At 69.4% G+C, this 56,367-nt stretch carries 57 protein-coding genes (2 of these 57 running past the window's edge); 24 read left to right on the top strand and 33 right to left on the bottom strand.

Going from position 1 to position 56,367, the window contains the following annotated elements; genetic code table 11:
• The 7 genes from DL990_RS07630 to DL990_RS07600 form a co-directional block, all read left to right on the top strand.
• A protein-coding gene (locus DL990_RS07630) for a DUF1707 domain-containing protein (protein WP_125798243.1) crosses the window boundary here: on the top strand, positions 1-408 show its 3' portion. Its footprint begins 12 nt before the window's first position; the window shows 408 of its 420 coding nt (coding positions 13-420); its start codon lies off the left edge, out of view; its stop codon occupies positions 406-408.
• A 167-nt stretch (positions 409-575) separates the two neighbouring features.
• A complete protein-coding gene (locus tag DL990_RS07625; RefSeq protein WP_125788896.1) occupies positions 576-863 on the top strand; it encodes a chorismate mutase in 288 nt (95 codons plus the stop codon).
• 307 nt (positions 864-1,170) lie between these two features.
• Positions 1,171-1,476, top strand: coding sequence for a hypothetical protein (locus DL990_RS07620; RefSeq protein WP_125788895.1), 306 nt, complete (start codon positions 1,171-1,173; stop codon positions 1,474-1,476).
• 338 nt (positions 1,477-1,814) lie between these two features.
• Positions 1,815-3,071 (top strand): hypothetical protein, encoded by a 1,257-nt coding sequence (locus tag DL990_RS07615; protein WP_233620416.1) that lies wholly within the window; start codon positions 1,815-1,817, stop codon positions 3,069-3,071.
• A 254-nt stretch (positions 3,072-3,325) separates the two neighbouring features.
• Positions 3,326-4,171 carry a hypothetical protein gene (locus DL990_RS07610; RefSeq protein ID WP_125798242.1) on the top strand — a complete coding sequence of 282 codons (846 nt, stop codon included), beginning with the start codon at positions 3,326-3,328 and terminating at the stop codon, positions 4,169-4,171.
• A gap of 219 nt (positions 4,172-4,390) precedes the next feature.
• Complete coding sequence (locus DL990_RS07605; protein ID WP_125798241.1) at positions 4,391-6,001, top strand: serine/threonine-protein kinase; 1,611 nt, start codon at positions 4,391-4,393, stop codon at positions 5,999-6,001.
• A gap of 13 nt (positions 6,002-6,014) precedes the next feature.
• On the top strand, positions 6,015-7,061 hold the full coding sequence (locus DL990_RS07600) for a serine/threonine-protein kinase (RefSeq protein WP_125798240.1): 1,047 nt from the start codon (positions 6,015-6,017) through the stop codon (positions 7,059-7,061).
• On the opposite strand, the gene DL990_RS07595 is transcribed toward DL990_RS07600, so the two are convergent.
• Together DL990_RS07595 and DL990_RS07590 are read right to left on the bottom strand one after the other, a co-directional pair.
• Positions 7,058-7,726, bottom strand: a complete 669-nt coding sequence (locus tag DL990_RS07595; protein ID WP_125798239.1) for an alpha/beta fold hydrolase — start codon at positions 7,724-7,726, stop codon at positions 7,058-7,060. The genes DL990_RS07600 and DL990_RS07595 overlap by 4 nt on opposite strands.
• A 62-nt stretch (positions 7,727-7,788) precedes the next feature.
• The gene (locus DL990_RS07590; RefSeq protein ID WP_125788890.1) at positions 7,789-8,721 is read right to left on the bottom strand and encodes a LysR family transcriptional regulator; all 933 of its coding nucleotides are present in this window, start codon (positions 8,719-8,721) and stop codon (positions 7,789-7,791) included.
• Positions 8,722-8,822: 101 nt separating this feature from the next.
• Here DL990_RS07590 and DL990_RS07585 point away from each other — a divergent pair, with 101 nt between their 5' ends.
• Together DL990_RS07585 and DL990_RS07580 are read left to right on the top strand one after the other, a co-directional pair.
• A complete protein-coding gene (locus tag DL990_RS07585; RefSeq protein WP_125798238.1) occupies positions 8,823-9,761 on the top strand; it encodes a DMT family transporter in 939 nt (312 codons plus the stop codon).
• Complete coding sequence (locus tag DL990_RS07580) at positions 9,758-10,102, top strand: hypothetical protein (RefSeq protein WP_125788888.1); 345 nt, start codon at positions 9,758-9,760, stop codon at positions 10,100-10,102. Before DL990_RS07585 ends, DL990_RS07580 begins: the two co-directional genes overlap by 4 nt.
• Positions 10,103-10,108: 6 nt before the next feature.
• On the opposite strand, the gene DL990_RS07575 is transcribed toward DL990_RS07580, so the two are convergent.
• From DL990_RS07575 to DL990_RS07565, 3 genes are read right to left on the bottom strand one after another with little or no spacing between them, the layout of a single operon-like run.
• A complete protein-coding gene (locus DL990_RS07575) occupies positions 10,109-10,492 on the bottom strand; it encodes a DUF4345 domain-containing protein (RefSeq protein WP_125788887.1) in 384 nt (127 codons plus the stop codon).
• The gene (locus DL990_RS07570; protein ID WP_125680018.1) at positions 10,493-11,200 is read right to left on the bottom strand and encodes a response regulator transcription factor; all 708 of its coding nucleotides are present in this window, start codon (positions 11,198-11,200) and stop codon (positions 10,493-10,495) included.
• A 7-nt stretch (positions 11,201-11,207) separates the two neighbouring features.
• A complete protein-coding gene (locus DL990_RS07565) occupies positions 11,208-12,563 on the bottom strand; it encodes an ATP-binding protein (RefSeq protein WP_125788886.1) in 1,356 nt (451 codons plus the stop codon).
• Between the two features lie 110 nt (positions 12,564-12,673).
• Between DL990_RS07565 and DL990_RS07560 the strand changes: the two genes are divergently transcribed.
• Both DL990_RS07560 and DL990_RS07555 read left to right on the top strand, forming a co-directional pair.
• Entirely contained in the window at positions 12,674-13,945 is a 1,272-nt protein-coding gene (locus DL990_RS07560) for a PspC domain-containing protein (protein WP_125788885.1), read from the top strand.
• Positions 13,938-14,180 (top strand): hypothetical protein, encoded by a 243-nt coding sequence (locus DL990_RS07555; protein ID WP_125798237.1) that lies wholly within the window; start codon positions 13,938-13,940, stop codon positions 14,178-14,180. Before DL990_RS07560 ends, DL990_RS07555 begins: the two co-directional genes overlap by 8 nt.
• Before the next feature lie 289 nt (positions 14,181-14,469).
• Here DL990_RS07555 and guaA read toward each other — a convergent pair whose 3' ends face one another.
• Complete coding sequence (gene guaA, locus DL990_RS07550) at positions 14,470-16,026, bottom strand: glutamine-hydrolyzing GMP synthase (protein ID WP_125788883.1); 1,557 nt, start codon at positions 16,024-16,026, stop codon at positions 14,470-14,472.
• A 126-nt stretch (positions 16,027-16,152) separates the two neighbouring features.
• Between guaA and DL990_RS07545 the strand changes: the two genes are divergently transcribed.
• The 3 genes from DL990_RS07545 to DL990_RS07535 are packed head-to-tail and all read left to right on the top strand — an operon-like array spanning position 16,153 to position 19,250.
• Complete coding sequence (locus DL990_RS07545) at positions 16,153-16,698, top strand: DinB family protein (RefSeq protein ID WP_125798236.1); 546 nt, start codon at positions 16,153-16,155, stop codon at positions 16,696-16,698.
• A 53-nt stretch (positions 16,699-16,751) separates the two neighbouring features.
• Positions 16,752-17,786 carry a zinc-dependent alcohol dehydrogenase family protein gene (locus DL990_RS07540; RefSeq protein ID WP_125798235.1) on the top strand — a complete coding sequence of 345 codons (1,035 nt, stop codon included), beginning with the start codon at positions 16,752-16,754 and terminating at the stop codon, positions 17,784-17,786.
• An 18-nt stretch (positions 17,787-17,804) separates the two neighbouring features.
• Positions 17,805-19,250, top strand: coding sequence for an aldehyde dehydrogenase family protein (locus tag DL990_RS07535; RefSeq protein WP_125798234.1), 1,446 nt, complete (start codon positions 17,805-17,807; stop codon positions 19,248-19,250).
• On the opposite strand, the gene DL990_RS07530 is transcribed toward DL990_RS07535, so the two are convergent.
• The 4 genes from DL990_RS07530 to DL990_RS07515 are packed head-to-tail and all read right to left on the bottom strand — an operon-like array spanning position 19,247 to position 23,577.
• Positions 19,247-20,686: an FAD-binding oxidoreductase gene (locus DL990_RS07530; protein ID WP_233620415.1), complete on the bottom strand. Its 1,440-nt coding sequence runs from the start codon at positions 20,684-20,686 to the stop codon at positions 19,247-19,249. The genes DL990_RS07535 and DL990_RS07530 overlap by 4 nt on opposite strands.
• Before the next feature lie 37 nt (positions 20,687-20,723).
• A complete protein-coding gene (locus DL990_RS07525) occupies positions 20,724-21,518 on the bottom strand; it encodes an ABC transporter ATP-binding protein (protein WP_125788879.1) in 795 nt (264 codons plus the stop codon).
• Positions 21,515-22,573, bottom strand: coding sequence for an iron chelate uptake ABC transporter family permease subunit (locus DL990_RS07520; protein WP_125798233.1), 1,059 nt, complete (start codon positions 22,571-22,573; stop codon positions 21,515-21,517). The genes DL990_RS07525 and DL990_RS07520 overlap by 4 nt, the downstream gene beginning before the upstream one ends.
• Entirely contained in the window at positions 22,570-23,577 is a 1,008-nt protein-coding gene (locus DL990_RS07515; protein ID WP_233620414.1) for an iron ABC transporter permease, read from the bottom strand. Before DL990_RS07515 ends, DL990_RS07520 begins: the two co-directional genes overlap by 4 nt.
• A gap of 53 nt (positions 23,578-23,630) precedes the next feature.
• On the opposite strand from DL990_RS07515, the gene DL990_RS07510 reads away from it, so the two are divergent.
• Entirely contained in the window at positions 23,631-24,614 is a 984-nt protein-coding gene (locus DL990_RS07510) for an ABC transporter substrate-binding protein (RefSeq protein ID WP_199746248.1), read from the top strand.
• A 24-nt stretch (positions 24,615-24,638) separates the two neighbouring features.
• On the opposite strand, the gene DL990_RS07505 is transcribed toward DL990_RS07510, so the two are convergent.
• Positions 24,639-25,361 carry a maleylpyruvate isomerase N-terminal domain-containing protein gene (locus DL990_RS07505; protein ID WP_125798232.1) on the bottom strand — a complete coding sequence of 241 codons (723 nt, stop codon included), beginning with the start codon at positions 25,359-25,361 and terminating at the stop codon, positions 24,639-24,641.
• 63 nt (positions 25,362-25,424) lie between these two features.
• Positions 25,425-27,131, bottom strand: a complete 1,707-nt coding sequence (locus tag DL990_RS07500) for a GMC oxidoreductase (RefSeq protein WP_125798231.1) — start codon at positions 27,129-27,131, stop codon at positions 25,425-25,427.
• A 102-nt stretch (positions 27,132-27,233) separates the two neighbouring features.
• Between DL990_RS07500 and DL990_RS07495 the strand changes: the two genes are divergently transcribed.
• Complete coding sequence (locus tag DL990_RS07495) at positions 27,234-27,629, top strand: hypothetical protein (RefSeq protein WP_233620413.1); 396 nt, start codon at positions 27,234-27,236, stop codon at positions 27,627-27,629.
• 120 nt (positions 27,630-27,749) lie between these two features.
• Here DL990_RS07495 and DL990_RS07490 read toward each other — a convergent pair whose 3' ends face one another.
• From DL990_RS07490 to guaB, 3 genes are all read right to left on the bottom strand, one after another.
• Entirely contained in the window at positions 27,750-28,883 is a 1,134-nt protein-coding gene (locus DL990_RS07490; RefSeq protein ID WP_125788875.1) for a GuaB3 family IMP dehydrogenase-related protein, read from the bottom strand.
• 172 nt (positions 28,884-29,055) lie between these two features.
• On the bottom strand, positions 29,056-29,526 hold the full coding sequence (locus DL990_RS07485; RefSeq protein WP_125798230.1) for a DUF3574 domain-containing protein: 471 nt from the start codon (positions 29,524-29,526) through the stop codon (positions 29,056-29,058).
• Positions 29,527-29,607: 81 nt separating this feature from the next.
• A complete protein-coding gene (gene guaB, locus DL990_RS07480; RefSeq protein ID WP_125788873.1) occupies positions 29,608-31,119 on the bottom strand; it encodes an IMP dehydrogenase in 1,512 nt (503 codons plus the stop codon).
• A 135-nt stretch (positions 31,120-31,254) separates the two neighbouring features.
• On the opposite strand from guaB, the gene DL990_RS07475 reads away from it, so the two are divergent.
• Positions 31,255-31,641 carry a DUF5319 domain-containing protein gene (locus DL990_RS07475; RefSeq protein WP_125788872.1) on the top strand — a complete coding sequence of 129 codons (387 nt, stop codon included), beginning with the start codon at positions 31,255-31,257 and terminating at the stop codon, positions 31,639-31,641.
• Positions 31,642-31,756: 115 nt separating this feature from the next.
• Here the strand turns inward: DL990_RS07475 and DL990_RS07470 are convergent, their stop codons facing one another.
• The 5 genes from DL990_RS07470 to DL990_RS07450 all read right to left on the bottom strand — a co-directional run bounded on the left by DL990_RS07470 (position 31,757) and on the right by DL990_RS07450 (position 36,153).
• Positions 31,757-32,701, bottom strand: coding sequence for an anti-sigma-D factor RsdA (locus DL990_RS07470; protein ID WP_199746247.1), 945 nt, complete (start codon positions 32,699-32,701; stop codon positions 31,757-31,759).
• Positions 32,702-33,274 carry a sigma-70 family RNA polymerase sigma factor gene (locus tag DL990_RS07465; protein WP_125789073.1) on the bottom strand — a complete coding sequence of 191 codons (573 nt, stop codon included), beginning with the start codon at positions 33,272-33,274 and terminating at the stop codon, positions 32,702-32,704. It lies immediately after the preceding gene.
• A 381-nt stretch (positions 33,275-33,655) separates the two neighbouring features.
• Positions 33,656-34,252, bottom strand: a complete 597-nt coding sequence (locus tag DL990_RS07460) for a response regulator transcription factor (protein WP_003073605.1) — start codon at positions 34,250-34,252, stop codon at positions 33,656-33,658.
• A gap of 140 nt (positions 34,253-34,392) precedes the next feature.
• Entirely contained in the window at positions 34,393-35,229 is an 837-nt protein-coding gene (locus tag DL990_RS07455) for a hypothetical protein (protein WP_125798229.1), read from the bottom strand.
• A gap of 9 nt (positions 35,230-35,238) precedes the next feature.
• On the bottom strand, positions 35,239-36,153 hold the full coding sequence (locus DL990_RS07450; protein WP_370451283.1) for a MerR family transcriptional regulator: 915 nt from the start codon (positions 36,151-36,153) through the stop codon (positions 35,239-35,241).
• A gap of 248 nt (positions 36,154-36,401) precedes the next feature.
• Here DL990_RS07450 and DL990_RS07445 point away from each other — a divergent pair, with 248 nt between their 5' ends.
• Positions 36,402-36,704 carry a WhiB family transcriptional regulator gene (locus tag DL990_RS07445; RefSeq protein WP_037335869.1) on the top strand — a complete coding sequence of 101 codons (303 nt, stop codon included), beginning with the start codon at positions 36,402-36,404 and terminating at the stop codon, positions 36,702-36,704.
• Between the two features lie 339 nt (positions 36,705-37,043).
• Here DL990_RS07445 and groL read toward each other — a convergent pair whose 3' ends face one another.
• The 3 genes from groL to DL990_RS07430 all read right to left on the bottom strand — a co-directional run bounded on the left by groL (position 37,044) and on the right by DL990_RS07430 (position 39,920).
• Entirely contained in the window at positions 37,044-38,657 is a 1,614-nt protein-coding gene (gene groL / locus DL990_RS07440; protein ID WP_125788869.1) for a chaperonin GroEL, read from the bottom strand.
• Between the two features lie 100 nt (positions 38,658-38,757).
• On the bottom strand, positions 38,758-39,051 hold the full coding sequence (gene groES / locus DL990_RS07435) for a co-chaperone GroES (RefSeq protein ID WP_007031106.1): 294 nt from the start codon (positions 39,049-39,051) through the stop codon (positions 38,758-38,760).
• Between the two features lie 206 nt (positions 39,052-39,257).
• Positions 39,258-39,920 carry an HAD family hydrolase gene (locus tag DL990_RS07430; RefSeq protein WP_125798227.1) on the bottom strand — a complete coding sequence of 221 codons (663 nt, stop codon included), beginning with the start codon at positions 39,918-39,920 and terminating at the stop codon, positions 39,258-39,260.
• A gap of 141 nt (positions 39,921-40,061) precedes the next feature.
• Between DL990_RS07430 and DL990_RS07425 the strand changes: the two genes are divergently transcribed.
• Positions 40,062-41,957 carry an N-acetylmuramoyl-L-alanine amidase gene (locus tag DL990_RS07425; protein ID WP_125798226.1) on the top strand — a complete coding sequence of 632 codons (1,896 nt, stop codon included), beginning with the start codon at positions 40,062-40,064 and terminating at the stop codon, positions 41,955-41,957.
• Between the two features lie 51 nt (positions 41,958-42,008).
• On the opposite strand, the gene DL990_RS07420 is transcribed toward DL990_RS07425, so the two are convergent.
• Positions 42,009-43,397, bottom strand: a complete 1,389-nt coding sequence (locus DL990_RS07420) for a glycosyltransferase (protein ID WP_125798225.1) — start codon at positions 43,395-43,397, stop codon at positions 42,009-42,011.
• Positions 43,397-43,900: an exosortase P gene (gene xrtP, locus DL990_RS07415; RefSeq protein WP_125788865.1), complete on the bottom strand. Its 504-nt coding sequence runs from the start codon at positions 43,898-43,900 to the stop codon at positions 43,397-43,399. The genes DL990_RS07420 and xrtP overlap by 1 nt, the downstream gene beginning before the upstream one ends.
• 427 nt (positions 43,901-44,327) lie before the next feature.
• Between xrtP and DL990_RS07410 the strand changes: the two genes are divergently transcribed.
• The 3 genes from DL990_RS07410 to wecB all read left to right on the top strand — a co-directional run bounded on the left by DL990_RS07410 (position 44,328) and on the right by wecB (position 46,561).
• Entirely contained in the window at positions 44,328-45,104 is a 777-nt protein-coding gene (locus DL990_RS07410; RefSeq protein ID WP_125788864.1) for a choice-of-anchor P family protein, read from the top strand.
• Between the two features lie 21 nt (positions 45,105-45,125).
• Positions 45,126-45,305 carry an LPXTG cell wall anchor domain-containing protein gene (locus tag DL990_RS07405; RefSeq protein ID WP_007031099.1) on the top strand — a complete coding sequence of 60 codons (180 nt, stop codon included), beginning with the start codon at positions 45,126-45,128 and terminating at the stop codon, positions 45,303-45,305.
• Between the two features lie 104 nt (positions 45,306-45,409).
• On the top strand, positions 45,410-46,561 hold the full coding sequence (gene wecB, locus DL990_RS07400; protein WP_125789072.1) for a non-hydrolyzing UDP-N-acetylglucosamine 2-epimerase: 1,152 nt from the start codon (positions 45,410-45,412) through the stop codon (positions 46,559-46,561).
• On the opposite strand, the gene tsaD is transcribed toward wecB, so the two are convergent.
• Genes tsaD through tsaB form a run of 3 tightly spaced genes read right to left on the bottom strand, consistent with a single transcriptional unit; the run spans position 46,558 to position 48,733 of the window.
• A complete protein-coding gene (gene tsaD, locus DL990_RS07395; protein WP_125788863.1) occupies positions 46,558-47,604 on the bottom strand; it encodes a tRNA (adenosine(37)-N6)-threonylcarbamoyltransferase complex transferase subunit TsaD in 1,047 nt (348 codons plus the stop codon). The genes wecB and tsaD overlap by 4 nt on opposite strands.
• A complete protein-coding gene (rimI, locus tag DL990_RS07390) occupies positions 47,604-48,083 on the bottom strand; it encodes a ribosomal protein S18-alanine N-acetyltransferase (RefSeq protein ID WP_125788862.1) in 480 nt (159 codons plus the stop codon). Before rimI ends, tsaD begins: the two co-directional genes overlap by 1 nt.
• A complete protein-coding gene (gene tsaB / locus DL990_RS07385) occupies positions 48,080-48,733 on the bottom strand; it encodes a tRNA (adenosine(37)-N6)-threonylcarbamoyltransferase complex dimerization subunit type 1 TsaB (RefSeq protein ID WP_125798224.1) in 654 nt (217 codons plus the stop codon). Before tsaB ends, rimI begins: the two co-directional genes overlap by 4 nt.
• A gap of 310 nt (positions 48,734-49,043) precedes the next feature.
• Between tsaB and DL990_RS07380 the strand changes: the two genes are divergently transcribed.
• Both DL990_RS07380 and DL990_RS07375 read left to right on the top strand, forming a co-directional pair.
• Positions 49,044-50,465 (top strand): acyl-CoA synthetase, encoded by a 1,422-nt coding sequence (locus DL990_RS07380; protein ID WP_125798223.1) that lies wholly within the window; start codon positions 49,044-49,046, stop codon positions 50,463-50,465.
• Positions 50,462-51,790 carry a carboxyl transferase domain-containing protein gene (locus tag DL990_RS07375; RefSeq protein WP_125798222.1) on the top strand — a complete coding sequence of 443 codons (1,329 nt, stop codon included), beginning with the start codon at positions 50,462-50,464 and terminating at the stop codon, positions 51,788-51,790. The genes DL990_RS07380 and DL990_RS07375 overlap by 4 nt, the downstream gene beginning before the upstream one ends.
• A 79-nt stretch (positions 51,791-51,869) precedes the next feature.
• Here DL990_RS07375 and tsaE read toward each other — a convergent pair whose 3' ends face one another.
• The 5 genes in view from tsaE to xylB are tightly spaced (at most 28 nt apart) and all read right to left on the bottom strand, a layout consistent with a single transcriptional unit that may run on beyond the window.
• Positions 51,870-52,334, bottom strand: coding sequence for a tRNA (adenosine(37)-N6)-threonylcarbamoyltransferase complex ATPase subunit type 1 TsaE (gene tsaE / locus DL990_RS07370; protein ID WP_199746246.1), 465 nt, complete (start codon positions 52,332-52,334; stop codon positions 51,870-51,872).
• Entirely contained in the window at positions 52,334-53,431 is a 1,098-nt protein-coding gene (locus DL990_RS07365) for an alpha/beta fold hydrolase (RefSeq protein WP_199746245.1), read from the bottom strand. Before DL990_RS07365 ends, tsaE begins: the two co-directional genes overlap by 1 nt.
• Positions 53,428-54,567, bottom strand: coding sequence for an alanine racemase (alr, locus tag DL990_RS07360; RefSeq protein ID WP_125798221.1), 1,140 nt, complete (start codon positions 54,565-54,567; stop codon positions 53,428-53,430). The genes DL990_RS07365 and alr overlap by 4 nt, the downstream gene beginning before the upstream one ends.
• A gap of 28 nt (positions 54,568-54,595) precedes the next feature.
• Complete coding sequence (locus tag DL990_RS07355; protein WP_125790041.1) at positions 54,596-55,687, bottom strand: ABC transporter ATP-binding protein; 1,092 nt, start codon at positions 55,685-55,687, stop codon at positions 54,596-54,598.
• A gap of 4 nt (positions 55,688-55,691) precedes the next feature.
• Positions 55,692-56,367 carry the end of a xylulokinase gene (gene xylB / locus DL990_RS07350; protein WP_125798220.1) on the bottom strand. 752 nt of this gene lie beyond the right edge of the window, so 676 of the gene's 1,428 nt are visible here — the last part of the coding sequence; its start codon lies beyond the right edge, outside the window; it ends in the stop codon at positions 55,692-55,694.

Raw genomic sequence — 56,367 nt, 5'->3', positions numbered from 1 at the left:
GGAATCCCCTCCCGGCTCAGGGCCGCCGACACCGACCGGGAGCGGGTCGTCTCGCTCATCCAGGCCGCCGGCGGCGAAGGCCGTCTCACCCTCGAAGAAGTAGAAGAGCGGCTCGGCACTGTGTATTCCACCAAGTACACAGACGAACTCTCCGTGCTCACGGCCGATCTGCCGAAACCCGTGCCGAAGCGGCGCCCTGTCGTCTTCGGGCATCCGGCGGTGCGGGCCCACCTCGCGGTCGCCGTCGTGCTTTCGGTGCTGCTGATCGTCCGCTGGACGGCTTCGGGGGTGCCGTTCTTCTGGCCGGCGATGCCGATGTTCTGGCTGGCCATGAGCGTGCTCGTGCACGCCCGCGTCCGCGGAGCGCGCCGCCGCTTCGAGCGGGAGGACGGTTTCGCTGTGGCATAATGATCGGCATGCGGCACGTGACGCGATTTTTTTACGGGACCCGGACTCCGGCTCCCGTGATCGCATAGTGCCGAAATGCCATCACCCGAAGCCCCGGAGTCCACGGACCCCGGGGCTTTACGCTGTTCCGGGGGCCAGCAGGGAATCCGGACCGAAGAAAGGTCCCGATGAACACCACACAGAAGCCGGACGCCGAAGAACCCATCGCCACGGCCGAAGAGATCGGTGAGCTCCGCAAGGAGATCGACTGGCTCGACGGCGAGATCCTGCGGCTGGTCAAACGCCGCGTCGAAGTCTCCAAGACGATCGGTGCGGCCAGGATGGCCGCGGGCGGCACCAGGATCGTCTACAACCGTGAGATGGACGTCCTGGCGCGCTACCGGGAACTCGGGCCGGAGGGACGGCAGCTGGCGATGGCGCTGCTGAATCTGGGCCGGGGCAGGCTGGGGCGCTGAAGGGGACTTTCCCCGCGTCTCACGTGGCGAAAGCACCCTTCGCCGCATGGCACGCGGCGAAGGCGTCCTTCGCCGGGGCAGACGGTGGGACGGGCCGTGACGCCCTGCGAGAGTGTCGGCCACGCGTGACTGGACGGACGCCAGGCGTGACTGGATGGACGGCACGCGTGACTGGACGGACGACTCGGCGCGGAACCCGGCCGGTGAGTGATGCGGACGTCGGCCTCACGTCACGATCTCGTGCCGTGAGGCGAAACTCAGGGTGTTCCCCGAGCCACGACGACGCGGGACAGGGCAAACTGGACACATGATTAACCTCATCGCCGTGATCATCGCGATCGCCGGTGTCCTGGCGACATTGGGCCATCTCGGTTACCTAGCCATGCTGAACAACGCGGCGGGTAAGCGCGCGGGCGGCACGCCCATCGCCCAGTACGTCAAGACACGCTGGCCGATCGCAGCGGGTACCACCGCGGCCTCGCTTTTCGCCTGGTTGCTCACCAGTGGGGGAACGACGCTCGACATCATCGCCATTTTGCTTGCAGCGGGTAGCGGGATCACCGCCACCAAAGCCCTGCAATCGACCCAGCAGAAGTACCGCAGCGGCAACTGAGCGGCTCCACCAGCACTGATAGCACTGCGTAACGTCACCGAGGCCCGTTCGGCCGCGCCCGACCGAGTGAAACATCTGCAACTTGCAGAGTGGGTGAAGACTTGCGCGTGTCGAACTTTTAGTGTGGATCCCGTGAGGACCCTTGCGTCTGGGTCGGGCGATGCCCGTATGACGCGCGGGGGCGATGGCCCCGCGCGTCCACAGTCGCATGCGCGTGCATTTGCTCACGAGAGTGCCCGGGAGTCTGCAAGCGAGGGATCCCGTGAAAGCGCTGCTCCGTTCGGCTTAACCGGTGTCACATCGCCGTCAGGGACGGCCCGCGAGGGGGTCGCTCGGACATGAACGGCTGGGCGGAACACCAAGGACGGGACGGCGCCACGCACGCGGGCCGCCACCGGGCGGGCGGTACCGAGAGCTGGACCCCACCCGTGCCGCCGAGGCGGCAGCGCCCTACCGGGCACGGGCATCACGCACAGCGTGAGTTCGCCCCGCCCTCCACCGGTTCCCTGCCGCTGCCGCCACCGCGGAACAGGAGGGCGCCGAGCCCCGGCTACGCCCCATCGAGCGGCCGTCTGCCGCTCCCCCAGCCCGCTCGCGAGGTCCCCGTAGAACACCCGGCACGCCCGGCCCGCGTCGAGGTCTCGTTCACCGAACCGGTTCGGCCCTCCGCCGAGGAACGGCGCGCGAAGGCCGCCCAGCGCACGAAGGTGACGCTGACCGCCCCCGCTCCCCGCCGTCCCGAGCCGGTGGAGATCGACGATCACGACGGTGACACCGATGACGTCCGCGTCTACCTCGCCCCACCTGTCGACGGCCTCAGCACCTTCGACCTCGGCTCGGTGCCCGCCTCGGTGACCCCGCCCAAGACCTGGCGCAAGGCCGCCTGGTTCGCGGCGGCGGCGTCCGCGCTGGTCGTCGTCGGCCTGCTCTTCGCCGGTTCGTTCCTGGTCGGCAAACCTCTCCCGGAACAGCAGAGCCAAGGCGGCTGGCCCGGATACCGCGGTGGCAGCCCGCTGACGCAGGAAGGCCTCGCCGGCAACCCGGCCACGCCGCCGCAGGGCGGTGCGGCGGGCAACCCGTCCAGCTCCGAGTCCGATTCCTCCACCAGGGACGACCGCAGTTCCGCCAACTCCGGTACCTCGTCGGACAACGACGGCTCCGGCAGCAGCGAATCCCAGCCGGATTCGGGCGGGCCGGTCACGTCCGGGCGGCCCGCGCCGTCGTCGAGCGACCGGCCGCAGAAGCCGCCGGTCATGCCCGCGGACCGCACCACCACAACGTCTCCCTGGTACGCGTCACAACCGGACGCGGAGACGATGGGCGACAACACCGAAATCTTCCTCAACAACGTCACCACCGATCCCAATGAGGCCTCTTCGGTGACCTCCGGCAGCCTGAGTGAAGAAGGCGCGCAGGGTCTTCGTGAGCGCTACGCGGACGTCGCCTACTTCGAGGTGAAGAAGGTCAGCATCGACCAGCGCCGCGGCGTCACGGTCAACACCGTCGAGGTCACCCACAAAGACGGAACGAAGACCATGGAGCAGCGCACACTGACCTTCGGTGACGACGACAAGATCGTCGACGACGGCATGTAGCCGTCCGCGCACGTGCAGGTGTCTGTTCCCCTGCACGTGCGGTGCGTTGAGCGGTCGTCCCTGGTCCGGGTGGGTGACCTAAGCTGCCGTTCGTCGTATGGCGACGGCATTCCGGCGATAGAGCCTGGCCGCGAACCGTCCGCACAGGGTTACCTGACGACTGCAGGGTCCGCACCGTTCAGAAGACGGCCGCGCGGACCAGAGGCGTCGGCCGAACGGCCCAGCGCCTGCCCCGGACCAGAGCGAGGAATTTCGTGCTTGATCGACAGCGCATACGGCGTGAGGACGCCGTACGTGTCGAGGACGTCATCCCGGAAGAGATCCTGAACGACACCCGTGTGGACCGCGAGTTCCTCGAGCAGGTCTTCCGCGAGCCGCAGAAGTTCGTTCCCGCCCGCACCCGTGAAGAGCCGTCGCCGCGGCCCGAGCCCGAAGAGGACGAGCCGGAAAGCCGCGCCGCCCGGCGCACCCAGGTGGCCGGGCTGGTGGCCGCCGGACTGCTGGTCGCGGGCGCCGTCGTCACCGCGGGCGTGCTCGCGGGCGCCCAGCCTCAAGGCACGGCGCCCGGCGCCGCCGCACCCGAGGTGGTGAGCGGGGCCGCCGCGCTCGGCGGGCTCGCCGTGCCGGACTCCACGGAGCCGCAGCGGAAGCAGGAGACGCCGACGTCCGCGGGCACCAGCACGACGCCGCAGCCGTCTTCGGGTACCGCCTCGGGCTCGCTCACGCAACAGGGTTCGGCGTCCAGCAGCGCCAGTTCGCAGCCGGTCTCCAAACCGGCCGCGGTCACCACGGCCGAGGGCAAGCTCGACGCGGTCCGGAAGTTCTACCAGACCGTCGACGCCGATCCCTACGGTGCGATGTCGCTGCTCACGCCGGTATTGGCCGAGTCCGAAATGGGCAGGCTGGTCGAGGCGTGGAGCGCCATGGACGCCATCCAGATCCAGGATCTCCGTGAGCAGGCCGACGGCACCATCCTCGCCGTGGTGACCATGCGCAACGCGGACGGCGGCATGGTTCGGGTCACGCAGGTGCTGGAATTCGCCGACGAAACGACCGGTCTGATCACCGACGCGCGGCTGCTGTCCGCGCAGCACATGTGACGGACACCCCGCGTGTAACGGCTCTCCACCCAGTGCGATCAGAGTGTGCCGCGTGTGTGTGCGCAGAGTGAGCGCCTAGCCTTGTCACGAGTCGGTCTCGGAAAAGCCGGCACACAGACCACTACATGTGCATACGCTCCAACGCTGTGGCGTGCTGAAGGCCGCACCGCGTGCGCGGACGACTCCGCGACGTGAAGACGGAGCCCAAAGGGAGGTCGCGTGAGCGACGAGGGTCGCCTGGTCGCCGGTCGATATCGCATCGCCGGGCGGATCGGCACGGGCGCTATGGGGGCCGTGTGGCAAGCGCACGACGAGGTACTCGGCCGCACGGTGGCGATCAAGCAGTTGCTGCTGCAACCCGGTCTTGAGGCTCACGACGCCGAAGACGCCCGCCAGCGGACGATGCGCGAGGGGCGGATCGCCGCCAGGCTGCACCACCCGAACGCCATCTCGGTGTTCGACGTCGTCACCGACGACAACGGCCAGCCGTGCCTGATCATGGAGTACCTGAACTCCACCAGCCTCGCCCAGGTGCTGCAGGAGGAGCGGACGCTGCCGCCGACGGAGGTGGCCAGGATCGGCGCGCAGGTCGCGGCGGCGCTGACCGAGGCGCACGCGGTCGGCATCGTGCACCGGGACATCAAACCCGGCAACATCCTGCTGGCGCCCAACGGCACCGTGAAGATCACCGACTTCGGCATCTCGCGGGCCAAGGACGACGTCACGGTCACGAAGACCGGGATGATCGCCGGAACCCCCGCCTATCTGGCGCCCGAGGTGGCCATCGGCGGCGATCCCGGCCCGGAATCCGACGTCTTCTCTCTCGGCTCGACGCTCTACGCGGCCTGCGAAGGCCAGCCGCCGTTCGGCCTCAGCGAGAACACGCTGAGCCTGCTGCACGCGGTCGCGGCCGGCCAGATCATCCCGCCGCGTCAGTCCGGCCCGCTCGCCAGCGTGCTGGCCGTGCTGCTGCACCCGGAGGTGCGACACCGGCCCACCGCCGAAGAGTGCGAAGAACTCCTCGCCGCTGTCGCCCGGGGTGAAACGCCGCTGGGCGGTCCCGCGGACGAGACCGTGCTCTCCGCCCCGATCGCGGGGGCGCTCGCCGGCGCGGGCGTGACCCAGGCGCTCGACAGCGAAGCGGCCGGTCATTCGGGCTCGCTCCTCGACGAGCAGGCCGCGGCGGGTTCGTACTACGACGAAGACGACTACCACCAGCCGCCCGCGTCGGGTTACCCGGAAGACGACTACGACGGGTACGACAACTACGACGAGACGGCGTTGCTCGCCGAACGCGGCCACCCCGGCGGCGGCCCGGCGCCCACCCGCGCCGTCCCGATCCCCGCGAGCTACGACGACGATCCCTACGACGACGATTACGACGACCCGCCCCCGCCGCCGCCCACCCGCGCGCAGACCAGCCCGGTGGACGAGGACGACGAGAAGCCGGGCGCGTGGAAGAAACCCGCGATCATCGGCGGTGTCGTGGTGGTGGCGCTGGCCGCGCTGGGGTTCTGGCTGCTGAGCCCGAACAACCCGGAGACGCCCGCCCAGGTCGGGAACTCGTCGACGAAGCCGACTCCTTCGGCGACGTCATCGGCTCCCGAGACGACGGAAACGCCGACGGAGACGCAATCGGCCGAGCCGCCCAAGGAGACTCCGACCTCGTCGAAGAAGACGTCGAGCAAGGCGAGTCAGACTCAGGAACCGGATCCGCCGACGCCGACGAAGACACCGACCAAAACGACGCCGACGAAGACAACGACTCCGACTACACCGACAACTCCGACTAACACGGAGACGCCGACATCGACCCCGGCTGGCACGTGATCCGAGGATTGCATTGAGTTCTGAAGGTTCCATCGTCGGCGGCCGGTACCGCCTGGACCAGCCCATCGGGCGCGGCCGGGCGGGCATCGTGTGGCTGGCGTTCGACACACGTCTGCTGCGCACGGTCGCGATGAAGCGCATGTACCTGCCCGTCGGCCTGCCGCCGGACCGGGCGGAGCAGGCCAAGGCCGTCGTCGTCCAAGAAGGCAAGGACGCGGCCAAGTTCGAGCACGCGACCGCCATCAAGGTGTACGACGTGCTGCCCGACGGGGCGGACGTGTGGCTGGTGATGGAGTACATCCCGTCCCGCGGGATGGCGACGTTCCTCGCCGAGCACGGCAGGCTGACCGCGGAACAGGCTGCCGGGCTGGGCATCGTGCTCGGCCGCGCGCTGGCCGCGATGCACGAGGCCGGGGTGGTGCACCGGACCGTCGAACCGGGCACGGTCCTGCTGGCCGACGACGGCGGCGTGAAGCTCACCGACATCGGCATCACCGGTGGCGGACCGAGCCCGGCGTACCGGGCGCCCGAGGTGGCGCGCGGCGAGCCGGCGACTTCGGCGTCCGACGTGTTCTCGCTGGGCGCGACGCTGTACACGGCCGTCGAGGGGGTGCCGCCGTTCGGTGAGGACGGTGAATCCTCGGAACGGCCGCCCCAGACCGCGGGCCCGCTGGCAGGCGCGCTGCGCAAGATGCTGCGGGCCGAACCGGATTCGCGGCCGACGATGGCCGACACGGTCCGCTCGCTGAGCGCGATCACCGAGGGCAGGCAGACGGCGTTCATCCCGCCGACCGCGCCCGCCATGCCGACGGTTCCGGCCTCGATGCCGATGCCGATGAATCAGGCCCCGCAGCAGCAGCCGGTTCCGCAGTTCCCCCAACACCAGCCGCAGCAGTATCAGCCGCCGCAGCCGCAGTACACGCCGTCGGCGCAGCAGTACGCGCCCGCCGCACCGGCCGCGGCGAAGTCGCCCGACACCCGGAAGTGGCTGATCGTGGCGGGTGCCGTCGTGGCGGCGATCCTCATCGGTGTGCTGTTCGCGGAACTGTTCCTGATTTAAAGCCGCTCTCGGACCAGCGTCGCCAATTCCACCGGACGGCTGAGGTACGGGCTGTGACTCGCCCGCCAGGTCACCGTCGTTTCGCAGCGCGCGGCGCAGTGAGCCACCAGTTCCGGCGCGAGCGCCCGGTCTTCGGTGCAGGCGATGTACGTGGTCGGGGTGTCCTTCCACGCCGAGCCTTCCGGCGACTCGTCGAAGATCGTGACCGGTTCCGGGCGCAGCAACGCGGTGGCGCGCTCGACGACGGCGTCCGTGCAGTCGGCGTACATGGCCTCGCGGACGGCCGCGAGGTCGAGATGGGTGAGGCCCGCGTCGTCGAAGGTCAAGGGCACCTGATCCGGTTCGCGGCCGGTTTCCTCCTTGATCCGCTCGACCCAGGACTGGGCGGTTTCCCCTGGCTCGCTGACGATCGCGGCCAGGAAGATCAGGTGTGAGACCCCCTGAAGCCCGCTCGCGGTGAGCCCGCCGAAGGAGTGCGCGAGCACCACCGGAGGCTCGGCCGCGCGGTCGACGAGTTCCTGGACGGTCCGGGTGGTTTCGGCGATCGGACGCCCGCCGAGGTCGGGGACGGTGACGTCGGCGCCTTCCCGGCGCAGGCGTTCGACGACGTCGTCGAAATGGGCGGGCTGGCGCCAAGAGCCGTGCAGGACGATCAGGGGACGCACCGGGATCCTTTCGCTGGCGGGTTCCCTGCCAGGTTGTCGACCGCCGGTGCGGCTGTTCAAGCTCAGCCGGTTTTCGTGCCCACTCGGCCAGTCCCGCTTACCTGTCCGGCCCCTTCGCGGATCGCGCTGAGGAACCGTCGCACCGCGGGGTGATCCCTGGCGTGCGCGGCCACGGCCGCGTGGATGGACCGGACCGGATCCGGACGACGGACCTTGCGGATGGCGACGCCGGGGTGCGGGGCGCCGAGGCCGAGCTCCGGGATCAGCGCGACGCCGAGCCCGGCGGCCACGAACCCTTGTGCCGTCTGGTAATCCTCGGATTCGACGACGTGGTTCGGGGCGAATCCCGCTGCACCGCAGGCGTCGAGCAGGATGTCTCGGCAGGCGCCGGGGAGACCGTCGACGCCGACCCACGGATCCTCCGCGAGTTCGCCGAGATCGAGGACGCGTTTGCGGGCGAGCCGGTGGTTCTTCGGCAGGATCGCGCGGTACGGGTCGTCGAGGAGGTGGATGTACTCGACACCTTTGACCCGGGGGGTGCTGCTGGGGAGCACGATCATCGCGACGTCGGCCTTGCCCGACTCGATCTCGGGCATCGAATCGTCGGGCTCGACCAGTTTCAGGTCGAGACGGACACCCGGGAAGTCCCGGCGCAGCGCGGCGACGGCCAACGGCACCAGCGAGGCACCCGCCGTCGCGAAGTAGCGGATCGCGAGCCTGCCCGTGCGGCCTTCCTTGAGTTCGCTGAGCGCGGCTTCGGCCTTGGCGAGCTGCGTGCTCAGCGTTTCCGCGTGTTCGGACAGCAGCGAACCGGCGGGCGTCGGGCGCACGCCGCGGCCGACGCGCTCGAGCAGTTCGACCCCCGCTTCCCTTTCCAGGGTGGACAACTGCTGGCTGATCGCGGATGGTGTGTAGCCGAGGTTCCTGGCGGCGGCGGTGATCGAACCACTGCTGATCACGGCTCGGAGGACCTGCATGCGGCGGACGTCCAGCATGGCCCGATCTTACAGTTCTTCTTAAGCCTCCCTGCAGTTATTTTCGCTTGTCCTTACGCGTCGGCGCGGCGAAGCTGAGCCAGGCACTAAGGAGGACTGGGGTGGGCGAGACGAAGACCCTGCTGCGGATCGGCGCGCTGGCGCTCATGTGGGGATCGAGTTTCTTCTGGATCAAACTGGGGCTCGGCGCTTTCTCGCCGGTGCAGCTGGTGCTGGCGCGGGTGGCGCTCGGCGCGGCGGTGCTGATCGGGCTCTGCTACCTCGGCCGGGACCGGCTGCCGTCCGGACGGCGGATCTGGGGACATCTGGCCGTCGCGGCGTTCTTCCACAACGCGCTGCCGTTCCTGCTGTTCGCGTGGGGTGAGCTGACCGTCGACTCCGGGATCACCGGGGTGCTGAACTCGACGACACCCCTGTGGGTGCTGCTGGCCGCGCCGATGATGGGCGCGCGGACGAAGATGACCGCACTGCGGGTCGCCGGGCTGGTCGTCGGCCTCACCGGCATCCTGCTGATCTTCGCGCCGTGGGAGGCCTCCGGCCTGGTCAGCTGGGGTGCGCTGGCTTGCCTCGCGGCGGCCGCGAGCTACGGGTTCGCGTTCGTCTACGAGGGCAAGTACCTCACCGGAACCGGCGACTCGCCGCTCGCGCTGGCAGGCGGGCAGATGCTGCTGGCGACCGGGTTCATGCTGCTCGCCATGCCGATGGGCGGTTTCGAACCGGTGCACCTGAGCACCGGCGCGATCGTCGCGGTCGTGATCCTGGGCATCGGGTCGACCGGGATCGCGTTCGCGCTGAACTACCAGCTCCTCGCGAGCGAGGGCGCCGTCGCGGCGTCGATCGTCGGATACCTGCTGCCGGTGGTGTCGGTGCTGCTGGGGGCCGTGTTCCTGGCCGAGCCGCTGAACTTCCGGGTGATCGCCGGGATGGTCGTCGTGCTGGGCGGGGTCGCGCTGACCCGGCTCCGGCCGAAGGAGCAAGGGACCTTTGCTACCACTCCGCAGGTCGAGCGCCCTCTCGCCGCCGATAAGGTCGCGCCATGACGGACACGACGACCCTGTGGCGCCCGACCGGGCCCGTCGAGCTCGACCTCGTCCGCGAGTCGGGCTGGCGCGAGTGGCCACCGCGACTGCCGGAGCAGCCGATCTTCTACCCGGTGCTGAACGAGGACTACGCGATCAAGATCGCCCGTGACTGGAACGTGCGATACGACGGCGCGGGCTTCGTGACGCGGTTCGAGGTCGAGACCTCGTTCGTCGAGCGGTACCCCGTCCAGCAGGCCGGCGGGAAGACCATCCTCGAGCTGTGGGTCCCGGCCGAGGACCTCGCCGAGTTCAACACGCACATCGTGGGGAAGATCGAAGTGACCCACGAATTCCACTGATCGCGTTTAGCCCGCTAAAGGCGACGCGACCGCGACGACGAGCAGGGCGGCCATGACCAGCTCCACCCAGAAATAGAGCCAGCTCGGATAGAACCGCTCCGGTCGTTCCGCGAACCGCGCGACCAGCCGCCCGAAGGCCATCCCGACGAGTGCGACGGCCACCGCGATCGCGGCACCCCGCTGGATCCCGCCGACGTCGAAAGCCGCGAACCCGAGCAGCACCGCGACAGCCACACCGAAGCCGCCGTACACCGCGCGCACTTCGGTCCGCGCCGTCGCCGACTCCAGCGTGATGCCGAACGGCCGGATGAGCCGCCCCGGCGCGGCGAGCCCGAGCAGCCCCATGCCGAGGAAGAACACGGCCACCAGGCCGATGAGGACAGGCGCCACCTAGACGAGACGCCGGTCGGAAGCCCAGCGCGAAAGCTCGTACCGGTTCGAAAGCTGCGTCTTCCGCAGCACGCTCGACACGTGCGTCTCGACGGTCTTCACCGAGATGAACAGCTCCGACGCGATCTCCTTGTACGCGTACCCGCGCGCGAGCAGCCGCAGCACGTCGCGCTCCCGCGGCGTCAGCAGGTCGAGGTCCGGGTCGCTGATCGGCGCGGAACCCGGCCGGTCGGCGAAGGCGTCGAGCACGAAGCCCGCCAGCCGCGGCGAGAACACCGCGTCACCGTCCGAGACCCGCACGACGGCGCGCACGAGTTCCTTCGACGAGATCGTCTTCGTGACGTACCCCCGCGCCCCCGCGCGGATCACGGCGATCACGTCCTCCGCGGCGTCGGAGACCGACAGCGCGAGGAACACGACGTCCGGCAGTTCCGGCCGGATCCGGCGCAGGACTTCGGCGCCGCCACCGTCGGGCATGTGCACGTCGAGCAGGACGACCTGCGGCTTGGTCCGGGCGATGCCCGCGACCGCCTCGGCCACCGAGCCCGCCTCACCGACCACGCGGACGTCGTCGGTGATCGAATCCAGTTCGGTGCGCACTCCGGCGCGGAAGAGCGCGTGGTCGTCGACGAGGAAGACCTTGACCGGCTCCCGCGTTTGCTGGTTCTCCGTCACGATGCTCCCTCGCTCGCCCTGTCCCGTGAGCATAGCGACCTCACGCCGCGCCCTTCCCCGCCTTGACCGGCATCTCCAGCTGGACCTCGGTTCCTTCACCCGGTGCGGTACGAAGTTTGCACTTGCCCCCGTGCCGTTCCATCCGCCCCCGGATGGAATCGGCGAGACCGTGCCGATCGCTCGGCACGACATCGGGGTCGAACCCCTTGCCTCTGTCCCGTACGAAAACCGTCACCGCCGTCGGCTCGACCTCGGCGTACACACTGACCTCGTCGACGCCCGCGTGCTTGGCGGCGTTGACGATCGCTTCGCGCGCCGCCTGGACCAGCGCGGTCAGCGGCTCGTTCAGGGTGGCCTCCCCCACGACGACCTGCTGCACCGAGATCGCGAACGCGTCCTCGACCTCGCCGCACGCGGCAGCGAGTACTTCGGACAGCTGACCGCTGATGGCCTCTTCCTCGGTCTTCTTGTTCTTGCCGTACCCCGACGGCCCGTACAGCCAGCCGCGCAGCTCGCGTTCCTGACCACGCGCGAGGCGGGCGACCTCACGCGGCGAATCCGCCTGCTTCTGGATCAGCGCGAGGGTCTGGAGGACCGAGTCGTGCAGATGCGCGGCGATCTCGGCGCGTTCGTCGGTGCGGATGCGGGCGGTGCGCTCGTCGGACAGATCGCGAACCAGGCGCAGCCAGAACGGGACGGTCAGCACGGCCACCCCGAACAGCGTCGCGATCACCGCGACCAGCGCGAACTTGACCTGGTCGATGCTGCCGCTCTGCAGGACGACGACGCCGATGCCCGCCATCACCAGCGCGACGCCGGCGACCACACGGATCGCGGCCGACCAGCCTCCGCCGCCGAGGAACGCCGTGGCGACACCGCCCTTGGCGCCGAGGCGCCAGCGCCGTCGTTGCGACTCGTCGGCCTCCCGCCAGACGACGGCCGCGCCGATCATGGCGAGCGCCAGCGGAATGGCGACCCAGCCGCTGATGAAGCCGGTCAGCGTGCCGCTGGCGACGGCGAGGCCGACACCCAGCGCCATCAGGCCGAAAGCCTGCTGCTTGTCCTTCGGCGCGGATTTCTCCGGCTCGACCTCACCGGATTGCTGCTGGACGAAAACCCACAGCAGGCCGTACGCGAGAAGACCGACGCCGTTCAGCGCGGCGAGCAACGCGAACGCGGTCCGGACCCAGAGCACCTTGACGCCGAGGTGGTCGGCGAGACCGCCGGCGACACCCGCGATGGCGCGGCCGGAGCGGCGGCGGTACATCTTGGGCGGCTCGAACGGTGCCGGGGACAGGCTGCCGGCGACGGGCACCAGCGGGCGCTCGATGATCGTCGGCTTCACCTGTCCGGCGAGGTCGTTGGGGGCGGATTCCTGCACGTACTCCATGGTCACACGGAGTGGAGTACTGATCCATCGGGGAAACCCCTGACTCTTCCCGCTGGGGAAACCTCAGGGACGTTCCCGGATGTGGCGAGGGCCCGCCGGAGCGCATTCTTTGTGGCATGAGTGGGAGTGAGACACAGGTTCCGAAGCGCGGCCCCGCGGCCGGCTTCGAGGAGACCGTCAAGGATTTCTGGCGGAGCAGGCCGGTCCGCCCGGTGGCGGGCCGCAAGTTCGCCGGTGTGGCCGCCGGCATCGGCTACCGGTACGGCATCGACCCGACCGTGGTCCGTGTCGCGCTGGTCGCGGCGACCGTGTTCGGCGGTTTCGGCGTCTTCGTCTATCTGCTGGGCTGGCTGTTCCTGCCACAGGAGGGCGACCCCGTCTCCGCGTTCGAGAGCCTGATCGGCCGGGGGCGCGCGTCGAGCTCGCCCGCGTTCGCGGTGATGCTGCTGCTCCTGCTTTTCCCCGGTCTCACCTGGACCTTGAGCGGCGGCTGGATGACCGACGGCACCGGCTTGATCGGCTTGGCGCTGATGGCCGTCGCGCTGTACCTGCTGCACCGCAACCGCGGTCAGTTCAACCGGCCGACGGTGCCCGCTCCGGCCTATCCGACGGCCGCGTTCTCGATGGCGTCGGCGTCGGCGGCTTCCACCTCGACGGCGACCGAAGGCGGCTGGGACCCGCTCGCGGCCGACCCGTCGGCTTGGGACCTGCCGAACGCTTCGCCGTCCGGTGGGCTGCCGCCGCAGACCCCTCCGCCGCCTCCCGCGCCGCCGGCGCCTCGCGGCCGGAAGTCGAAGATCGGCGCCGCGACCTTCGGGATCGCCGTGCTGGTCGGCGGGGTCGGCACCGTTCTGGGTCTGGACGGCGAGGCGTGGTTCACCCCGCAGCACGTCGTCGGGCTCACCCTTGGCGTGGTCGGTATCGGGCTGGTGGCCGGTGCGTTCGTCCGGGGCGGTCGCGGGCTGATCGGGCTGGCGGTGCCGCTGGCGATCGTCGGGATGGCGCTCACCACGGTCCCGTTCGAGAACTTCTCCGTGAAGGGCGGCGTCGGCGACCTGAAGGACACGCCGAGCCAGGTGTCCGAGGTGCTGCCTGAGTACCACCGTTCGGCGGGGAACATCGACATCGACCTGACCAAGCTGCCCGCTGGGGCTTCGGTGAGCACGACGGTCTCGAACGGAGCCGGTAACTCGACGGTGCTCGTGCCGATGGGTGCCGAAGTGAAGGTCTCCTGCGAGACGGGAGCGGGCGACATCGACTGCCTAGGCCAGTCGCGTTCGGGGGTCGGCGAGGAGGTCGTCGACTTCACGTCGCCGGGCACCAATGGACAGAAGATCACTGTGAAGGTCGAAACCGGGGTCGGGAACGTGGAGGTGCGTCGTGGCTGAGTACGACTACGACAAGTACGACAGCACGCAGACTCAGTCGTCGCAGCCCGCGAAGCGCGGGGTGGACGTCTTCACCCTGATCATCGGGATCGCGACGCTGCTGGTGTCGGGTTACGTCCTCTCGGACGGCGCCTCGTGGCTCCCGCAGTTCGACTTCCGGTGGGTCATGGCGGGTGGGGCGATCTTCGTCGGCGTCCTGCTTCTCGCCGCTTCGCTGCGCAAGAGCCGCCGCTAGCGGCCCCGCTCACGATCCACCCCACTCCGAAGGCCCCGGCCCCTCGCCGGGGCCTTCGCCTTGCCCGCACCCCGGAGCGGAGCGACTTTAGCCCCCTAATCGCGATCCGGCGGCCGCCGCGCTCCGACCGCACCGGATCGCGTTTAGGGGGCTAAACGCGATCCGGCCCGCGCGGGTGCCCAAGGGGCCCAGAGCGCAGTTAGCGGGCTAAACGCGATCCGGTCGCCTGGGTGCCCAGGGCCTGACAGATCGCGTTCAGCCCGCTAAACGCAAGTCGGAGCGGGTGCGGTCACTCCCACTCGATGGTGCCCGGGGGCTTGGACGTGACGTCCAGTACCACCCGGTTCACCTCGGCGACCTCGTTGGTGATGCGGGTCGAGATCCGCTCCAGCACCTCGTAGGGCAGCCGCGTCCAGTCCGCGGTCATCGCGTCCTCGGAAGACACCGGCCGCAGCACGATCGGGTGCCCGTAGGTCCGCCCGTCGCCCTGGACGCCGACGCTGCGGACGTCGGCCAGCAGCACCACCGGGCACTGCCAGATCTCCCCGTCGAGCCCGGCCGCGGTGAGTTCCTCACGCGCGATCGCGTCGGCCGCGCGCAGCGTCTCGAGCCGCTCGGCGTCGACGGCGCCGATGATCCGGATGCCGAGCCCCGGGCCGGGGAACGGCTGCCGCTGCACGATCGTCTCCGGCAGCCCGAGCTCCAGCCCGACGCGCCGCACCTCGTCCTTGAACAGCAGGCGCAGCGGCTCGACCAGCTCGAACTGCAGGTCGTCGGGCAGCCCGCCGACGTTGTGGTGGCTCTTGATGTTCGCCGCGCCCTCGCCGCCGCCGGATTCGACGACATCCGGGTACAGCGTGCCCTGGACAAGGAACTTGTAGTCGCCCTTGGCCTTGAGGTCGCGCTCGGCCTGCTCGAACACGCGGATGAACTCGCGGCCGATGATCTTGCGCTTCTCCTCGGGGTCGGTGACCCCGGCCAGCGCGTCGAGGAACCGGTCGCGTGCGTCGACGGTCACCAGGTTGACCCCGGTCGCGGCGACGAAATCACGCTCGACCTGGGTGCGCTCGCCGGAGCGGAGCAGACCGTGGTCGACGAACACGCAGGTCAGCCGGTCACCGATGGCGCGCTGGACCAGCGCCGCGGCCACAGCGGAGTCGACGCCGCCGGAGAGCCCGCAGATCGCGCGGCCGTCGCCGACCTGCTCGGCGATGCGCTTGACCTGGTCGTCGACGATGGACGACGTCGTCCACTGCGGCTTGATACCCGCGATGTCGTGCAGGAAGCGGCGGAGCACCTCTTGGCCGTGCGGCGAGTGGTGCACCTCGGGGTGGTACTGGACGCCGGCGAAGCGGCGCTCGACGTCTTCGAACCCGGCGACGGCGGCGCCGTCACTCGACGCGGTCACGGTGGCGCCCTCGGGAGCCTTGGTGACGCTGTCGTTGTGGCTCATCCAGGCGGGCTGGTTGCTCGGGAGGCCGGCGTGCAGCACGCCGCCTTCACCGGCGACGCGGACTTCGGTGCGGCCGAACTCGCGGATCCCGGTCGGTTCGACCGTGCCGCCGAGGGCCTGCGCGAGCACCTGGTGGCCGTAGCAGATCCCGAGGATCGGCACGCCCGCGTCGACAAGGCCGGGCGCGAGGGCGGGGGCGTTCTCCGCGTACACGCTGGAAGGGCCACCGGAAAGGATGATCGCGGCGGGGTCCTTGGCGAGGATGTCCTCGGCGGTGGCGGTGTGCGGGACGACCTCGGAGTAGACCTGCGCCTCGCGCACGCGGCGCGCGATCAGTTGCGCGTACTGCGCCCCGAAGTCCACGACGAGTACCGGACCGGTGGGACTTGGCACCTGAAACCTCCAGATCAGAGCAGTACGCTTCCCCACCATCGTCCCAGGTGGGCCGGGTCACCTCGCCGCCAACCCCCTCACGATTCAGGACAGCGGATGACCGCGAGGCGTCCTACCGTCCGGGACATGGACATCGACTGGAGCAAGGAACTCTCCGAACAGCTCGACTGGCATTGGACGCGGCATCTCCGGCCCCGGCTGGACACCCTCACCGACGACGAATACCTCTGGGAGCCCGTCGAGGACTGCTGGACGATACGGCCGGGCGAGAACGGCGCTTTCACGATCGACTGGGCGTATCCGGAGCCGTCGCCGCCGCCGGTGACGACGATCGCCTGGCGGCTCGCCCACATCGTCATCGGCGTCTTCGCGATGCGGAACGCGTCGCATTTCGGCGGCCCGCCCGCCGACTACCAGACCTTCCCCTACGCAGGCTCCGCGAAAGAAGCGCTGGAGCAGCTCGACGACGCCTACGCGCGCTGGCGGGACGGCGTCCGCGGCTCCCCCGCCGAAGACCTCGCGCGCCCCTGCGGCGAGGCCGAGGGCCCGTACGCGGAGTACCCGCTCGCGACGCTCGTCCTGCACATCAACCGCGAGGCCATCCACCACGGCGCCGAGGTCCTCCTCCTGCGAGACCTCTACCGGTCCCGTCCTCGAGCAGAGCGCGTTTAGCGGGCTAAACGCGACGCGCCCATACTGGGGCCAGCCGAGGAAAGGACCCCGTCTTGCGAGCGACTCTCATCTACGGCGCCGGCGACGTACGCGTCGAGACCGTCCCGGACCCGAAGCTGAGCGAACCGACGGACGCCCTCCTCCGCGTGGTCCGCTCCTGCATCTGCGGCAGCGACCTCTGGCCGTACGGCAGCATGCCCGCGCGCGACCGCGGCGTCCGGATCGGCCACGAGTTCCTCGGTGTCGTCGAGGCCGTCGGCTCCGACGTCACCACGCTCAAGCCGGGCGACCTGGCCGTCGCGCCGTTCGTCTACTCCGACAACACGTGCCAGTTCTGCCGCGAAGGCCTCCACACCTCGTGCCTGCACGGCGGCAACTGGGGCGCGAAGGGCGTCGACGCCGGTCAGGGCGAGGCCGTCCGCGTCCCGCAGGCCGACGGCACGCTGGTGAAACTGCCGCACACCGAGGACGACGACCTGCTCGCCTCGTTCCTCACGCTCTCCGACGTGTTCGCGACCGGCCACCACGCCGCGGTGAAGGCGGGCGTGAACGAGCGCACCACCGTCACCGTCATCGGAGACGGCGCCGTCGGCCTCTCCGCGGTCCTCGCGGCGAAGCGCCTCGGCGCCGAGCGCATCATCCTGATGGGCCGTCACCGGACCCGCACGGACCTCGGCCGCGAGTTCGGCGCGACAGACGTCGTAGCCGAGCGCGGCGACGAAGGCATCGAGAAGGTCCGAGAGCTGACAAACGGCGAAGGCACGCACACCGTTCTCGAATGCGTCGGCACGAAGCCCGCCTTCGAGATGGGCGTCGGCGCGGTCCGCCCCGGCGGCACGGTCAGCCGCGTCGGCGTGCCGCAGTACGCCGAGGGGCCGATCGGCCCGTCGCTCTTCCGCCGCAACATCACCGTCACCGGCGGCGTGGCGCCCGCGCGCCACTACATCCCCGAACTGCTCGAAGACGTCGTCGAGGGCCGGTATCAGCCGGGCAAGGTCTTCGACCGGACCATCGGGCTCGAAGAGGTCCCCGACGGCTACCGCGCCATGGCGGACCGCGAGGCGCTCAAGGTGCTCGTCAAGCCATAGCTGGAATACCTTGTCCCCATGGACATGATCACCCCGGAGCCGCGCCCCGCCTGGATCGCCGGACGCCCCGAGCAGGGCGCTTCGACGATCACCGTGCACCACCCCTTTGACGGCAGCGAAGTCGCCACCGTCGCGGTGCCAGGACCGGAGCAGGTCGAACGAGCGGTGAGCGCGGCGGCGAGCGTCGCGAAGGAGTTTCGCCGTTCCTCGGCGCACAGCCGCGCCGCGGCGCTCGACCACGTTTCGCGCGTCATCGCCGGCCGGGCCGAGGAGATCGCCGAGGTCATCACCGCCGAGAACGGCAAGCCGCTCAAGTGGGCCGACGCCGAGGTGCGGCGCGCGGTGTCGGTGTTCCGGATCGCCGCCGAGGAGGCCCGCCGGTTCAGCGGTGACCTGCAGCGCCTGGACACCGATCCGGCGGGCGAGGGCAGGCTGGCACTGACCCGGCGCATCCCGCGCGGCCCGGTGCTGGGTATCGCGCCGTTCAACTTCCCGCTGAACCTGGTGGCGCACAAGGTCGCGCCGTCGCTCGCGGTCGGCGCGCCGATCATCGTCAAACCCGCGCCGCGCACGCCGTTGTCCGCGCTGATCCTCGGCGAGATCCTGGCGGAGACGGATCTGCCGGAAGGCGCGTTCTCGGTGCTGCCGCTCGGCAACGAGGAGACGTCGGTGCTCGTCGCGGATCCCCGTCTGCCGGTCGTGTCGTTCACCGGTTCGGGTCCGGTCGGCTGGTCGATCGCGGATGCCGCGCCGCGCAAGCACGTCGTGCTCGAACTCGGCGGCAACGCGGCCGCCGTCGTGCTCCGCGACTGGCCGGATCCGGAGGGCGCCGCGGAGCGCATCGCGACCTTCGGCAACTACCAGGCCGGGCAGTCCTGCATCGCCGTGCAGCGGGTAATCGTCGAACGCGAAGTGGCCGAGGAGTTCGTGCCCGCCTTGGTGGAAGCCGTGCGGGCACAGCGAACCGGTGACCCGTACGACAAGAACACCGACGTGGGCCCGGTCGTCGACGAGGCCGCGGCGGAACGGATCGTCGCCTGGATCGACGAGGCCGTCGCCGCGGGCGCGAAGATCCTCACCGGCGGCAAGCGAGACGGCGCGACGGTGGAGCCGACCGTGCTCACCGACGTGCCACCGTCCACAAAGGCCTGGGCGGAAGAGATCTTCGGCCCGGTGCTCGCTGTGTCCATTGTGGACGATGTCGACGAGGCTTTCGCTTCGGTCAACGAATCCGCGTACGGCTTACAGGCCGGCGTGTTCACGCGCGACGTGCATCTGGCCTTCTACGCGTCGACCGAACTCGAAGTCGGCGGCGTGATCATCGGCGATGTCCCGTCCTATCGCGCGGACCAGATGCCGTACGGCGGTGTGAAGGGATCAGGTGTCGGCAGGGAAGGCGTCCTCGCCGCGATGCACGACCTCACCGAGGAAAGGGTCACCGTCTTCACCGGCATCGACCTCTAGTCCGGGGTGACGGCCTGCGCGAACCCGAACACCTTGTCCGGGTCGTAGGTCTTCGCCACTTGCTTCAAGCGGGCGGCGTTGCCGCCGTAATAGGCGGTCATCCAGTCGGGCAGGGCGGGGTCGATGTAGTTGACGTAACCTCCGTCCAGCCCGAGCCCCGTCACCACTTCCGCGACGGAATCCGTTGCCACGGAACGGTTGCGCGCGTCCGCCTGGCTGTAGATCTGCACACTGCCGATCGCTTTGCGGTGCCAGAACGCGGTGGCGTCCGGGGCGATGTCGGCGACGGCGCCGCCGAGACCGTCGACCAGCAGGTCCATGCCACGCCTGCCGTCGAGGATCGACGTCAGCTTCGCAGGATCCACCGGTTCGCCGAGAATCCGCGATGAGGCCACAAAGGACTGACGGTTCTCGCTGCCGGAGAAGTACTTCATGGCGCCGAGATAGTCGAGCTGCTTGACGGAACGCGTCGCACCGGAGAATCCGTTCAGCAGCTTGCCCAAGGAAGCGGAATCGCCCACGTAGCAACCGGAAATCCGCGCACCGACCGGAGAACCTCCAGACAGCACGACATTCGCCCACAACTCCGGCGGGGCTTCGGGAAGCCAGCGCTGCCACTCGGCGACGACATCGTCCGCGCTGCCCGCCGGGAAACGCAAGGAGAACACCGAAACGGCCGACGGCGCCGGATCCGTGCGGAAGGTGAACGAGGTGACGACCCCGAAGTTCCCGCCTCCCCCGCCACGCAACGCCCAGAACAATTCGGGTTCGGAGTCCGCTGACGCCGTCCGGAGCTTCCCGTCCGCCGTGACGACCTGCGCGGACACCAGATGATCACAGGTGAGACCGTATTTTCGCGCCAGGACGCCGATTCCGCCGCCGAGCGTCAACCCGGCGATCCCGACACTGGGGCAGGAACCCGCGGGCAGGCAACGGCCGGCGGCACCGAGCGTCGCGTAGACGTCCTTTAGTTTCGCGCCCGCGCCGATCACGACCTGTTCACCTTGGACGTCCACTGAGGACATTCCACCGAGGTCGATCATCAAACCACCGTCGGGAACCGAGTAACCGGCGTAACTGTGCCCACCACTGCGCGCGGCGATGGGAACCCATCTCGCGGCAGCGGAAACGGCCGCCTGCACGTCTTCGGGCTTGGCGCATTTCGCTATGGCAGCGGGATTGAGGCCGTCGAAGGCCGGATTGAACACGCGCTTGGCGCTGTCGTAACCGGAATCCCCGGGCAGGAGCAGGGAGACTTTGTTCCGCAACGCCGCCCAGTCCGGCGGGCCGGACGGCGGCGTGACACTGGTGCTCGGCGGCAAGGACGTGCCGGGAGCCGAGCTGGGCGCCTGCGCGGGAGGCGCGGCGGAACACGCCGTCGCGGCCGCCCCGGCCACGGTCGCGCCGGCGAGTTTGAGGAACGCCCTTCTCTCCATGCCCGTTAGACGCCCAGCGGGCGGGCAGGTTGCGGCCCTACCCCCGAAGGTGTGCGCTCACCGGCACGACCAGCGGCGTGCCGGACACCGGATCGGCCATGACCTTCGCCGTCAGACCGAAGATCTCGTCGAGCAGCGGCTCGGTGAGGACCTCCGCGGGTGGCCCTTGCGCGACGATCCGGCCGTCCCGCATCGCGACCAGCTTGTCCGCGTACCTGGCGGCGAGATTGAGGTCGTGCAGCACCATCACCACGGTGGTCCCGCGTTCGTTGTGCAGCCGGTACACCAGGTCCAGCACGTCGATCTGATGCGCGAGGTCGAGGTAGGTGATCGGTTCGTCGAGCAGGAGCAGCCCGGTCTCCTGTGCCAGCGTCATCGAGATCCACGCCCGCTGCCGCTGCCCGCCGGAAAGCTGGTCGACGACCCGGCCGGCGTGCTCGTCCATCCCGGTCAGCCGCAGCGCCCGCTCGATCGCCTCGTCGTCGGAGGACGACCACTGCCGGTACCAGCTCTGATGCGGATGCCGCCCCCGCCGGACCAGGTCGGAGACGGTCAGCCCTTCAGGCGCGGACGGCGTCTGCGGCAACAGGCCGATGATCTTGGCGACCTCGCGGGTCGGCAGCTTTTCGATCCGCTCGCCGTCGAGCAGCACCGCGCCCTGCCGCGGTTTGAGCAACCTGGCCAGCGCGCGCAGCAGCGTCGACTTGCCGCAGCCGTTGGGGCCGATGATCGCGGTGACGGTCCCGTCGAGGACGTCGAGGTCGAGGCCGGTCACGACGGGCGTTTCGCCGTAGCCGAGTTCCAATTCCCGGGCACGCAATCTGGCTTTCACGCGCGCTCCTCCTTACGGCTGCGGACGAACAGGAAGATCAAGTAGGGCGCGCCGAGGATCGCCGTCAGCACCCCGACCGGCAGCCCGGACAGGCCCGGCGTCACCCGGACGGCGAAATCCGCGCCGACGGTCAGCAGCGCGCCGAGGACCATCGACCCGAACAGCGGCGGCTGCGCCGAGCGGACCAGCCGCAAGGCGATCTGCGGGGTGGCCAGCGCGACGAAGGTGATCGGGCCGGCGGCCGCGGTGGCGACGGCGACGGAGGCCGCGCCGAGCAACAGCAGGGTCGCGCGGGCGGCGTCGACCCGGATACCGAGGCCGCGCGCGGTGTCGTCACCGAACTGCAGGCCGCCGATGGTGTGCCCGGCGACCAGCGTGATCGGCGCGAGCACGGCCAGTGCGAGCAGGACCGGCGCGACCGATTCCCAGCCGACGTCGGCGAGGCTGCCGACGATCCACGTCGTCGCCCGCGCGGCGTTGTCGACGTCTCCGATGGTCAGCATCCAGTAGACGAGGTTGTAGCCGACCGCCGACAGCGCGATACCGATCAGGACGAGCCGGTAGCCGTCGATCCCGCGCCGCCACGAAAGCGCGTACAGCAGGATTCCCGCGATCACGCCGCCCGCCAACCCCGCGAGCGGGACGCCCAGCGTGCTCGCCAGTCCGCTGACCTGGCCGCCGGTGCCGCCCGCGACGATCACGCCGACCGCGCCGACACCCGCGCCCCAGGTGATGCCGAGGATGTCCGGGCTGGCCAGCGGATTCCTGGCGATGGTCTGGAACAGCGCGCCGGACAGCCCGAGGGCCGCGCCGACGCCGATCGCGGTCAAGGTACGCGGCATCCGCAGGTCGAAGATGATCCCGCGTTCCCGCGCGGTGCCACCACCGAACAGCGTCTTCAGGACGTCACCGAGGCCGATGTGCGAGGTGCCGATGCCGATGTTCAGGGCCGCGACCAGCACCAGTGCGACCGCCGCGAGGGTCACGACGGCGAGTGTCCTCGGCCGGACGGTCCAGGCCGCCGGGCCGAACGAGATCACCTTGGGAGCCGTCATATCCGTGCCAAGCCCTTCTTGCGGACCAGGTGGACGAACACCGGCACGCCGAGCACCGCCAGCATGATGCCGACCTCCAGGTTGTCCGAGGCGACGACGCGGCCGAGGAGGTCCGCGGCCAGCAGCAGGATCGCGCCGAGTACCGCGGAGAACGGCACCAGCCACCGGTAGTCGGGGCCGCTGATCGCCCGCGCGAAATGCGGGACCAGCAGGCCGAGGAACGCGATCGGCCCGCAGGCGGCGACGGCGGCACCGGTCAGCAGCGTGATCGCGGCGACCCCGAGCAACCGCGTGCGCCCGACCCGCCGTCCGAGCGCGACGGCGACGTCGTCACCGAGCGCCAGCGTGTTCATCCCCGGCGTGTTGATGACCGCGAGGAGCAGGCCGGCCGCCACGAACGGGGCGATCTGGCCGATCATCGCGGGGTCGCGACCGGCGATCGAGCCGACGTGCCAGAACCGGTAGGTCTCCATCCCGCGGTCGTCGCCGAGCACGATCGCGGAGATGACGCCGTTGAGCAGGGCGCTCACCGCGGCTCCGGCCAGCGCCAGTGTCACCGGGGTGGCGCCGCGGCCGCCGACCGCGCCGAGCAGGAACACCACGGCGCTCGCGATCAAGGCACCGGCGAAGCCGAACCAGATGAACGCGTACAGGTCGTCGATACCCAGCACGACGACCGCGAGGACGACCGCGAACGCCGCGCCCTGGGTGACACCGAGCAAGCCGGGGTCGGCGAGCGGATTCCGGGTGTGGCCCTGCATGAGCGCGCCGGCCGCGCCGAGCGCGAGGCCCGCCAGTACGCCGAGCAGCGTGCGCGGGACGCGTAACGAACGGACGATCAGATGATCCGGCACACCCGTGGGATGGAAGATGGCGTCCCAGACGACACCCAAAGGAATCGAACGCGCACCGAGGGCGATGCTCGCGACGCAGATCACAGCCAGAAGTGTGACGAGCAGGGCTCCCGCTGTCGCCTTCCCAACACGAACTTCCACTGTGGACATCCGCCATCCTATGCTCCGGTTAGGAAAGCCTAACCGCACAGAAAGAGTGACCCATGACCCCACCCCGGCGCGCAGTTCTCGCCCTCGCCGTGACAGCCTGCCTGGCACTCTCCGCATGCGGTGGCGGTGAACAGGAAGCCGCTTCCACCGGCACCGGCCAAAGTGGATTCCCGCGAACCGTCGAACACGTGATGGGGTCGACCCAGATCGAGAAGCAGCCCGCCACCGTCGCGGCGCTCGACTCGAGCTACGTCGACGCCACGCTGGCGCTCGAGACGAAACTGGTGGCGTACACCAAATATCGCAACTACGACAAGCTGCCGGACTACCTTGGCGACGACCGCAAGTACGCCGAGGGCGCCAAGGAGATCGGCGCACTCGAGAGCCCGGACATCGAGCAGCTGTACGACATCAAGCCGGATCTGATCGTTTCCGCGAAGGTGCGGCACGAGAAGTTCTACGCGGAGTTCAGCAAGGTCGCACCCACGGTGTTCAGCCAGACCACCGGGGCCACCTGGAAGGACAACGTCCGGATGCTCGGCAAGGCGTTGGGCAAGGAAGCCTTGGCGGAGCAGAAGATCAAGTCCTACGAGGAGCGGGCCCGCAAGGTCGGTGACGCGGTGAAGGCGAAGCTCGGCAAGCCGGTGACAGCCTCCGTGGTCCGCTTCATCGAAGGGGAGCCGACGGTGCGGCTCTACAGCACCGCGTCGTTCCCCGGGAGCGTGATGGCCGACGCCGGGATCCAGCGTCCCGCGGGCCAGCCGGACAACAAGACGAAGATCTCCAACGACCTGAGCCAGGAGGAGATCGGGAAGCTCGACGCCGAGGCGATCTTCATCGCGAGCTACACCGATGAGACCAAGCAGGCCGAGAACCCCATGACGAAGTTCCAGTCGAACCCGCTTTGGGGCACCCTCAAGGGAAAGAAGATCGACGTCAACGACACCACGTGGTTCACATCGGTGAGCCTGCAGGGTGCGAACGCCATGCTCGACGACATCGCCAAGCAGTTCGGCGTGGACTCGTTCCGGAGCTGATGCCGTCCTCTTTGGACGGTGCCGTCACAGCCAGCGCGGGAGCGTGGGCACGGCACCGTCCAAAGAGGAACCATCGCCGCGACCGGTGACCCAGGCCAATACCTCGCCGCGGGTCCCGGTCAACGTCGTCAACTCCCCTTCGCTCATCCGCCACTCGTGGCGATACCCGTTCTCTTCGGCGGCGACCAGGAGCACGGCGGGCAGTTCGCCGCCGTACATCCCGATGGCGTTGCCGACGACGGTGTCGAACTCGTCGCCGAGCAGATCGGCGACGCGGGCGAAGTCGTAGCCGAAGTCGAGATCGGCGAGATGGATCGACGTTTCGGAGAGCCGGAGCCAGAGCACGAACTCCGCCGAGATGTCACGTCCTTGCCTGGCGCGCACCCGGGCCTGCCACGCGCCGTCCGGCAGGCTTTCCGCGACCTCGACCAAACGCGCGGCGGAGCCGACGACGTCCTCGGCGATCTCCTCGACGGACCGGTACGCACCCTTCTCGATGTCGTGGTCCCTGACCGACTCACCAGCGTACATCGGCGTCTCGACACCCGATTTCGCCCAGGTGAGCAGGTTGACCAGGCCGTCTGCGTTCCGCGCCAGGTGGGACAGCAGATGCGCTCGCGTCCAGCCGGGCAGCGCGCTGGGGCCGCGCACGGCCTCCTCGTCGATCCCGCGCACGACGCGCTCCCACTCGTCATGGAGGGCGCGGACGCGGTTCAGCAGGGCGTGTGCGCGTTCGGAAGCTGTCACATCTTCGAATCTACCGTCAGGCGAAGCCTGTCCGTTGAGGGTGGCGGCGGGGTGGGGTCCGGGCTAGCGCCGAAGCGCCGCGGGCGCGTCCGCCGGAACCGACGGGTTCTTCGGTGCGATCGGTTCGAGCCGCGCGTACGGCGAGTCCTGTGACGGCCTGCTGTCCCGCTCGCCCTTGTTGGGCCAGAACGAGAAGGCCCGCTCGGCCTGCGCGGTGATCGTCAGCGAGGGGTTCACGCCGAGGTTCGCCGTGATCGCCGAACCATCCACAATGGACAGGCCGGGGTAGTTGAAGACGCGGTGGTACGGGTCGATCACGCCGTTGTCGGGCGACGTGCCGATGGGGGCGCCGCCGATGAAATGCGCCGTCAGCGGGATGTCGAAGATCTCGCCCCAGGTGCCGCCCGCCATCCCGCCGATGCGCTCGGCGGTGCGAAGGTTGGCCTCGTGCCCCGTGGGGATGAAGCTGGGGTTCGGCTCGCCGTGGCCCTGTTTGGAGGTGTACTTGCGGCGGCCGAAGAGCCCGCGTTTGGTGTACGTGGTGATGGAGTTGTCGAGGCTCTGCATCACCAGCAGGATCACCGTGCGCTCGCTCCAGCGGTAGCCGTTGAGCAGCTTCACGGTCTGGACCGGGTGCTTGACCATGAAGTTCACGGCCTGACGCCAGCGCGGCACCGTCGAATCGCCTTCGGTGGCGATGGTCTGGAGCAGGCTCATCGCGTTGCTGCCCTTGCCGTAGCGGACAGGCTCGATATGCGTGTTGTCGTCGGGATGGATCGACGACGTGATCGCGACGCCGCGGCTGAAGTTCCGTTCCTCGTCGACCGAGGTGCGGGCGGCGCCGATGATGGCCTCGGAGTTGGTGCGGGTCAGTTCGCCGAGGCGCGGCGAGAGCTTCGGCAGCTTGGCGGTGTCACGCATGCCGTGGAGCAGGTTCTGCGTGCCCCAGGTGCCGGCGGCGAGCACCACCTGCGCGGCGGTGAGCTTGTGCCGGAACTTGCGCGAGGTGGTCCCGGTCTTCCTGATGCTCACCTCGTACCCACCTGCGTTTAGCGGGCTAATCGCGCTCACGGTGGTGAGCGGGATGACCTTCGCGCCGTCCTTCTCCGCGAGGTACAGGTAGTTCTTGACCAGCGTGTTCTTGGCGCCGACGCGGCAGCCGGTCATACAGGCGCCGCATTCGGTACAGCCGGTGCGCGCCGGGCCCGCGCCGCCGAAGTACGGATCCTCGGCGCGCTCCCCCGGCTTGCCGAAGTACACGCCGACCGGCGTCGGGTGGTACGAGTCCGCGACGCCCATGTCCTCGGCGACGCCCTTCATCACGACGTCCGACGGCGTGACGCTGGGGTTGGTGACGACCCCGAGCATGCGGCTGGCCTGGTCGTAATGCGGGCCGAGCTCGGACTCCCAGTCGGTGATGTGGGACCACTGCGGGTCGACGTAGAACGGCTTCAACGGGCGGTACAGCGTGTTCGCGTAGACCAGCGAGCCGCCGCCGACGCCCGCGCCGGCGAGCACCATGACGTCCTTGAGCATGTGGATGCGCTGGATGCCGAAGCAGCCGACCTGAGGCGCCCAGACGTAGCGGCGAAGGTCCCAGGACGTCTTCGCGAACTCGTCGTCGGCGAAGCGGCGGCCCGCCTCGATGACGGCGACGCGGTAGCCCTTCTCGGTCAGGCGAAGGGCGGCGACACTCCCGCCGAACCCGGAGCCGACGACGATCACGTCGTAGTCGAAGTCGCCTTCAGTGGTGGTGTTACTGGCAGTCACACCTTGGACTGTAACCTCGGCCACCACTTCTGACCAGAGGTAAGTTACCGGCCAGTTACCTTCCACCCGGATGCGCGAACGCGGCTGAGGCATCATCGATCGGTGGATACGGATACCCCGGTGACGATCGACCTGACGCGTGACGAGCGCACGGTACTGCGCTGTGGCCTGGCGGAATGGGGTGGACCGGCCGCCTGCACCGACGACCTCGCCGTCGCGATGGGCTTCAAGGACGTGCCCGACCTCTTCGAGCAGGCGCGAAGGTTGCGCGCGGCGCTGGCCGACGAAGAACCGCTACGCGCCTCGGAATGGCGCAAGAGCCTGATCGCCACGGAGATCGTGTTCGCCAGCGACGTCTTCGGCTCCGGTATGGACTGGTCGATCACCACCGGCTTCGCGGACGACGAAACCCTCCCGATCCTGCGGGACCTCCAGCGAAAGATCGCCCGAGCGCTCGGCTCGGCCCACTACCGCCCCCGGCCGCCAGAGCGCCTTTAGCGGGCTAAACGTGACACAGGAGGGACGCCTGGGGCTGCTGTGACTCCTGGGGCACGTGAGCGCAAAGCGGCCCGGATCGCGTTTAGCGGGCTAAACGCGATCCGGGCCGGGGAGCGAGCGTCAGCGGCGAACGGTCAGGCCGACCCGCTGAAACTCCTTCAGGTCCGAGTAGCCCGTCTTCGCCATCGCGCGGCGAAGCGCGCCGAAGAGGTTCACGACGCCCTCAGCGTCCGAGGACGGCCCGAAGAGCAGCGTCTTCAGGTCGACGGCGTAGTCCGGCCCCAGCGCCACGCGCGAACGCGGCAGCGACGGGTGCGCGGCCGCCGACGTCCAGTACAGCCCCTGCCCCGGCGCCTCTGAGGCGGCGGCCAGCGGCGCGCCCAGCATGACCGCGTCGGCACCGCAGGCGATGGCCTTGGCGATGTCACCGGACACGCTCATCCCGCCGTCGGCGAGCACATGGACGTACCGGCCGCCGGTCTCGTCGAGGTAGTCGCGGCGCGCGGCCGCGGCGTCGACGATCGCGGTCGCCATCGGCGTCCCGATCCCGAGCACGCTGTCGGTGCTCGTCACGCCGCGGCTGGCCCCGTGGCCGACGATGACGCCCGCCGCGCCGGTGCGCATCAGGTGCATCGCGGTGCGGTAGTCGCTGACGCCGCCCGCGATCACCGGGACGTCGAGCCGTCCGATGAAGTCCTTCAGGTTCAGCGGCTCGACGTCACGCTGGACGTGCTCCGCGGAGATGATCGTGCCCTGCACGACCAGGATCTCGACACCCGCCGCGAGCAGGTCCGGCGTGAGCTCGGCGGCGTGCTGCGGGCTGACCCGCGCGGCCACCGTGACCCCGGACTCGCGGACGGTCTTGATCGCCTCGGACAGCAGGTCCAGCCGGATCGGGGCGGAGTGCAGTTCCTGCAGCTCACGCACGATCGCGGTCGGGTCCTCGGTGTCCTCGGCCGCCCGGACGAGGCGGAAGATCGCGTCCTCGACGTTCGGGTGCCGCGCCCACAGCCCTTCGGCGTTGAGGACGCCAAGCCCGCCGAGCTCGCCGACGGCCACCGCGGTTCCCGGCGACACGATCGCGTCGGTGGGGTGGGTGACCAGCGGCAGCTCGAAGCGGTACGCGTCGATCTGCCAGGCGGTGGACACGACCGACGACGACCTGGTGCGCCGCGACGGCACGATCTCCACGTCATCGAGGTCATACGCCCGCCGCGCGGTGCGGCCCATGCCGATCTCGACCAGATCCCGCACGTCAAGTCCCTTCTCACCGACGACCGTTACACCCCATTGTCGCTAGGCCGCGTGGGTGACCTGCGCACGGGGCACCCGAACCGGGCCCGAAGTCACACCGGCCCCACGTGCCCCACCTGTTTCACGTTTAGCCCGCTAAAGGCGCTCGGGTGGGGCACGTGGGGCTCGAGGGTCAGAAGGAGACCTTCTCCACGGAGTCGGTCCGGAGGACGGATTCCTGCGAGAAGGCCTTCTTGTAGTCGGTCCGGATCTCTTCGATCTCGCGGTTCGCCTCGCGGTCGGTGAACGGGTACACGACGATGATCACCTTCGACCTCTCCCGCGAGATCACCCCGTCCGAACCGCGCCACTGGCCGCGCCCGGTCAGCTCGGTGAACCCGTCCGGGAACCTCGGCGTGACGGCCTTGTCGGTGAACGCGGCGAACTCGGCGTCGGTCAGCTCCCCGCCGCCCGGCTTCGTCGTCCCGAAGTACAGCTCGGTGCGCTTCCACAGCTCACCCGGTGACGCCTGGAGAGCGGCGGCCTCGGGTGCGGAAGGCGCCGCGGAAGCGGTGGGGACGGCGGAAGCCGCCACCCCGCCGCCGAGCCCGAGGGCCGCGGCGGCGAAGCCGGCGAGCGCGGTGCGCCGCGAAGTAAAGGACATCGGTTCCTCCCAGGGAGACTTGATCAGCGGACCAAGTCTCCCGAGAACGGAACCGAACGCGTAAGCGTCCTAAAGGGCGGACTACCGGGTGGTGTAGTTCGGCGCCTCGACGGTCATCGTGATGTCGTGCGGGTGGCTCTCCTTGAGCCCCGCCGCGGTGATCCGCACCAGCTGCGCCTCCTGCAGCTCGGGGATCGTCGACGCACCCGCGTAACCCATGCCGGACCGCAGCCCGCCCACCAGCTGATGGACGACGTTCGCGAGCGGCCCGCGGAACGGGATCCGCCCCTCGATGCCCTCGGGGACCAGCTTGTCCTCACTCAGCACATCGTCCTGGGCGTAGCGGTCCTTCGAGTAGGACTTCGCCTGGCCGCGCGACTGCATGGCGCCCAGCGAGCCCATCCCGCGATAGGTCTTGAACTGCTTGCCGTTGACCAGGATCAGGTCACCGGGCGATTCGGCGGTGCCCGCGAGCAGGCTGCCGAGCATCACGGTGGACGCGCCGGACGCGATCGCCTTCGCGATGTCGCCCGAGTATTGGATGCCGCCGTCGCCGATCACCGGGATCCCGGCCGGGCGCGCCGCCTGGTCGGCCTCGTAGATCGCGGAAATCTGCGGCACGCCGACCCCGGCGACGATGCGGGTGGTGCAGATGGAACCGGGGCCGACGCCGACCTTGATCCCGTCCGCGCCCGCCTCCACCAGCGCCTGCGCGCCGGCCCGGGTCGCGACGTTGCCGCCGACGATGTCGACGGTGTCGCCCAGTTCCTTCTTCAGCAGCGCGACGGTCTCGACGACGGCGCGCGAGTGCCCGTGCGCGGTGTCCACCATCAGCACGTCGACCCCGGCGTCGGCCAGCGCCATCGCGCGCTTGTGGCCGTCCGGGCCGACGCCGACTGCGGCACCGACGATCAGGCGGCCGTTGGTGTCCTTGGAGGCGTTGGGGTACTGCTCGGTCTTGACGAAGTCCTTGACCGTGATCAGCCCGCGCAGTTTGCCTGCCCCGTCGACGATCGGCAGCTTCTCGATCTTGTGGCGGCGCAGCAAGCCGAGCGCGGCCTCCGCGGTGACGCCGACCTGCGCGGTGACCAGCGGCGGCTTCGTCATCACCTCGTGCACCGGGCGGGTGTGGTCGACCTCGAACCGCATGTCGCGGTTGGTGATGATGCCCACCAGGTTTCCGGCCGCGTCCGTCACCGGCACACCGGAGATCCGGAACCGCGCGCACAGCGCGTCGACCTCGGCGAGGGTGTCCTCGGGCGAGCACGTGACCGGGTCGGTCACCATGCCGGCCTCGGAACGCTTCACGACCTCGACGGCGGCGGCCTGGTCGTCGATCGGCAGGTTGCGCTGCAGCACGCCCATTCCGCCCTGGCGCGCCATCGCGATCGCCATCCGGCCTTCGGTGACCGTGTCCATGGCGGCGGAGACCAGCGGGATGTTCAGGGTGACGTTGCGGGAGAGCCGGGTGCGGGTGCTGACCGCACTGGGCACCACGTCGGACTCGGCCGGCAGCAGCAGCACGTCGTCGAAGGTCAGCCCGAGCATGGCGAACTTGCTCGGGACGGGGGCAGTGACGCTGTCGCTGGTCATAGCAGGCGAACGGCCTTCCTAGCGGTGACTAATGGGGGCCGCCGTGGCTGTTGGCATCACGGCGAGGGCCTGCCCCTCATGATATCCGGGCCGGGCGGCCGCCCGGCCCGGGTGGGCGCCCGGTAGCGTGCAGGCGTGCCGCAAGATGCGTTGCCCCCAGACCCGTTCGCGGATGACCCGGACGACCCGGCCCGCGCGTTCATCGACGACGCTGACCGGCTCGACGAGCCGATCAGCGACGACGAGCGCACCGAGTTGCTGGCCGATCTCTCCGATCTCGCCGTCTACCAGGCGCTTCTCGAACCGCGCGGAGTACGCGGGATCGTGGTCGACTGCGGTGAATGCGACGAACCCCACTACCACGACTGGCATCTGCTGCGCGCCAGTCTCGAGCAGCTGCTCGCCGACGGCCGGATGCGGCCGCACGAGCCCGCGTTCGATCCGAACCCCGGTGACTACGTGAGCTGGGACTACTGCCGCGGGTTCGCGGACGGTGTCACCGCCAACGAGAGCGCCTACTGATCGCGTTTAGCCCGCTAAAGTCGCTCGACTTTAGCGGGCTAAACGCGATCTGAGCCGCATAACGAAAGGGCCTGGTGAGAGCGATCTCACCAGGCCCTTCGGCGTCTTCGGGGTGCTACGTCGTCTCGCCCGCGGCGGGCGCCTGCGCTCCGGCACCGGGTGTCGGCTCGTTCCGCGAGCCACCGGGATCGTTCCCCGAGGCCGGCGGTGTCGTCGACGTCGTGGGGGGCGGCGGTTCGCTGGACGAGGTCGGCGGAGTCGGCGAAGGAGTCGTGGTGCCCGGCAGACTCGTGCCGGGGTTGCCGCCTCCTGGCAGCGACGTCGGCGGGGCGGTCGGCTGCGGGCTGGGCGGAGGCGTGGTCGTGACCGGAGTCTGCGACGGTGACTGCTGATCCGGCGGCAGCGGCTGCTGCCCGGGGTTCTGCAGCTGAGCACTCAACTGGCGGTGCTGTTCGAGCAGCTGGTCGCGGTTTTCTTCGTCGGTCACCTGGCTCAGCGCGGCCTGTGCCTCGTCGAGCGCCTTGCGCGCGTCGTCGAGACGTCCACCGGCGAGCGCTAGGTTCGCCTTTTCGAGATCGAGTTTGGCCGCCGCGGCGGCCTCGACCGACCGGGCGTGGTCGGCGTAAAGCACCTTGGTCAGTCCCCAGAGCGTGTCACCAGGCTGCGCGTCCTTCGCGGCGAGACCGGTACCGGCGAAGGCGATGGCCAGGACGGCCGCGGCGGCGGCCACCGGGACCAGCAGCCGGCGTCTTCCCCCGTGTTTGCGGGCGAGCGCGGCGGTCTTCACAGTGACGACGGCGGTGTCGACGTCGACGAGTTCCGCGAGCGGTTCGCTGTCGATGTCACGCCGCCAGGCCAGCAGCAGCGCGTTCAGCTCCTGATCGCCGAGGTCGTCGGCCATCTTCGGATCCGAGCCACCAAGGGCGTCGAGCAGCGCGTCATCGGCCTGGACGGCCGACAGATCAGCAGCGAACTCTGCTTCCGAGGGCGTCAGCCCTCTTTCGAAAGCCGTCAGTTCACGATCGGTCTCGGGGGAGAACCGATGGTCGCGATCGGTCACTCAGATCACCTCCTCAGCGGCCAGAACCTTACGTAGGCGCGCGAGGGCGCGATGCTGAGCCACCCGGACGGCGCCGGGAGTGGACCCCACGGCATCGGCCGTCTCTTCGGCGGACAATCCCACGACCACCCGCAGGACCACGATCTCACGCTGTTTGTCGGGAAGTACGCGCAGCAGCTGCGACATGCGCTCGTTCAGCTCGCCCTGGAGGGCACGCTGCTCGGGGCCGACGCCGCCCTCGATCTCGTCGGGGACTTCGGCGACCGGCTCGGCACGGTTGCGGGCCGCGGCGCGATGCGCGTCGGCCACCTTGTGCTGGGCGATCCCGTAGACGAAGGCCAGGAACGGGCGGCCCTGATCACGGTACGAAGGCAATGCCGTGAGCACCGCGAGACACACCTCCTGAGCAACGTCGTCTGCGGAAGCGAACGAACGCTCCTGCCTGCCAACCCGAGCGCGGCAGTACCGCACTACCAAAGGACGGATGGCCGCCAGCAACCGCTCGACCGCTTGAGGATCACCCTCAACAGCAGCGGCGACCGGCTCATCCAGTCCGTCCCCCACATTGGCCATCGCAGACAACAGTCCCAGTGTTACGTATAGGCGTGCAAAGAGTCCGGCGTGTGACTTCGGAGACCACTACCGGTGACAGCTACCGTACCGCCCGGGCCCGCCGCCTTCGCTGACGGCCGTCATCGGCGCGGCGCCCTTCCGGCGAGCGCGCTGAACCCGGGTCTTCCTGGTCCCCTTCGCTCGTAGTCGAACTTTCAACGAGCCGGAACGCAGTGGGGTACGACGGTCCACCCTGAGGCGGACACGCTCGGGCCAGGGTGCCCGAGCGGTGAGGATAAATGCGCCAAGCGTGACGGGGAACACAGGTACGGGCCAGGGGTACACCCCCGGCCCGTTCGTCACCCGTTGTGCAATCTCAGCAATGAAAACAAGAAAGCGTTGTCAGGAAACAAGTCCACGGCGGAATCCGTGGGCGACCGCCTGTGCGCGGTCCCGAACGCCGAGTTTGCGGAACAAGCGGCGCGCGTGGGTCTTCACGGTGTCTTCGGACAGGTACAGCTCGCGGCCGATCTGTCCGTTGCTCTTGCCCTGACTCATCCCACGGAGCACCTGAAGCTCGCGCTCGGTGAGCTGAACGCCGGGGTCGGACGGCTGACGCGGCGCCGGCACCGAGGTGCTGGCGAGCGTGTGAGCCAGTGCGGCGACCAGCTCGGGACGCGAGGCGTCCCAGCGCAGGTAGCCGCGGGCACCGCCGGCGATGGCCGCGGCGATGCTGCCCGCGTCGTCCGGGGCGCCGAACACGATCACGTTCGCTTGGGGGTTCGCCGAGACGAGCCGCCGGGTGGCTTCGACGCCAGTCGGGACAGCGCGCTGGGTTCCGACCAGCACGACGTCGACCGGCTGACGGGAGTACCGGGCCAGCAGCTCGTCACCGTGCGCTACGCAGTCGATGCGACTGACCCCTGGGACCGCGGACATCACTCGAGTGAGCCCTTCGCGGACACTGCGTCGGTCGTCGCAGATCAAGACCGTCGTCACGGGGTTTCCTTCCTGCAGCCGGGTGACATTCCACTTCCCCTATCGGACGCTTTAGCCCGAACCTTGACACGATCCGGTGGCTTTTTTTGAAAGTTCTTAGCCCGGTTGCCGGAATGGGCCCTCCAACAGGCTAGACGCCCTCAGCGGGGGACCCACGGAGATTCCCGTGCGAGCCGCCTCCCGCAAGGATCTGCGTGCCGTAACACTGCGTGCAACAGTTCGGCCCCTCTGAATCGATACTCATCGGCGTGTCCTGCCGAGAAGTCGGCCGACACCAGGCATGCCACCCACAGAAGTGAATTGAATTCGTATCTCTCGGCGGTTTCGCGAGCGCTCTCGACCAGCACTTTCGCGCGGTCCCGCTCAGCGGAACCGGCATTCACGATCGTCACCCCGAGTACAAGCTGTGATTTGACGACGTGCCGGGACGCGCCCCTCGCTCGCGCCGTTTCCAGCGCCATTTCCGCAGGTGCGATCCCCGCATGGGAAATGTTACTTGCCAGTTCGATTTCCGCGCCCACCCAACCGGCCCTGGTCCGGGTCCGCCAGTCGCCGGTGTGCGCGCCCGCACGGGCCAGCAGCCGGCGGGCGGCGGTCAGCCTGCCGCGCCCGAGATTGTCGGCCGCGAGACCCAGGAGCGCGTCCGCCCGCGCTCCCTCGGCGTCCAGACCGTCGGGGTCTGGTTCACCTCCTGGCTCCGAGATCGCCAGCGCGAGCGCTTCACCGTCGAGGACGAGCGCCGCCGCGTGCCCGCCCAGCTGCCGTCGATGCGACGCCAGCGTGCTCGCGGCCAGCGACGCGACCACCGGATCCTTGCCCGCGCGCAAACCGTTCAGCAGCGTGGCCGCCGCCGCGTACCGGCCGCGGCCACCGAGCCCGATCGCGGCCAGCAGCCGTCCGCGAGGCGACGCGGGCACCGCGAAGGAGTTCGGCGGCACGCCGTCGCCGAACGCGGCGGACCGCAAGGACGCTTCCATACGTCCTTTCTATCGCCTCGCACCGACAAGAACGTGCTCGATCCGGTCCGCGGCGGTCGTCAGTTCGCCGAGCAGTTCGATCTTGTCCGGGAGCGCGGCGGGATCCCAGCCCGGACCGCAGGCGAACATCCTGCTGCGCTGACGGCCGCGCGAGACCCTGGCGAACAGGCGCGGATCCGCGGTCGCACGCCGTCCGGACCACAGCACGACCGCGGCCGGGACACTGCGGCGGACCGTCACCGCGAGCACCTCCGCGGGCAGGGAGGCGCCGAACAGCTGGGCACCGATCCGGCGTCCCGCGAGCGCCGCGGCGAGCGCGTACATGGGCAGGTTGTCACGCTCGTCCGGCACGCAGGTCAGCAGGACCGGCCGCTGGTTACGTGGCTCGCGGAGCACCGGCGTCGCGCGGACGAGGGCGGCGTACACGCACTCGGCGAGCAGGTACTCGACCTCCGCGCCGGCACTGACACCGCGCCAGCGCGCGCCGAGCGCTGTCAGGACCGGCGACACGACGCCGGTCCAGGCGGGCAGCACACCGAGTTCGCGGATCGTGTCGGCGAGCATGCGCTGCACCGCGCCGAAGTCCATCGCGAGCGCGGCCGTGCTCAACCGCCTGGCGAGCCGGGACGGGACGTCGTGATCCTCGGCGGGCGGCGCGGCGGCCCGCTCCTCCACTTGGACCACGGCGGTCTCCGGAGGCTCCGTAGCTGTCCGGGGCATCTGCTCAAGCGCGTACTTCGCCGCTTCGGCCGTCGAGGCGCCGCGGAGCAACGCGCGCTGCATCAGTTCGAGACGGCCGATGTCGGAGCTGCCGTAGCGGCGGTGGCGGCCGTTGGTGTGGCGACTCGGTCCTACGCCGTATCTGCGGTCCCAGGTGCGCAGGGTGGACGGTGCGACCCCGAGCCGGCGAGCGACCGAGGCCACCGGCAGGGTGGGTTCTTCACTGCTGATCCGAGATCCCACTCGACCCAATATCCAGGCAGGCAGGGACCGGGGCAACCGGAACGGAAAGTACCGCTCACACATCCGGGGGATGCCTAACGGCTGAATCGTCTTGAATCTCTTGAACAAGTATTGGCGCGCTTCTAACGTTACCGCCGTTGCACCGAATGGAGTATCCGCAGCGCAGCAGAGCAGGTAAACGCTTCGACCGGATGACGGAGGCGGTCAGGATGGCGGACACACGCAGGCTCCCGGGGCCCAACGCGGATGTATGGGACTGGCAGCTCGAAGGGTCGTGCCGAGGCATGGACAGCGCGTCCTTCTTTCACCCTGACGGCGAGCGCGGGCCTGCCAGAGCCCGCCGCGAGGCGAGGGCCAAAGCCGTGTGCCTGGCCTGTCCGGTACTGGCCATGTGCCGGAACCACGCGCTCGCCGTGCACGAGCCGTACGGGATCTGGGGCGGACTGTCGGAATCGGAACGCGAGCACATCATCAAGGCGGACAAGCGCACATTGAGCATGTCGAACGGCTGATCCGGCCGAGTCGGCGACGCGGAAGGGCGGCATCCGGGTGGGGTGCCGCCCTTCCGCGTCTCCGGGCACCGGAGCGCGGTTAGCCCGCTAAAGTCGCTCCGGCCGGGCCTGAGTGCCCACGTCGCCGGATCGCGTTTAGGGGGCTAAACGCGCTCTGTCCGGCCGCCGCGTCGCCGGCCAGCGGATCGCGGTTAGCCCGCTAAAGTCGCTCCGCCCGCGGTCACGCTCACCTGCCGGCGGATCGCGATTAGCCCCCTAAAGTCGCTCCGACAAGGAGCCCGGGACAGCAAAACGGGGCGGCACTCCGGAGGGAGTACCGCCCCGCTTCGAGGGGTGGAACTAGTGCGCGTGGCCGTGACCGGCCGCGGCGGGCTCCTCCTCGACCGGCTTCTCGACGATGGAGCTCTCCGTCGTGAGCACGAGCCGGGCGATGGAAGCGGCGTTCGCCACCGCGGACCGGGTCACCTTGACCGGGTCGACGATGCCGGCGGCCAGCAGGTCGGTGAGCTCACCGGTGGCGGCGTTGAAGCCGTGTCCCCAGCTCTGCTCCTGAACCTTGTTCACGATGACCGCACCCTCGTGGCCCGCGTTGGTCGCGATCCAGAACAGCGGGGCGGACAGCGCGTCGCGGACGATGCGCACACCGGTCGCTTCGTCGCCCTCGAGGCCGAGGCCGCCGTCGAGCTCCTTGACCGCGTGCACGAGCGCCGAGCCACCGCCGGGCAGGATGCCCTCTTCGACGGCCGCCTTGGTCGAAGCCACGGCGTCCTCGATGCGGTGCTTCCGCTCGTTCAGCTCGGTCTCGGTGGCCGCGCCGACCTTGATCACCGCGACACCGCCGCCGAGCTTCGCCAGCCGCTCCTGCAGCTTTTCGCGGTCCCAGTCGGAGTCGGTGTTCTCGATCTCCTTGCGGATCTGCGAAACGCGCCCGGCGATGTCGTCCTTGGTGCCGGCACCGTCGACGAGCGTGGTGTCGTCCTTGGTGACGACGATCCGGCGGGCGTTGCCCAGCTGGGCGAGCGTGGTCTCGGACAGCTTGTGCCCGATCTCGGCCGAGATGACCTCGCCGCCCGTGACGACCGCGAGGTCGTCCAGGAACGCCTTGCGGCGGTCACCGAAGAACGGCGCCTTGACCGCGACGGCGGTGATCGTCTTGCGCAGCGAGTTCACCACGAGGGTCGACAGCGCTTCGCCGTCGACGTCCTCGGCGATGATCAGCAGCGGCTTCTTGGCCTCGACGACCTTCTCCAGCACCGGGAGCAGGTCGGCCAGCGCCGAGATCTTCTCGCGGACGATCAGGATGTAGGCGTCCTCGAGGATCGCCTTCTGCTCCTCCGGGTTGGTCGCGAAGTGCGCCGACAGGAAACCCTTGTCGAACTGCACACCCTCGGTGATCACGAGTTCGGTCGCCAGCGTGGACGACTCCTCGATCGTGATGACACCGTCTTCGCCGACCCGCTCGACGGCCTCGCCGAGCAGGGCGCCGATGGCCGCGTCACGCGAGGTGACGGTACCGACCTGGGCGATGTTGTCGCGGCCCTTGACCGGGGTCGCCTTCTCCTTGAGCACCGCGATGACCTTCTCCGCGGCGGCCTCGATGCCGCGGCCGACCGCGGTCGGGTTGGCACCGGCGGCGACGTTGCGCAGGCCGACCTTCACCAGCGACTGCGCGAGCACGGTCGCGGTCGTGGTGCCGTCACCGGCGACGTCGTTGGTCTTGGTGGCGACGCTCTTGGCGAGCTGGGCGCCGAGGTTCTCGAACGGGTCGTCGAGCTCGATCTCACGAGCGACGGTGACGCCGTCGAGGGTGATGGTCGGGCCACCGAACTTCTTGTCGAGTACGACGTGGCGACCGCGCGGGCCGAGGGTGACCTTGACCGCGTCGGCGAGCTTGTTCACCCCGCGCTCGAGCGCGCGACGAGCGTCCTCGTCGAAACTGATCTGCTTGGGCATGGCGTGTTCCGCTTACCTTCCAGTTCTAAAGCTCGGAAAACACGAACGCCCCGTTCCCCGGCAATGCGGGGCCCGGGGCGTCATGCGCTGAGAGCGGACGTCAGTTGATGACGGCCAGCACGTCGCGGGCGGAGAGGATCAAGTAGTCCTCGCCGTTGTACTTCACTTCGGTGCCGCCGTACTTGGAGTAGATGACGACGTCGCCGACGGAAACGTCGAGCGGGACACGGTTGCCCTTGTCGTCGATGCGGCCCGGGCCCACGGCCAGAACCTTGCCCTCCTGGGGCTTCTCCTTGGCGGTGTCGGGGATGACGAGGCCGGAAGCGGTCGTCTCCTCGGCCTCACTCGTCTGGACAACGATCTTGTCCTCGAGCGGCTTGATGTTCACGCTCACCGGGTTGACCTCCACGGTCGTCGAAAGCGTTGGCAGGATGAGTTACGGCTCCTACCACCCCCGCCGTCGCGGGTGCCGGGGCGTGTTCGGGCCGTGCAATTAGCACTCTAGCCATGTGAGTGCCAGCTTCGCAAGGAGGGTCCTCTCACGTTGCTTCCGAGCTCCTGACCGGCCCTTTTGCTCCGCCGGACCACGACGGATCGCGTTTAGCCCGCTAAACGCAAGTCGGCCAGGTCCGTCACCAGGGCGTCCGGGCTGAGAGCGGCGAGGGCCCTGCGCTTCGCCTGCGTCGTCGCGAGAGCGATCGAAGCGACGCCGGCGGCGCGAGCGGCCAGGATGTCCGCGGCCGAGTCGCCGACCATGACGCACTGCCGAGGTGAAGTGCCGAGAGCCCTTACCGCGGCATCGAGCAGCATCGGCTGCGGCTTCAACCGCGCGGGGTCGCTCGTCGTCCGCGCGCTGATCCCGCGAACCTGCTCGGCGAGTTCGTGCAGCGAGAGGAACGACCGGATCGCGTCGACGGAGTTGTTGCTGACGATCGTCACCGTGAACCCCTGCGCGACCCACTCGCGAAGGACTTCCGCGACGCCGGGCGCCGGCGAGATCAGCGCGACGGCCTCCCCTTCCAAGCGGCTGAGCTGCCGCTCGACGACATGCGCGGTGTTCGGACCGCACGAGGCCGCGTATCGGAGCACGTCGAACGGATCGGCGGAGGCGTTCACGTCCGCGGGCAGATCGGGTCCGACGAGACGCTTGAGCCTGTCCGCCACCTCGCTCGACGGCAACCTGGCGAACACGTCGCACACTGGACCGTCGAAATCGAGGAAGACATGGTCCTTCTCCTGCAGAAGCTCCTCCACCCCAGCCATGCCCCCATCCTGCCACCGGAGCGCGTTTAGCCCCCTAAACGCGATCTGGAGGGACCTTACGGAGCAGGCCGCTTTCTGGTTAGGTTCCGACCATTGGGGTCGGTCCTGTTCAGCAGACCTAGTCACTGGGGGTTTACGCCCATGCCGCGTCCCTTCCGTCCTATCGCCCTCGAACCGCTCCGGCGCCGGTCCAAACGGACCGCCGGACTCGCGGTCCTCGCCCTCGCCGCCGGCCTTCTCGCCGCCGTCCCCGCCGAAGCCGCCCCTGCGGATCAGCAGCGTCAGCGGGACTTCGCGGCCGCCGCGCAGGAGTTCGGCGTTCCGGAGAACGTCCTTCTCGGCGTGTCGTTCCTGGAGTCGCGCTGGGATTTCAACGCCGGCACTCCGAGCACGTCCGCCGGTTACGGCCCGATGCACCTGACCGACCTGCGCGAAGCGGGCACGGGCACGCATCACGACGAAGGTGAGGAGGATCCGCGCGGAGACGACGCCCGCCGCGCGAAACTCCCGGTGACACCTGCGCCGAAGCCTCCCCCACCCGGCCTCCAGACCATCGACGAAGCGGCCTCGCTGATCGGGCAGGACGTCGCGACGCTGCGCACGAACACCACCCAGAACATCCGCGGTGGCGCTGCTCTGCTGGCGAAGTACCAGCACGAAACCGGCGACTGGAAGGCTGCCGTCGCGCGCTACAGCGGCGCGAAGGACGCGGCGGGAGCGCAGTCCTTCGCCGACGAAGTCTTCGACACCATCTCCAAGGGCGTCAGCCGGACGACCGACGACGGTCAGAACGTCACCCTCGCCGCGACGCCGACGAGCCCCGCGCGCGCCCAGGCCGAGAACCCGAAGACGGAGTGCCCGAAGACGGTCTCGTGCCTTTCGGTGCCGGCGCCGTACCAGGAGTTGCCGGACAACGACTACGGCAACCACGACAAGGCGGACCGGCCGAAGAGCCAGAAGGTCGAATACATCATCATCCACGACACCGAGGGCTACTGGGACACGGCGATGGACCTTGTCACCGACCCGACGTACGTGAGCTGGCACTACACGATCCGCTCGTCCGACGGCCAGATCGCGCAGCACGTGCCGACCAAGGACGTCGCCTGGCACGCCGGCAACTGGTACGTGAACGCGAAGTCCGTCGGCATCGAGCACGAGGGCTTCGCCGCGAAGGGCACTTGGTACACGGAGGCGATGTACCGCACCTCCGCGAAGCTCGTCGGCTACCTCGCGCGGAAGTACGACATCCCGCTCGACCGCGCGCACATCCTCGGCCACGACAACGTCCCGGGCACGATCCCCTCGACCATCAAGGGCATGCACTGGGATCCGGGCCCGTACTGGGACTGGGCGCACTACTTCGACCTGATGGGCGCGCCGCTGTCCGGTTTCGGCCGTCCCGGTTCGCCACTGGTGACCATCACGCCGGACTTCGCCACGAACCAGCCCGCCTTCACGGGCTGTGAGACCGCCGGAAAGCCTTGCCCGGCAAGGGGTTCCGGTTCGGTCGTGCTGCGTAGCGAGCCGACCGACTCGGCGCCGCTGCTCAAGGACATCGGCCTGCGCCCGGACGGTTCGGCGAGCACGATGGCCGTCTCCGACATCGGCAGCCGGGCGGAGACCGGCCAGCGGTACGTGGTCGCGGAGCGGCGTGACGGCTGGACGGCGATCTGGTACCTCGGCCAGAAGGGCTGGTTCCGCGACCAGCGCACGACGAGCCCGGCGTTCGGCCTGGTCGTCACGCCGAAGCCCGGACTGGCGACCGTGCCGGTCTTCGGGCGCGCGTATCCGGAGGCGGAGGCGTACCCGGCGAACGTGCCGGTGCAGCAGGTCGTCCCGCTGCCGTACACGTTCTCGGCCGGGCAGCGGTACTCGCTCGGGAACATGCTCGGCTCCGAGTACTACTCGGCGACGACGTTCGACCCGGCGAACCACGTGGTCGTCAAGGGCAAGACCAGGTACGTCCAGATCCAGTTCGGACACCGGATCGCCTTCGTGAAGGCGGACGACGTCCGCATCCTCCCCGCCGCCTGACCCTCGCGCGGATCGCGTTTAGCCCGCTGAACGCGATCCGCGCGGAGCGGGTCAGGAGTCCAGCGCGACCTTGACCCCGGGGGCGTGCTCGGTGTTCCGCCGCGTCTTCGACCAGCCGTTGCGGCCGCGCACCAGCCGGAACAGCGCCCGCCACGACGTGATGTAGAACGTGTAGATGTACAGCGCGTAGGCGAAGCCCATCCCGAGCCCGCGCAGGAGATTGCGGCTCTTCAGGCATTTGAACTCGTAGATCGGGCCCCACACGATGAAGGGCAGCAGCCCGAACGAGCCGTAGATGGCGAACAGGATCCACGCGCCGTCGTCGGCGAACCACGTCCACATCCGCGCCGGATCCCCCGCCGTGGTGAACAGCAGCAGGATGAACGGGATCGGGTACAGCAGCGAGCCGAGCAGCTGCATCCACGGCTGCGCAAGGTAGTACATCATCTCCGCCGCGCCCAGCGTGCTCACATGCGGCGAATCCCAGATCCGCCGGAGATACCGCGAGCACTGCATCGTGCCCTGGCCCCAGCGGGTGCGCTGCACCAGGAATCGCCGCAGGCTGTACAGGCCTTCCTGCTGCACATGGGAGTCCGGCGTGTACCCGGTCCGCCAGCCCGCGGTCAGCAGGTGCACGCCGAGTTCGAAGTCCTCCAGCAGCGAACCGCGCCACGGCTGCCCGTCCTCGCCCGCGATCGAGTCCAATGCGGACAGTCGCGTGAACTGGCCGTTGCCGCCCATGGAGATCGTGCCGGTGAACCCGCGCGAGGTCTGGATCGCCGCGATGGCCGTACGGAACTCGAGATCCTGCATCTGGGCGAGCTTCAGCCCGAAGGCGCGCGAGAACCAGTTCTTCCCCGGCGGGCGGGTGCCGGCGTTGCCCATCCGGACGTCGAGTTGCACCGCGCCGATCGTCTCGTCGCCGAAGAGATGGTCCGCGGCGCACACTTCGAGGCAGTTCTCCGCCGGACGGCCGTCGGCGTCGACGACCACGACGACGACGTCGTCACGGCTCGCGTCCGGGCCCATCCAGTCGTTGAGCGCCTGGTAGGCGGCGTTGAGCGCGTCTCCCTTGCCCGTCCTCGCCTCCGGACGGCGCCGGGGAACGAGGTGCAGGTACGGGTCGTAGCCACCGTTGCGCCGCCAGATCGACCTGACCACGCGGGCCGTGCGGTCCTCGGAGTCGTCGTCCACGACCCAGACGTGCGCGTGCCGGAACGTCGAACGCAGGTACCGCACCGTTTCGCGGATGACGGTCTGTTCGTCCCGGCACGGGACGAAGAAGTGCCAGGTGAAGTCGGCGGCGTCACCGACGGGCGCGGGTTTGCGCCGCAGGTACGGCACGACGATCACGACCACGTACACGATGAACGCGACGCTCATGGTGAGCGCGAAAGCCTGCGTGATCGCGAGCAGGATCTTGATCGAGCCGCCGCCCATCAGGCGGTCCCGCGCTCGGCCCGCGGCTTGCGGGTGCTCAGCCAGACGAACAGCACGAGGGCGACCGCGCCGCCGATGACACTGACCATCGAGCCGAGCAGAGTGTGCCCCCAGTAATAACCTTCGTCGATTCCCATCATGTTCACGAGCCCCACGATCGCCAAAACCCTCATCTGATTGACAAGAATGACGACGATCGCGGAAATCGCCAACGAAGAGAACAGCCTCTTCGCATTTTTGGGACGGAAATACAACATGACGGCGGTCACCAGCAACAGGGGTAGCAACATGAATGCCGAAGAGCATTCCGGCGTCATTCTTAACCCGAGTGGAGTATCGCCGGACAACCCAAAGTAGACCGTTTCGCGTTCACCGGCGACAAAGACACCCGATGTGGTGATAACCCTCAGTATCAGCCCGGAAAGCTGCACTTCGAACACCCGGTACAGACGTTCGGCCAGCACCAGGCCGACCGCGACAGCGATCACCGCCAGCACCGCCATACGCAGCGGAAACCGGCTGGAACTCGGTAAAGGAGTGCTCGCAACGGCCACGGTGACCCTCTCAGGAAAGGCGCAGCAGACGACGGGATTCGGCGAAGCGGACAGAGACCTCGCCGACGAGAGTAAGACAGCGAGAACCGGCCCTTCCGACCGGGGTTCACGTTTCGAACGTGATCAAGAGCCCTTTCGGCACGATCGTGGAGAAACTGACTAGGCCGAAAGGGTGACACCTTCGGCGACCTGCGATAAATGGCCGCAAGACCACCTGATCCGGTGATCCTCGCAGTTTTCCGTTCAATTTGGGAAACACTCGGCGATAGACGATCCGCGAGCCGAGTCAGGCCAGTTGAGGATTCGTCCGCGACGGTTGTGCCCGAGTGCCGACCGCAGTTGAGAGAAACCCCCACGAATCAATTCGGAGGACCAGTTGAAGAACACGCACCTCTTGCGACGAGGCGGATTGCTCGCCGCTGTGGTGGCGAGCGTGGCTCTCGCCGGTGCGGCGCCCGCCTCGGCGGCCCCCGGTGACGGCTCCGCGTATGGCGTCAAGGTCGATGTGAAGCTCCTCGGCCTCGACGCGGTGAAGGCCGGGCCGCTCGCCGAGGCGAAGACCTCCGGGCCGACCGCCAACAGCCTCGCGAAGGTCGACCTCACCGGTGTACTCACCGCGGGCGCCATCAACACCGAAGCCAGACGTGACGACAACTCCGGTGCGGTGACGGCTAAGGCGAGCACCGCCGATGTCGGCCTGCCGCTGCTCAAAGGCGCGCTCGGCAATGTCGGCATCAAGGTCGTCGAGGCCACCTGCACCGCGACCCAGAAGGGTGTGCAGGGCGCGACGAACCTCGTCGGCGCGAACCTCGGCAGCGCGGGGACCGTCGACTCGACGCCCGCACCGAACACGCAGATCAAGGTCGGTCTCGGCACCGTCAACGTCGCGACGATCATCCTGAACGAGCAGATCAAGAACAGCGACGGCAGCCTCACGGTCAACGCCGTCCACGTGAAGCTGCTCGGCGATGCCCTCACCCCGCTCGGTTCCGGCGACGTGATCGTCTCGTCGGCCACCTGCGGTCCGGCGGGCCTGCCCGTGCCGCTCGCTTCGGGCGCGGGGCTGTGGATCGGTCTCGGCCTGCTCGGTGCCGTCGCCGTCCCGGTCGGTATCCGCGTCGTTCGCAACCGGCGTCCGGCGACCACCGCCTGACCAGGGTGAAGTGAGGTCGAAATGTACAAGTTGCCTGGCGCCGGAGTCGGCGTCGCCGGTGGCGGGGTGGGTGCCCTCGCCGCCACCGGGGCCGATGTCGGCTGGTGGCTGGCCGTCGGGGTGATCCTGCTGGTTCTCGGAACCATCGCGGTCATCGCCGGCTACCGCCGCACGAAACGGCTCGGCGAAATGGGGAGCTGACGCTTCCCGGACGGACCGGCCGCCGGCGTGTGCCCCTCGTGCGCCGGCGGCCGCCACCCGCGTTTTGCGGGACAATCGAACTCGTGGATGAGGAGCGCGAACGCGTGGATGTGATGTTGCTGGCCGGGACACGCCCGGAGGCGGTCAAGCTCGCGCCGCTGGCACTGGCTTTGGCGGAGCACCCGCGGCTACGGCCCTTCGTCGTCCACAGTGGACAGCATCAGGGCATGGTCGAACAGGCGCTGATCCCGTTCGGTCTGCCTGTCGACGCCTGGCTCGACATCCCGCCGCGCGCCACCGGAAGCCAGGCGGAACTCGTTTCCGGGGTGCTTCCCGCGCTCGACGAGCTGCTTCGGCGGGTCGCGCCCGTGGCGGTCGTCGTCCAGGGTGACACGACGACGGGACTGGCGGGCGCGCTCGCCGCGTTCTGGCTGGGTATCCCTGTCGTGCATCTGGAAGCGGGGTTGCGCACGCACGACCTCGCCGCGCCGTTCCCCGAAGAGGGGACGCGGCAGATGATCTCGCGCATCGCCGCCCTGCACCTCGCGCCGACGCCGTCCGCCGCGGCCGCGCTGCGCACGGAAGGTGTTCCGCGCCAACGGATCGCCGTCACCGGCAACACCGTCGTCGACGCCGTGATCGCGATCGCCGAACGTGATCTCCCGGCGAGGGACACCGCACTCGCGTTGCTGGAGATGGAGATCGCCGAAGCGGGCGAACGCCTCGTCCTCGTGACGTCACACCGGCGCGAGTCCTGGGGCGAGCCGCTGAGCCGCACGCTCGCGGCCATCGAACTGATCGTCGCGGAGCACAGCGACGTCCAGGTGTTGTTTCCGGTGCACCCCAATCCGGACGTGCGGGAGCAGGTCGTGACCGCGCTCGGCGGGACACCGCGGGTGACGATCACCGAGCCGCTCGAATACCCCGATCTCGTGCGCGCGCTGCGGCTCGCCGAGCTCGTCCTGACCGATTCCGGTGGTATCCAAGAGGAAGCACCGACCTTCGGCACGCCCGTCCTCGTGCTCCGAGACGTCACCGAAAGGCGCGAAGCCATCGAGGCGGGCTGCGCCTGGCTGGTCGGGACGGACACCGGCCTCATCGCCGACACCGCGGCGAAGATCCTGCGCGGCGATCTCCACCCGACGCACGCCGGAAACCCTTACGGGGATGGCAATGCCGCCGCGTTGTCGGTGGCGGCGCTGGAGGAGCTGCTCAACCTCGCCCCGGCGCCGCGCACCGCCGCCGAATCGCGCTAGATCGAGACGATCTGGACCGGCAGCGCCGGATTGGCGGAGAAATCGAGCGACGCCCGCGGCCGTCCGGCGGCGACCACGTGGGCACCGAGCGCGGCGATCATCGCGCCGTTGTCCGTGCACAGCCGCGGTCGCGGGACGCGCAGGGTGATCCCGGCCTCGGCGCAGCGCTCGGCGGCGAGTTCGGACAGCCTTGAATTCGCCGCCACACCACCGGAAATGACCAGCGTGTCCACTCCGTGTTCTTTGGCCGCGCGGATCGCCTTCATGGTCAGGACGTCGGCGACGGCTTCCTGGAACGACGCGGCGACGTCGTCGACGGGGATCTCCTCGCCGCGGCGTTCGGCACCTTCGACCCAGCGCGCGACCGCGGTTTTCAAGCCGGAGAAGGAGAAATCGAATTTCGCGTCACGCGGACCGGTCATCCCGCGGGGGAACGCGATGGCCGCGCCGTCACCGTTCTTGGCGGCCTTGTCGATGGGCGGGCCGCCGGGGTATGGCAGGCCGAGGACGCGGGCGACCTTGTCATAGGCCTCGCCCGCCGCGTCGTCCACAGTGGACCCGAGTTCGGTGATCTCGGACGCGATGTCGTCCACCAGAAGCAATTGCGTATGCCCGCCCGAAACGAGCAGGGCGAGGCAGCGGTCGGGCAACGGCCCGTGCTGGAGCGTGTCGACGGCGATGTGCCCGGCCAGATGATTGACACCGTAGAGCGGGATGTCGAGCGCGGCGGCGTACGCCTTGGCCGCGGCGACGCCGACCAGGAGCGCGCCGGCGAGTCCTGGTCCGGCGGTGACCGCGATGGCGTCCACATCGGACAGTTTCAGCCCGGCCTTGTCGAACGCGCGCTCGACCGTCGGGACCATCGCCTCCAGGTGCGCGCGGCTGGCCACCTCGGGCACGACGCCGCCGAAACGGGCGTGCTGGTCGACACTGGAGGCGACCTCGTCGGCAAGGAGTTCGACCGTGTCGTCGTCGTGCAGGCGGACGAGGCCGACACCTGTCTCGTCGCACGAACTCTCGATGCCCATGATGATGCGCGGCATCAGCCCGCCACCTCGTCTCGGACCTGGGCCCGCGGGCGGGCCATCGTGTAGGCGTCGGCGCCGGAAGGCTGGTAGTAGCGCTTCCGGAGGCCGATACGTTCGAAACCGTGCCGCTCGTAGAGCGTGATCGCCGCTTCGTTGTCGGTGCGGACCTCGAGGAACACCGGTGCGGCGAGTTCGTCCGCGCGGTCGAGGAGCGCCTTCAGCAGCGTGGTGCCGATGCCCTTGCGCTGGTGATCTGGGTCGACACCGATCGTGTGGATGCTCGTCTCGTAATCGCCGCGACGGCCGACGACGGCGAGCCCGGCGTAACCGATGACCTCGTCGCTTTCATCCGGACGGGCGACGAGATAGTGGCCGCCGGCGTCCAGTTCGGCGTGGAAGGCGTAGGCGGTCCACGGCGAATCGCCGGGGAAGAGGATCTTCTCTATCTCGACACAGCGGGAGATATCCTTGCGGCGTAAGGGTTCCAGCCTCACGGCGTGGTCACCTTCTTGCGCGCGGCCGGTTCGACGGCGTCCGGGCGGCGGAGGTAGAGCGGGGTGAGCGGGGCGGGCTCGTGGTCGAAGTCGGCCGCCTTGACCAGCCCGATGGGTGACGGGAAGCGCGGCTCGATCGGCTGGACGCCCAGGACATCCGCGTAAAGAAGGGCGCCGTCCCCCGCCGCGACCTTGATGGTGGTCTCGAGCTCGGCTGGGCGCTGAACGTGCGGCCCGTCGGTGCGAGAGCCGTCAGCCGCGTACGCAGCCCAGTAGACCTCGCGGCGCCTCGCGTCGGTGAGGACGAGGAAGGGCGCTTCGCCGGGAGCGACGTCGGCGGCGATCGCGTCGAGACTGCAAACCGGGTGGGCGGGGATGCCGAGGGCGTGGGCGAGCGACGCGGCAGTGGCCATTCCGGCACGAAGGCCGGTGAAGGGACCTGGGCCGACGCCGCAGACGATGGCGTCGAGGTCGCGAAGCGTGACGCCCGCGGCCTTGACGGCTTCGAGGGCGTGGGGCGTGATCAGCTCGCCGTGCGCGCGGGGGTCGACCGTGACGCGGTCGCCGCGCGACTCGAGGGCGTCTCCGTCCAGGGCGACGAGGCCCGCGGTGACCGCCGGGGTCGAGGTGTCGATGGCCAGTACCAGCACGGTTACCCAGCCTACGACCAGCGCCCCGGATCGCGTTTAGCGGGCTAAAGGCGATCCGGCGCCGGGGCCGCTCCCCTGCCGCCGGATCGCGTTTAGCCCGCGAAAGTCGCTCCCGCCCTCCAGCCCCCCGGAGCGCGATTAGCCCGCGAAAGTCGCTCCCGCCCTCCGGACCGCCAGAGCGCGTTTAGCCCGCTAAAGGCGCTCCGGCGGCAGGGTGTGAAGCAGGTCGCAGGGGTGCGGGTGGGCAGCGCGGTACGGTCCTGCGAGGGCCACGTGCCCCGGCCGGCGAAGTCGAGCAGGAGGTCACACGGTGCCCGATCGGTTGTTCCCCACGCTGGCGAGCGGCTCCGGCAAGGAGGCGCTCCGCTTCGGCGACACCTCCCTGACGTACACCGATCTGGCGGCCGTCGCCGGCACGCTCGCGCGCGACTTGCCGAGCGGCCGCGTCGCCATCTGGGCGACACCGACGGTGCACACCAGCATCGCCGTGGTCGCCGCATTGCTCGCCGGCGTCCCCGCCATCCCGCTCAACCCGAAGATCGGCGAGCGCGAACTCGCCCACATCCTCGCCGACGGTGAGCCCGTCCTCGTACTCGCCGAACCGGGCGCCGACCTGCCCCCCGGCCTCGACGGCCTGCCGCGCCGCGACATCCCCCTCGAAGGCGCACCTGTCGATCTCCCCGCGGAACCGGACGAAGAAGCCCCGGCGCTCATCGTCTACACCTCGGGCACCACCGGCCCGCCCAAGGGCGTCGTCCTCCCCCGCCGCGCGATCTCGACCACCCTCGACGCGCTCGAGGACGCCTGGGCGTGGACCGCCGAAGACGTCCTGGTCCACGGCCTTCCGTTGTTCCACGTACACGGCCTGATCCTCGGCATACTCGGACCGTTGCGACGCGGTGGCTCGGTCCGGCATCTCGGCCGGTTCTCCACCGAAGGCGTCGCACGCGAACTCGCCGCCGGGGCGACGATGATGTTCGGCGTCCCGACCATGTATCACCGCATCGCGGGCGAAGTCGGCGATGACCCGTCGCTCGCCGAGGCGCTGAGCGGCGCCCGGCTGCTCGTCTCCGGATCGGCCGCGCTGCCCGTCCACGACCACCAGCGCATCACCGCGGCGACCGGACAGCGGGTGATCGAGCGCTACGGGATGACCGAGACCCTCATGAACACCAGCATCCGCGCCGACGGCGAGCACGTCCCCGGCACTGTCGGCGTCCCGCTGCGCGGCGTCGAGCTGCGGCTCGTCGACGAGGCGGGAAAGCCCGTCGAAGAGATCGAGACCGTCGGCGAGATCCAGGTCCGCGGGCCGAACCTGTTCACCGAGTACCTCAACCGCCCCGACGCGACCGGAGCCGCCTTCGACGACGGCTGGTTCCGGACTGGCGACGTGGCGACCCGCGACGCGGCCGGATACGTGAAGATCGTCGGCCGGAAGGCGACGGATCTGATCAAGAGCGGCGGCTACAAGATCGGCGCGGGTGAGATCGAGAACGCGCTCATGGAGCACCCCGGTGTCGCGGAGGTCGCGGTGACCGGCGAGCCCGACGACGACCTCGGCGAGCGCATCGTGGCCTGGGTGGTGCCGGACGGTGAGCGCCCGACCGAGTCGGAACTCGCCGACCATGTCTCGCGCCTGTTGTCGCCGCACAAACGACCTCGGGTCGTCCGCTATCTGGAAGCGTTGCCGCGCAACGACATGGGCAAGGTCATGAAGCGGGCGCTCGGATGAACAGGCCGTCGGCGCGGTCCGTCGTCAAGGAGATCGCGACCGGTTTCGAGGATCTGGACGTTCCTCGTTCCGATGAGCCGGACAACGGGCCGATCGGCTGGCCGGGGTACCGCTCGGCACGCGAGGCCGCCGAGGAGCGGACCGGCGAGGACGAGTCCGTGCTCTGCGGGACCGCCGAGATCGGCGACGTCGAGGCGGTCGTGATCGCCTTCGAGTTCGGCTTCCTGGGTGGGTCGATCGGCCAGCGGACCGGTGATCGCGTCGAGGCGGCGTTCGCGCGGGCCGTGGCGTCGCGGTTGCCGGTGGTGTCGCTGATCGCGACCGGCGGAAGCCGCATGCAGCAAGGCATGCGCGCGCTCACGCAGTTGCAGCGCATCGCGCGGGCGGCGGCGGGCGCCCGGTCGGTGCCGCAGATCTCGGTGCTGTGTGATCCGACCACCGGCGGCGGCTGGGCGACACTCGGTGCGAGCGCCGATGTCGTTCTCGCGCTGCCTGAGGCCCAGGTCGGTTTCGCGGGCTCTCGAGTGCGGCCTGCCGGCGCGCCCGCTGAGGCGTACACGGCCGAAGCGAAGCTCGCGTGGGGCCAGGTCGACCGGATCGTGGCCCCCGCCGACCTTCCCGCGGTGCTTGAACGGTGGCTGCGCTTGCTGACATCGCCGACGACGGAAGCCGCCGAGCCGCCCGGCGCACTCGGAACGACGGACTTGCCCGACAGCGGCTGGGCCGCAGTCCAGGCGGCGCGCTCCGCTGAGCGACCGAGGGCCGCGGAGTACCTCGACACGTACTTCGACTGGCGTGAGGACGTCTCGGGCGACAGGTGCGGCGGAGTCGACTCCGGCGTCCTGTGCGGCTTCGGCTGGCGAGGCGGCCGCGCGATCGCGTACGCGGCGCAGTGCGGGACGCCGACGCTGCCCGCGGGCTTCCGGACGGCGGCGCGTCTGGTGCGGCTCGCGTCGCGACTCGGGATCCCGGTCCTCACCCTCGTCGACACCCCGGGCGCGGCGAACGACGAGGCTGCCGAGCAGGCCGGGGCAGGCGCGGCGATCGCGGAGTTGTTCGAGGCGGTCGCGAGCGCGGCCGTGCCGATCACGACGCTGGTGATCGGGGAAGGCGGCTCCGGTGGCGCGCTCGCGTTCGCGGCGCCGGGGTCGACCTGGGTGACGCCCGACGCATACTTCTCGGTCACCTCTCCGGAAGCGGCCGCGGCGATCCTCAAGCTGCCCGCGGATGAAGTCCCCGCTCTCGCGGACCGCCTGCGGTTACGCCCCCAGGACCTGGTCGACCTGGGAATCGCTCGCGCCGTGGTCGACCCAAATCGCGATTAGGGGGCTAAACGCAGGTCGGCCCGCAGATCGCGTTTAGCCCGCGAAAGTCGCTCCGGCGGTCCCGGGGCTCAGATCGCGTTTAGCCCGCTAAACGCAAGTCGGGCGTGCGGGACGTCCAGGTGCCGTGCGGCTCCAGGGTGACCATGCGGACGTCGTCTTCACGACGCTCCAGCCGCACGACGAGGTAGTCGTCCGAGAGGCGCTCGGCGGCCCCCTCGCCCCATTCGACGACGAGGGCGGACCGCTCCAGTTCGGTATCGAGGTCCAGGTCGTCCAGCTGCGAGAGATCCCCACCGAGCCGGTACGCGTCGACGTGCACCAGCGCGATCCCCGCCTCGCCCGCCGGATGCACCCTGGCGAGCACGAACGTCGGCGAGCTGACCCGCCCGCCGACCCCGAGACCGTCCGCGATCCCGCGAGTCAGCGTCGTCTTGCCCGCCCCGAGCGGCCCGGCGAGCAGCACCAGATCGCCCGCGCGCAGCGAACGTCCGAGCTCACGACCGAAATCCATCGTCGACTCGGGAGTCGGGAAAGCGAAGTTCATCAGCGTTGCCACCACCAGGTCCGCCGTTCGGAAGTCTCACCATCGGTGCCCGTGCACCGTTGCATCAGGTCGATCAGGTGGCTGTTCACCAGTTCGGGTTGTTCCAGCTGCACCATGTGTCCGGCGCCGCGGACGCGCACCAGCTCCGCGTCCGGCAGCTCCGCCGCGATCCGCTCGGCGTGCGCGATGGGCGTGAACCGGTCGGAATCCCCGCCGACGACCAGCACGTGCGCGTGCTTCAGCCCGGCGAGCGCGGCGTACCGGTTGTGACTGCCGAGCGTGTCGACGAAGTTCACGAGCCCGCGTACCGGCGTCACTTCGAGCATTTCCAGCATGAAGTCGACAAGTCGCGGAGACACGTCACGACTGCCGAAAGCCAGCCTCCGCACGGCTTGCCGGGTCAGCTGCCCGCCTGCCGCGCGCACGAACTCGACGAGTCCCGGCTGCCAGCCGGCCAGTCCGCCGACACCGCGCGTGAGGGGGTTGTACTTCGAGAGCAGTGATCTCGGCAGGCCCCGAGCGCCGACTTCGCCCGCTGCGGTCGCGATGAACGCGACACCGCAGACGCGGTCGTCGAACAGCTCTGGATGCTCCGCCGCGAGCTCCATGATCACCATGCCGCCCATCGAGTGCCCCATGAGCACGATGGGTCCCTCCGGCACCACCGAGCGCAGGACCATGTCGAGGTCGCGCGCCAACTGTTCGATGGTGCTGGTTTCGGCGGTCGCGGCGCCGGATTGCCCGTGCCCGCGATGGTCGAAGTAGACCTGACGCACCCGCGGCAGCTTCAGCGACGCGAGGTCTCGCCGCTGGAAGTGCCAGCAGCGCTTCGACAACGCGAAACCGTGCACGCCGACGACGGTCAGCTCCGGTTCTCCCCCATCGGCCGGATCGATCTCCTCTACCGCGAGCGGCGTGCCGTCCTCCGCCGCCACTGTCGAGGTCCGGTCCGGTTCAAGATCCCCCAACGGCTCGTCCACGAACGGATCCTCACTCTGCCGCCGCTGCTGTGCGGCGACGGCGATCGCGGCGGCGGTGCCGGTGGCGACCGCACCGACGCCGCCGACGATGGCCAGCAGTCTTCGTGAAGGTGTCACGAGCCTGCCTCCAGATACGTCCGGTGGATTCGCGGGCGGTACATCGAAGTGACGATCTCGTAGTCGATCGTTCCCAGCTTGTCGGCCCATTCCCTGGCCGTGGGCTCGCCGGACGTGCCCTGGCCGAAGAGGATCACTTCGCTGCCGACGGCCGGTTCGTCGTCTCCGCAGTCGACGATCAGCTGGTCCATGCAGACGCGGCCGACGACCGGCCGTCGCTTCCCCGCGAGCAGGACGTCCATCCGCCCGGACAGCGACCGCGGCACACCGTCGGCGTATCCGACCGGGACCAGCGCGAGGGTGGTGTCGCGTTCGGCCGTCCAGCTGTGGCCGTACGAGACCGATTCGCCGGCCGGGATCCGCTTCGTGAGCACGACGGACGATTTGAAGGTCATCGCCGGACGCAGATCGTCGGCGGTGGGCACCGGGTTCAGCCCGTAGATCGCGATCCCGGGGCGGACGAGGTCGAAATGGAGGTCGGCTCTGGTCAGCACGGCGGCGGAGTTCGCGATGTGCCGCATCGGGGTGAGGCCGGCCGCACGGGCGATGTCGTAGGCCTCATCGAACCGCTTCGCCTGCGCGTCGATGGAGGGATGGCCGGGCTCGTCGGCGCAGGCGAGGTGCGACCAGATGGCGACGACCTCGATGAGCGGCTTCGCGGCCGCGGCGGCCTGGACCAACGCCAGCCATTCCGCAGGTGGGCAGCCATTTCGGGACAGCCCGGTGTCGATCTTGAGGTGCACCCGCGCGATCGCGTTTAGCCCGCTAAAGTCGCTCGCCCGGCGCGCGCCGTCGGCCACGCGGGCGAGCTCGTCGAGGGAGCTCACGGCGACGTCGATGTCTTCGGCGACCGCGGGTGCGAAGTCGGCTTCGGGAGTGTCGAGCCAGCTGAAGAGCCGGACCCCGATCCCCGCCCGGCGCAGCGCGAGCGCCTCGCCGAGGGAGCAGGTGCCCAGCCAGGTGGCCCCGCCCTCGATGGCGGCACGGGCGACCTCGAGGGCTCCGTGCCCGTAGCCATCGGCCTTGACGATGGCCATCGTCTGGGCACCGGCGGCACGGGAAGCGAGCAGGACGACGTTGTGCCGGATGGCGGACAGGTCGATGACGACCTCGGCACGCGGGAAACTGGCGGTCATAACGACCACCAGTTTCCCACGAACCGGCTCAGGACAGGCGCGCCCCGTCGGTGGCGGAGAACACGTGCAGCTCGTCGGGACGGATCCGCAGGTGCAGGGTGTCGCCCATGACCGGCGGCTTGCGCGGGTCGACGCGGGTGACAACGTTCGACTTCGAGCCCTCGGCGTCGGTCTCGGCGAGCTTGCCGTAGACGTACGCGTCCGAGCCGAGCTCCTCGACGAGGTCGACCTTGATCGGCAGCGTGCCGTCTTCGCTGGTGGTCACCTCGAGCGACTCCGGGCGGAAACCGAGGGTGACCGTGTCGCCGTCGGCCTTGGCGAGGATCTCGCGGGTCAGCGGCACGCGCGCGCCACCCAGCTCAGCACCGTCTTCAGTGAGCTTCGCGGTGACGAGGTTCATCGCGGGCGAGCCGATGAATCCGGCGACGAAAGCGTTTGCGGGCCGGTCGTACAGGGCGCGCGGGGTGTCGCACTGCTGCAGGAGACCGTCCGAGAGGACCGCGACCCGGTCGCCCATCGTCATGGCTTCGACCTGATCGTGCGTGACGTACACGGTGGTGACGCCGAGGCGGCGCTGCAGCGCGGCGATCTGCGTACGGGTGGAGACACGCAGCTTCGCGTCGAGGTTCGACAGCGGCTCGTCCATGAGGAAGACCTGCGGCTCACGCACGATGGCGCGGCCCATCGCGACACGCTGGCGCTGACCGCCGGAGAGCGCCTTCGGCTTACGGTCGAGGTAGTCCTCGATGTCGAGCAGCTTGGCCGCGTCGAGCACCTTCTGCTTGATCTCCGAAGCCGGACGTCCGGCGATCTTCAGCGCGAAGCCCATGTTCTGGCCCACGGTCATATGCGGGTACAGCGCGTAGTTCTGGAACACCATCGCGATGTCGCGGGCGCGCGGCGGCAGCTGCGTGACGTCGCGGTCGCCGATCCACACGGCGCCTTCGTCGATGTCCTCGAGGCCGGCGAGCATCCGCAGGCTGGTGGACTTGCCACAGCCGGAGGGCCCGACCAGCACGAGGAACTCGCCGTCGGCGATCTCGAGGTCGAGTGCGTCCACGGCGGGCCGCTCGGAGCCCGCGTAGCGCCGGGTCGCCTTGTCGTAGGTGATCGTGGCCATCGGTTCAGTCCTCTTTCGGTTTCGCGGAAATGCCGTGCCCGAGTTCGCGGGCTTCGAGATGCCGTCGCCGGATCCGGCGCCCCGCGGCGCTGTCCGCTTCGGTCGGCTCGAGTGGGGTGTAGCCGTGCTGTTCCTGCCAGCGGGGAGGTTCCGTGCTGGAAGCGAGGGCCCAGGCCGCCTGCCGCGCGGCACCGACCGCGACGTACTCGGCGACTTCGGGGATGACGACGGGCACGCCGAACACGATCGGCGCGACCGCGCGGACGGCGGCCGACTGCGCGCCGCCACCGATCAGGAGCACGCGGCGGACTTGGAGTCCCTGCTCGCGCAGGGCGTCGAGACCGGCGGCAAGGCCGCACAGCATGCCTTCGACGGCGGCGCGGGCGAGGTTCTCGGGCGTCATGTTCGCGCGGGTCAGGCCGAAGAGCGTGCCGTTGGCGTCCGGGAGGTTCGGCGTCCGCTCGCCGTCGAGGTATGGCAGAAAGGTGAGGCCGCCGGCACCGGGCGCGGTCGCGAGCGCCAGCTTGTCGAACTCCGCGAGTTCGACGCCGAGCATCGCGGACGTGGCCGTGAGCACGCGGGCCGCGTTGAGGGTGCAGGCCAGCGGAAGGAAGCGGCCGGTGGCGTCGGCGAATCCCGCGACGATGCCGGAGGGGTCGGCGCTCGCGGTTTCGGAGACG

The sequence above is a fragment of the Amycolatopsis sp. WAC 01416 genome, from assembly GCF_003947485.1.
Taxonomy (GTDB): domain Bacteria; phylum Actinomycetota; class Actinomycetes; order Mycobacteriales; family Pseudonocardiaceae; genus Amycolatopsis.
The sequence above is the reverse complement of the archived record's forward strand: the minus strand, read 5'-3'. Positions and strand labels throughout refer to the sequence as shown.

Coding starts and splice junctions, on each gene's coding strand:
- DL990_RS07625 (WP_125788896.1), top strand. CDS start 576: ATGAACACCACACAGAAGCCGGACGCCGAAGAACCCATCGCCACGGCC.
- DL990_RS07620 (WP_125788895.1), top strand. CDS start 1,171: ATGATTAACCTCATCGCCGTGATCATCGCGATCGCCGGTGTCCTGGCG.
- DL990_RS07615 (WP_233620416.1), top strand. CDS start 1,815: ATGAACGGCTGGGCGGAACACCAAGGACGGGACGGCGCCACGCACGCG.
- DL990_RS07590 (WP_125788890.1), bottom strand. CDS start 8,721: ATGCTGGACGTCCGCCGCATGCAGGTCCTCCGAGCCGTGATCAGCAGT.
- DL990_RS07580 (WP_125788888.1), top strand. CDS start 9,758: ATGACGGACACGACGACCCTGTGGCGCCCGACCGGGCCCGTCGAGCTC.
- DL990_RS07570 (WP_125680018.1), bottom strand. CDS start 11,200: ATGCTCACGGGACAGGGCGAGCGAGGGAGCATCGTGACGGAGAACCAG.
- DL990_RS07560 (WP_125788885.1), top strand. CDS start 12,674: ATGAGTGGGAGTGAGACACAGGTTCCGAAGCGCGGCCCCGCGGCCGGC.
- DL990_RS07545 (WP_125798236.1), top strand. CDS start 16,153: ATGGACATCGACTGGAGCAAGGAACTCTCCGAACAGCTCGACTGGCAT.
- DL990_RS07535 (WP_125798234.1), top strand. CDS start 17,805: ATGGACATGATCACCCCGGAGCCGCGCCCCGCCTGGATCGCCGGACGC.
- DL990_RS07530 (WP_233620415.1), bottom strand. CDS start 20,686: ATGGAGAGAAGGGCGTTCCTCAAACTCGCCGGCGCGACCGTGGCCGGG.
- DL990_RS07520 (WP_125798233.1), bottom strand. CDS start 22,573: ATGACGGCTCCCAAGGTGATCTCGTTCGGCCCGGCGGCCTGGACCGTC.
- DL990_RS07515 (WP_233620414.1), bottom strand. CDS start 23,577: ATGTCCACAGTGGAAGTTCGTGTTGGGAAGGCGACAGCGGGAGCCCTG.
- DL990_RS07510 (WP_199746248.1), top strand. CDS start 23,631: ATGACCCCACCCCGGCGCGCAGTTCTCGCCCTCGCCGTGACAGCCTGC.
- DL990_RS07485 (WP_125798230.1), bottom strand. CDS start 29,526: ATGTCCTTTACTTCGCGGCGCACCGCGCTCGCCGGCTTCGCCGCCGCG.
- guaB (WP_125788873.1), bottom strand. CDS start 31,119: ATGACCAGCGACAGCGTCACTGCCCCCGTCCCGAGCAAGTTCGCCATG.
- DL990_RS07465 (WP_125789073.1), bottom strand. CDS start 33,274: ATGGCCAATGTGGGGGACGGACTGGATGAGCCGGTCGCCGCTGCTGTT.
- DL990_RS07455 (WP_125798229.1), bottom strand. CDS start 35,229: ATGGAAGCGTCCTTGCGGTCCGCCGCGTTCGGCGACGGCGTGCCGCCG.
- DL990_RS07445 (WP_037335869.1), top strand. CDS start 36,402: ATGGCGGACACACGCAGGCTCCCGGGGCCCAACGCGGATGTATGGGAC.
- groL (WP_125788869.1), bottom strand. CDS start 38,657: ATGCCCAAGCAGATCAGTTTCGACGAGGACGCTCGTCGCGCGCTCGAG.
- DL990_RS07430 (WP_125798227.1), bottom strand. CDS start 39,920: ATGGCTGGGGTGGAGGAGCTTCTGCAGGAGAAGGACCATGTCTTCCTC.
- DL990_RS07425 (WP_125798226.1), top strand. CDS start 40,062: ATGCCGCGTCCCTTCCGTCCTATCGCCCTCGAACCGCTCCGGCGCCGG.
- DL990_RS07420 (WP_125798225.1), bottom strand. CDS start 43,397: ATGGGCGGCGGCTCGATCAAGATCCTGCTCGCGATCACGCAGGCTTTC.
- xrtP (WP_125788865.1), bottom strand. CDS start 43,900: ATGGCGGTGCTGGCGGTGATCGCTGTCGCGGTCGGCCTGGTGCTGGCC.
- DL990_RS07405 (WP_007031099.1), top strand. CDS start 45,126: ATGTACAAGTTGCCTGGCGCCGGAGTCGGCGTCGCCGGTGGCGGGGTG.
- tsaD (WP_125788863.1), bottom strand. CDS start 47,604: ATGCCGCGCATCATCATGGGCATCGAGAGTTCGTGCGACGAGACAGGT.
- DL990_RS07375 (WP_125798222.1), top strand. CDS start 50,462: ATGAACAGGCCGTCGGCGCGGTCCGTCGTCAAGGAGATCGCGACCGGT.
- tsaE (WP_199746246.1), bottom strand. CDS start 52,334: ATGAACTTCGCTTTCCCGACTCCCGAGTCGACGATGGATTTCGGTCGT.
- alr (WP_125798221.1), bottom strand. CDS start 54,567: ATGACCGCCAGTTTCCCGCGTGCCGAGGTCGTCATCGACCTGTCCGCC.
- DL990_RS07355 (WP_125790041.1), bottom strand. CDS start 55,687: ATGGCCACGATCACCTACGACAAGGCGACCCGGCGCTACGCGGGCTCC.